Raw genomic sequence first — 57,671 nt, forward strand, 5'->3', positions numbered from 1 at the left:
AAGGGTATGTCAGTGCTGAACGGTTGAATGAACTGATGGTCGATGCACAAAAAGAAGCTTATGGCGATGCTTTAAGTGATTATAATCCAACGTTCTGGGCTTCAAAGCTCCATTTCTATATTACAGGTGTACCATTTTATAATTTTCCGTACACATTCGGTTACTTATTCTCATTAGGCATATATGCGAATGCCTTGAAAGAACCTGCAGGATTCGAAGAAAAATATATAGCTTTATTAAAGGATACCGGTTCCATGAAGGTCGAGGATCTGGCGGAGAAACATTTAGGCGTCGATTTGGAGACCCGTGATTTTTGGGAAGAAGCGGTCAATGCCTGTATGGAGGATGTCGAAGAATTCATGCGTTTGACCGACCCATTAGTCCGAAAAGCATAAGATTATTGGTTTTAGGCTGAATATGAACGAAAAAAAGCGGATGTCCGGTTTAGGACATCCGCTTTCTTATTTAAACTTTCTTCAGTTTAAATGGACTGACCATAAGCAATGATAATATAATCATGAGGGATAAGAAAAAGACCGGATGGAAATACGGGATGGCAAGATAACTTAAAGTGACGATGCAGCCAGCAACCGTAATTGGCACTCCTGTAAAATATCCATTGCTTTCACTTATATTGAAGCGGGCGAGACGAAATGCGCCACAGCCAATATAGAAAACCGTGAAGAGTGTGCCGGGTGCTCCGAATTCTATCAATATTCCTTGGTATAATAATAGAGCTGGTGCGACGCCAAAAGATATGATGTCACACATGGAATCAAGCTGCTTACCCAATTCCGATTCAATGTTGAACTTCCGTGCAACCATACCGTCAAAGCGATCTGCAAGGGCAGCCAGGAAGATTAAAAGCAGGCTTAAGTTCAATTGGCCGTTCATCACGGCAATTATTGCAAATCCACCAAGGGATAAATTCATTAAAGTAAGTATATTTGCTGTTTGTGCTTTCACTTTTTTAATGGTTTGATCGAGGGCGTGTAATAAAAACATCTTTTCACTCCTTTCAAATGAAACAAATTAAAACAAAATATAGTAAACATAAGTATTTATTATATAATAATATTTTACTTAACACAATTTATGCAAGGGAATTTTAGAATAATTTTACAATTTGGAGTGGTTTTATTTGTTTCAGTCTTTATATCGCATTCTTATTGAACTGACGAATGGTCAGTATTCATCAGGATTATTAAAGCATTTTAGCCAATCTCGTTGGAGCAGGCCCTTAATTTTACTTTATGTAAAAACATTCAACCTTAATCAACAAGAATTTGGTAAGGAGTTAAAAGCTTATACCAATCTGCACGAGCTATTTACAAGGCAGTTAAAGGCGGACGCCAGGCCAATTACGGCAGTTCCTTCTGCGGTGGCTTGTCCTGTTGACGGTGTTCTCGAGGATTCAGGGGAGATACGCACTGATAAAAAGATCGTCGTTAAGGGAAAGATATATTCAATGGAGGAAATGCTCGGGGATGAGCTTTTTTTGGAAAAGTACTTAGGCGGCAAATATCTCGTGTTATACTTAAGCCCGAGTCATTACCATAGGATCCATGCACCAATCAAGGGTTCTGTAGTCAAACGCTGGACCCTTGGAAGGAAATCGTACCCCGTAAATAAATGGGGGATGAAATATGGAAAAGAGCCATTATCAAAAAATTATCGGACAGTAACTGAATTGCAAAATGAAGCGGGAAGTTTGGCGATGGTGAAAGTCGGGGCCATGTTCATAAATTCGATCGTCATTACTGATGAATCGGATGAATTGGAAAAAGGGCAGGAATTTTCTTATTTCAGCTTTGGGTCAACAGTGGTGCTTCTTTTTGAAAAAGGCAGTTTTGAACTTGAAGGAAACATATCCATTCCCGCAGATGTCCGTGTAGGTGAAACGATCGGTTTCATGAGGGCCGTCTAACTTCAAATGAAAATAAGAGGCTGACATTTGATGTCAGCCTATGTATTCCATATTAAAATATTGATCGGATTTTATGCGTTAGGGATCTTCGATGAATTTCCGTTTCTATGAGGCGGATGAAATCGGTACTCAACTTTAAATTCTGTGCTTTAAAATAGGATTCAAGCAACAGGTCATCAGATAGTTTTTGCATCAGAACGCCATATACGGCTGCTCACCTCCAGTAGGGATTGCGAGGAATAATTTGGTATTTACTTGCATATATTGATAAGTCTTCCTTGATGTACCCCTACTGTATCAGAAATAAACGTGGAGAACAATCGTTCTGTTATCCACAGTTGAAAGTGGATAACCTGTGGTTAAGTTGTTTACAAGGTGAACGAAATGGTGCACATCAGTATGGAAAATGTTAGTAAAGTTATCCACAGGTTGAACAAATGAAATTTTTGTCGAAATCTTTTATGAATAATTAGTTCTTTGGTTCTGGTCTGCCTGCAAATTTCCCATTATTTAATAAAAAATGCCTTTCAATATCTGAAAACATCCATTATGATGTTTCTTTACCGTCAGCCCTTCTTTCCTAATTTTTTTTGAAAGTGAGCTAAAAATTCGATATGATGGAAACGGTAAATTTTAATGAAAATATAGAGGTGTCAATATGCTTAAATTATTTTTGCCGAGTGAACATGTTAAAAGCATTTTTAATATAGATCCTCAAGAATTGAAAAAAAGAGGGATCAAGGGAGTCATTACCGATTTGGATAATACTCTCGTTGAATGGGACAGGCCAACTGCCACCCCCGATTTAATCAAATGGTTCGACAATTTGCGGGATCATGGGATTTTAGTGACGATCGTGTCCAATAATAATGAAAATCGGGTTCGAGCTTTTTCCGATCCGCTTCACATTCCGTTTATCTTCCAGGCCAGAAAACCGATGGTAAGAGCTTTCAATAAAGCCCGTAAGTCAATGGGATTGAAATTGGAAGAAACGGTGGTAATCGGCGATCAGTTATTGACGGATGTACTGGGAGGGAACAGAGGCGGATTCCATACGATCTTAGTGCTCCCTGTAGCACAAACCGACGAATTCAGAACAAGGATCAATCGTTATTTTGAAAGAAAGATCATGGCGTTTTTTAAACGAAAAGGAATGATAGAATGGGAGGATCACAATTGAACAATCATCAAGAATTAGTGTGCATCGGCTGCGGTGTGAAGGTCCAGACTGAAGATCCGAAGGAGTTGGGCTATGCCCCTAAATCAGCCCTGGAAAAAGAGACGATCGTTTGTCAGCGCTGCTTTAAATTGAAACATTATAACGAAGTTCAGGATGTATCCTTAACAGACGATGACTTCTTGAAAATCTTGAATAAAGTAGGCGAAACCGACTCTTTAATCGTCAAAATCGTCGATATTTTTGATTTCAATGGAAGCTGGCTGCCTGGCCTTCATCGATTTGTAGGAAGAAATGATGTTCTTCTGATCGGAAATAAGGTCGATTTATTGCCTAAATCCGTAAAAACGAACAAGTTGATCAATTGGATGAAGCAATCGTCCAAGGAATTGGGTCTTAACCCGGTTGATGTCCTGCTTGTCAGTGCGGAAAAGGGAAAGCACATACTGGAAGCGGCTGATGCGATTGAGCGGTACCGCAAAGGTAAAGATGTCTATGTGGTGGGCTGTACGAATGTAGGTAAATCCACTTTCATCAACCGTCTTATAAAAGAATTGAGCGGTGAAGGCGATATCATCACGACTTCCCACTTCCCTGGGACTACCTTGGATATGATTGAAATTCCTTTGGATGATGATCAGGCATTGATCGATACACCAGGAATCATTAATCATCATCAAATGGCTCACTATGTGGACAAACGGGACTTCAAGGTGATTATGCCGAAAAAGGAAATCAAGCCGAGAGTTTACCAACTGAATGAAGGACAGACGCTATTTTTCGGAGGGTTGGCCCGACTGGACTATGTCTCAGGCGGAAGGCGTTCACTGACTTGCTACCTTTCGAATGAATTGAATATTCACCGTACGAAACTGGAAAATGCCGATGAATTGTATAAAAACCATGCCGGGGAATTATTGACGCCTCCACGGCCTGAACAAATCGAGGAGTTTCCGAAGCTGATTCCACATGAATTCTCCTTGAAAGATGGTAAAATGGATATTGTGTTTTCTGGTCTTGGCTGGGTGACGGTCAATGAGCCAGGAGCGAAAATCGTTGCACATGTTCCAAAGGGCGTCAATGTGATCGTTCGCAAATCATTAATCTAATATAGGGGTCGTCTAGTCTATGAAAAAGATATATGGGGTAATGGGAGATCCAATTGCACATTCGATGTCACCGGACATTCATAATGATGCTTTTGAAAAAGAAAATATAGAAGCGGTTTATCATCATTTTCATGTGACACCTGAGCGTTTGAACGATGCCGTAAAAGGCATGAAAGCCCTTGGTATAGAAGGGTTTAACATCACGATTCCTCATAAGACTTCAATCATCCCTTTCCTTGATGAAGTGGATGAACTGGCCCTTGCAATCGGGGCTGTAAATACGGTTGTTAACAAAAATGGTCGGTTTATAGGGTATAATACAGACGGAAAAGGATTTTTTAAATCTTTATGCGATGAAATATCAGGTGACATCAAGGCTAAAAAAACGTTAGTGATCGGAGCGGGCGGTGCTGCGCGTGCGATTTATTTTACCCTCGTGAAAGAAGGGGTAAAGCAAGTTGATATTGCAAACCGGACAAAGGAAAGGGCGGCCCAGCTTGTTTCTGATTGCCCATATGATAAAGTATCGAAGGCACTCTCGATTATCGAAGCGGAAGAAAGCTTATCACAATATGATTTAATCATCCAAACGACTTCTTCTGGAATGAGTCCTGAATTGGATCATTCACCGTTAAAGGTCGACCAGCTTAAAACCGGTGCCATTGTCAGTGATATCATCTATAACCCTCTGCAAACCAAACTGCTGCGTGAAGCGGGGGAAAAAGGAGCGGAAACGCAAAATGGGCTGGGGATGTTCATCAACCAGGCCGCACTCGCTTTTGAGATATGGACAGGCATTATGCCGGATACAGCAAGAATGACAGATATTGTCTTGAACAAACTAGGAGGTAACACATGTTAACAGGTAAACAAAAAAGATTTTTACGATCAAAGGCCCACCACCTCAACCCAATTTTTCAAGTTGGTAAAGGCGGCGTCAATGATAATCTCATCAAGCAAATTGGTGAGGCGCTTGAAGTACGTGAATTAATCAAGGTCAGCATCCTGCAAAACTGTGAAGAGGACCGCGATGATGTGGGACTTTCTTTATCAAAGGGTGCACGGGCGGAATTGGTTCAGATTATCGGCAACACAATTGTGCTGTATAAAGAATCAAAAGAAAACAAACAACTTAAATTACCTTAAGGAACCTATCTATGAAAAAAATTGGAATTCTTGGCGGTACATTCAATCCTCCGCATATCGGGCATTTGATTATAGCGAATGAAGTGCTGGATGCCCTTGAGCTAGATGAAATCAGGTTCATGCCAAATCACGTTCCTCCACATAAGGAAAAATCGGAGGAAGTAACAGATATGGACAGGCTGGCTATGTTGGAAAACGCGATAGCCGGAAACCCATCTTTTTATATTGAGGGTATTGAAATAGAAAGAAAAGGCACATCTTATACGTATGACACGATAAAATTGCTGAAAGAGCTTGAGCCAACCAATGAGTTCTATTTCATAATTGGCGCAGACATGATTGAGTACTTACCGAATTGGCACCGTATCGACGAGCTGGTGCATATGGTCAATTTCGTCGGGGTGAAGCGCCCTGGATATGATGAAAAGACCCTATACCCAATCACGATGGTGAAAGTCCCCCAGATGTTCATTTCGTCTTCCATGATAAGAAGGAAGTTAAGAACGGGGAAAACCGTGAAATATTTAATAGCAGATCCAGTGGTGAAGTATATTAAAGGGAATGGTTTATATGAATCGTGAGGAAGCATTGGCACTTGTCAAAGAACAAATCACTGAGCGCAGGTACATTCATACCTTGGGTGTGGTTGAGTCAGCGGTGGAACTTGCTGAACGGTATGGTGCCGACGTCAAAAAAGCGGAACTGGCAGCCATTTTCCATGATTATGCAAAATTCCGTCCAAAAGAGGAAATGGAGCAAATTATAATCGCTGAAAAAATGGACCCGGCGTTACTTGAATACAATATGGAGCTATGGCACGCTCCTGTCGGGGCTTATCTGGTGAAAAAGGAAGCTGGCATTCAGGACGCTGAAATCTTGGATGCGATTGCCTATCACACGTCTGGCAGGGTTGGCATGAGCCTTTTGGATAAAGTCGTATACCTTGCCGACTATATTGAGCCGGGACGTTCTTTTCCCGGTGTCGACGAAGTCAGGCAGACAGCAAAGCAAAATTTGGATCATGCTGTCATCCAGGCGTTAAGGAATACAGTTGTTTTTTTAATGAAAAGAAATCAGGCAATTTACCCTGACACATTTAAGACATATAATGATTTGATCATGAATTTGAAGGAGAAGATGTAATGACTGAACGTGAACTTCTTGTAATTGCAGCAAAAGCGGCGGATGATAAAAGAGCGGAGGATATCGTGGCATTGAACATGCAAGGTATTTCCCTTGTAGCGGATTACTTTTTGATCTGCCACGGTAATTCTGAAAAACAAGTACAAGCAATAGCTCGTGAAATGAAGAGCAAAGCTGATGAATCAGGAATCAATGTAAAACGTCTTGAAGGTTTTGACGAGGCGAAATGGGTGCTTGTGGATCTTGGCGATGTAGTGGCCCATATTTTCCATAAAGATGAAAGAAACTACTATAATCTTGAACGTTTATGGGGAGATGCACCTTTTGAAGATCTAGAGAGTGAACTGACTACATGACTTATGAACGCTTTGCCTATGTATACGATGAATTGATGAAGGACGCACCTTATGAAAAATGGCTGATGATCCTTACGGCGAAGCTGGAACAGTATGGAATTGGTGGGAGGAAAGTCCTGGATTTAGCGTGTGGAACCGGGGAAATGACCGTTGAATTGGCGCAACACGGATTCGAAGTCACCGGCGTGGATTTATCTGATGAAATGCTTCTTGTTGCCAATGAAAAGGCGGTTAAGCTTGGATTATCAATTCCTCTTTTCCGGCAGAATATGGCAGAACTCGAGGGACTTGGCCAATTTGATTGTGTCACGATTTTTTGTGATTCGCTAAACTACCTTTGCGATGAGGAGGATATAGTCAAGACGTTCAGCCGGGTTCATGAGCATTTGAAGGATGGCGGATTATTCTTGTTTGATATCCATTCCATTTATAAAATGGAAGAAATCTTTCGCGATAATACGTTTGCTGTCAACGGTGAAGAAGTATCCTATATATGGGACTGCTTCCCGGGTGAAGAACCTTATAGTGTTGAGCATGATTTAAGTTTTTTCGTAAGGGACGATGAAAGCGGACTGTATGACCGTTTTGATGAGTTGCATTATCAACGGACCTATCCGGTTGATCAATATAAAAAGTGGTTGGAGCAAGCAGGTTTTACGGTTTCTGAAATTCTGGCGGATCTTGAAGAAGCACCGCTCGTAGCGGAAACCGAAAGAATCTTGTTTGTAGCCAGTAAATAATAAAGAGGTCAAGAATCCCCGTTCGTACATCATCCTGTACGAGTGGAGGTCTGACCTCTTCTTTTTTTATTTTAAGAAGGAATTGAGATATAAATTACGAATATTAATAAGGATGGCCGAACTGCTTTTCAACTTCGTGAAGGTCCTCTGCAAACTTTTCATGTGTCGCTTGAAAAAGATGATGGAACATTTCCCCTGTTTCAGCTTCTAAAACCTTGATCCCCTCACCCGTTATTCCACCCTTTACACAAACCTTTTCCTGCAAGGTCGGCAATGTATAAACCCCTTTACCAAGCAGTTCCCCTAAGCCAACCAGCATATTCTCAGTCAAAGTCGTAGCCGTTTCTTTATCTATCTTCGTCGTTTGGCAGGCCGCGTCAATAAAAGCTTGTGCTAAATAGCTGAAGAAGGCAGGTCCGCAGCTGACGATATCGGAAGCTACCCGGGTGATATCATTTTCAATGATGACCGGTGCCGATATGGCGGAGGCCAAATCATATAAAGCTGACACTTTCTCCTTACTGCAGCTCTTGCTGAAACTCAGTAACGATACCCCTGAACCGACACGGTTCGTTATGCTCGGTATAAAACGGGCACAGGGGGCATTCACTGCCGATTCAAGCTGGGAGACTGAAAGCGGGCTTGTGATGGAAATGACCAGCTGATCCCTTTTTATATGATGTTTGATGCCTTGTAATAGGCTGTTAATTTGTAATGGTTTTACACAGAGAAAGATAAAGTCGGCTTGTTGGACGATTTCGGCTGCGGTTTCCGCAACCTTGATGCCAGGGTGTTTTTCTTTCAGCACCAATGCTTTGGAAAGTGTGCGATTTGTAATAACTAGATCTGCCGGATTCAATATTTTTGCCTCCAGCCATGCCTCGATTAAAATGGTACCCATATTTCCGGTTCCGATAACACCGATTTTCTTCAATTCCGATCAACTCCTCTCACTTAAAGCGATTGATTCTCCTAAAAACACTATGTATTTTTAATCTGTCCTATGACAATGTATCGTGCGAAATCCAACAAGGAGGCAAAGAAATGGATGAAATTTTAAAAAGGAAAATGACGAAAGTTACTGTTGCGGTGGCATTTGTTGCAGCTGGCATTTACTTTTTTTTGCAACAAGGGGAGGATCCGGCGGATACGGAAGATATATTTTCCATTTCTGAGAAAGAAGCTGAAATCGAACAAAGTGAAAATGAAACGGCTGCCGAACCTGTGATCATTAAAGTGGACGTTAAAGGAGCGGTCAAGTCCCCAGGCATTTTTACTGCACAGGCGGGTGACCGGGTGATTGATTTAATTTCGGCTGCAGGCAGTTTTACGGACAAGGCCGATAAAAATAAAGTGAATTTTGCCCAAATCGTCGAAGACCAAATGGTCATTTATGTTCCGGAAATAGGTGAAGAAATCACGGGGAACTTGGAGAATATACAAGTCGGGTCGTCTGGTGATGCCGCCACTAAGGGGGCGTCAGGAGGACTGGTGAACTTGAATACAGCTACACAGGAAGATTTGGAAACCTTGACGGGAATTGGACCATCCAAAGCGAATGCGATCCTGGAATACAGGGAAACCATAGGGAAATTCAAGGAGGTCGATGAATTGAAGAAGGTAACAGGAATCGGCGATAAAACGTTTGAAAGGTTACGGGATTCCATTTCGGTGAAATGAATGATTGAATATGCTACACAAATGGACTGGAAGAGGGTAAAATTGAAGAAAATCATTCTAGTGGTAAGGGGATACAACATGAACAGAATTAGTTGGGATCAATATTTCATGGCGCAAAGCCATTTATTAGCCTTAAGAAGCACATGTACACGCCTCACTGTAGGGGCGACCATCGTCAGGGACAACAGAATCATTGCGGGGGGATATAATGGGTCCATTGCGGGAGGGACGCATTGTATTGATGACGGCTGTTATGTAATTGATAATCATTGTGTCAGAACGATACATGCAGAAATGAATGCACTTTTACAATGTGCTAAATTTGGGGTGCCTACTGATGGGGCGGAAATATATGTGACGCATTTTCCGTGTCTTCAGTGCTGTAAATCACTCATCCAAGCTGGCATCAAGGCTGTTTATTATGCGGAAGATTACAAAAATCATCCATATGCCCTGGAATTATTTAAACAGGCTGGCGTCAAGACCGAGAAGGTTGAAGCAAAAGGGGCCATCGATGTTAATGGAAAACAAAAAAAGGACTTTGTATTCTCACTGTTAGCTGAACTTGAACGAACAGGCCTGGGAAAAGAAGCTGTATCGGAGCTGGAAAAGCAGGCCAATCAGATTTTTGAAAATTAAATAGGACGGGGGGCAGGCATGGCTCGACACCTTATCTTATTAGCCGTTTCGGCCACATTTGGTGTTACGGCCCATTCTTTTTTTAATGTAAGGCTGCTGATCTTCATCCTTATTTTTCTCTGTTTTCTTTATTTTTCGGTGGGGTTAAGTGTGAAGGCCCTTAGTTTTCATTTGGTGATCATGGGGATGTTTTTAGAGGCCGCCTCCTTCAACGATTACCGCAACAAAACTGCCTATCACGGAACGGAAAGCCAATTTAGCATTACATTTACCGATCAACCGAATATAGATGGAAATTCTTTAAAAGGATTCGTTGCCAGTGAGAAAGGCGAACGGTTAATGCTTCGTTATAAAATCACCACTGAACTGGAACAGGAAAAGCTGGGTCAGTTTCTGCGAATCGGTTTATCATGTCCGGCCGAAGGGACATTGCAAATTCCCGACAAAAACAGAAATGAAAACAGTTTCGATTATCAGCGTTATCTTTTCCGTCAAGGCACCCATTGGATTTTCAAAGCGGGTTCCATTTCATTTCAAGAATGTAAAGTGGCTGGAAACCCGATTCTTGTTTCAATACGTAATTTGCGCCTAAAGGGGATTACGTATATTAGAGAACACTTTCCAGAAGAATCGAGCGGTTTTGTCACTGCCCTCATATTCGGCGACCAGACATATATAGATGAAGGCGACCTTACTAATTATCAGCGGCTCGGTCTGGTTCATTTACTGGCTATTTCCGGTCTTCATGTCAGTTTTTTAACGGGGCTGTTATTTTACTTCGGCATCAGGGTCGGGATTACACGGGAAAGAATGATGATGGCCATCTTAATCTTCCTTCCGGTTTACATGTTACTTTCAGGTGCCAGTCCATCAGTGGTGAGATCCTGTTTAATGGCAATGCTTTTCTTTCTACTCCTGCTATTCAAGAAGCGGATCTCGGCGGGTGCCGCAATCGGATCGGCTTATATAGCACTTTTGTTTTTTCGGCCTAATATGCTCTATGATATAGGTTTTCAGCTTTCATTCGCGGTCACGTTCTCCATTATCATGTCTTCAAGCATTTTCTTGCAATACCCGAAGAAAACAACGCAGCTATTCATCGTCAGTTCCATCTGCCAATTGGCAGCCCTTCCGATTTTGCTTTTTCACTTTTTTGAAGCATCCATTCTTGGGGTGTTTCTGAACGTATTGTATGTTCCGCTTTATTCCATCATATTGCTGCCATTTTCACTGATTTCCCTCTTCATTCATATATTACTGCCTTCCTTGGGGCAACCCCTCATCTCATTATTGAATTATACCTTCATACTCTGCAATAAAGCTGCGGATGGTGCATCGCATTTGCCGCTTGCCTCCATTCCGTTTGGAAAACCACCTTTCATCATAATGCTATTACTTGTTATTTCGCTTTTAGGATTATACCTGACTTGGGAAGTATCCTTTGAAAAAAGTAAAATCTGGTGCGGAATAATAATTGTCCTTTTACTTTTGCAATATAACTTACAAAGGTTCTCGCCTTTTGGTGAAGTGCAGATCATCGACGTTGGGCAAGGTGACTCCATTTTAATTATCCTGCCTTTCAATCGCGGTAACTATTTGATTGATACGGGTGGGCAAATTACATTTCCAATCGACACGTGGGCAAAAAAGCGAAAGAAGTTCAACACCGCGGATGATATCATTATTCCATTATTGAAAAGTAAGGGAATCCACCAATTGGACAAACTGATTTTAACCCATCCGGACGCAGATCATATGGGAAGTGCAAAAGAATTAATTGAAAATTTTAAAGTTGGAGAGATCATCATTGGAGGCTGGAGTGAAGAGCAATACAGGGATATGGATTTTGTGTCCGTGGCAAGAGATGAAAAAATGAAAATGACTGTCCTGAAAAGGGGGGACCATTGGGTGGCGGGCGGAGCGCCGTTTGCTGTTCTAAGTCCATATGAGAAAGAAGAAAATAAGAATGATTCATCCATAGTTCTATTCACGGTGCTTGGGGGATTGTCATGGTTATTGACCGGCGATATGGGAGAAGAAGGGGAAAGTGAACTTTTGAGAACATTTCCGCAGTTGCAGGCGGATATCTTGAAGGTCGGTCACCATGGCAGCAAAACTTCTTCTTCCACGCCCTTCCTTGAACAGCTACAGCCGAAAGCGGCGCTTATTTCAGTTGGAAAAGATAATGGCTACGGTCACCCTCATCGAGACGTAATTGGGAATCTGGAGAGAAATGGCATAAAGGTGTTCAGGACGGACGAGGATGGTTCTATTATTTACAAGTATTACAAAAGCAGTGGAACCTTTCGGAAGACTCTCCCATAGTATGTAGAAAATCAAAAAGAAAGAGACTGCAGCGGCAGCCTCCATCAGGAAAAATAAGTGCATGTAGTAAATGAAATCAGGATCCGACAGCTTTAATGACGACAGCTATGGTGAACATGGCAGCGAAAAATACAAAAGAACCGATGAATCCTATAGCGGAATCAGCGACGTCATCTGTCTTTGATTGAACATTCTTTTCGAATTCGTTCATTGTTTACCCCTCCTATTTCTGCTAATAGTATAAAACATTACCAAAAAAAAATCTACAGGCTTCATTCCTTCATTTCCTTTACTGACAAGAGTTGTCACAAATAGTTTGGGATTTTGAGGTCAAAATAACAGTACAAACAAAGCAAGCGAAAAAGAAAAGCTCAATTTTTGTTCTACATGAATACTCTACCCGCTTTCAAGGGAGATTACCCGGGCCTTTCTTGAAAGTGTTCATATAGATCCGGAATTAGCCCTTTTAAAGGGCTAGTTCCCTTTATAGCTTGTCAAATGGTCCATCCACCTATACCATTAGAGAAGAATACATAGTAAAGAGGCGGATTCTATTGGTATTAGACGTTTGGAAAAGTATAAAAAAAGGGCAATTCGCGCCGGTATACTTGTTATATGGGTCGGAAGCCTATCTAATTAATGAAACGAAGCAGCTATTGATCGAAAATGTCCTTCACGAAGATGAGATGGATTTTAACTTTTCTCAATTTGATTTAGAAGAGACGCCTGTTGAAACTGCACTTGAAGATGTCGAAACCCTCCCGTTTATCGGGGAAAGGCGCCTTGTTTTCATGCAAAACCCATTTTTTTTGACAGCTGAAAAAACGAAATCAAGAGTTGAACATAATGTGAAAAGACTGGAAGCGTATTTGGCTGACCCGGTTCCTTATTCAATTGTCGTATTGACCGCACCTTATGAGAAACTGGATGAACGGAAAAAAATCACCAAGGAACTGAAGCGTAAGGCGGTTCTCGTTGAAGCGAAAAAGCTTGGTGATCATGAGTTAAAAGGGTGGGTGAAGGAGAGGGTCGAAGCTTCTTCAGTCCAAATAGATGAGCAGGCTACAGAGCTTTTACTTGAACTTGCAGGAACGAATCTGATGATGCTTACGAATGAATTGGATAAAATGGTGCTTTATGTAGAAGCTGATAAACACATTACGGTCGAGGTAGTGGAAAAGCTGGTTGCTAAATCCCTTGAACAGAATATCTTCACGCTTGTTGATCATGTGTTACAGCGAAAGATGGAGAGTGCGATGACGATACTGCACGATCTTCTCAGGCAGAATGAAGAGCCGATCAAAATCTTGAGCGTCATGGCAGGTCAGGTCAGGCTCATGTATCAAGTGAAGGAGCTTTCCCGCCAGGGCTATAGCCAGCAAAAAATTGCAGGTCAACTGAAGGTGCACCCTTACAGGGTAAAGCTGGCACTTGAAAAGACAGGGAGATTCCAGGAACGCGAGCTATTGAGCATCATCAACGACTTAGCGGAAGCGGATTATAAAATGAAGACGGGCCAAGCCGATAAGGCAATCACGCTTGAGCTGCTGCTTTTAAAAATTAGATGATAAAAAGGTGGCAGATATCCTGCCGCCTTTTTTATGCAAAAAACGGCACAAAAAAAACGATCCGGTTGGATCGTTTAATTTTTTGTCATTATGCGTTAAGAGCGTTAAGTCTTTTCGCTAAACGAGATTTTTTACGGGCTGCCGCATTTTTATGGATTAATCCTTTAGATGCAGCTTTGTCTAATTTCACAGCAGCTGTTAAAAGAGCTTCTTTAGCAGCTTCAACGTTTTCACCAGCTAATGCAACTTCAGCGTTTTTCACTGTAGTACGCATAGTTGATCTAACAGTAATGTTATGAACGCGTTTTTTGTCGTTGATTTTTACACGTTTAATAGCAGATTTAATGTTTGGCATTCCGTTCACCTCCTACAAAGAAATCGAGATTATATGAACTCGACTTTTCAAATCCATATCAAATAGCACAAGTGATATTCTATCAGACTGCTCATAAATATGCAATACTTCAGATTGAGAATCGAAAAGGAATTATAATTTCGGGAATAAATTCATCTCGTCATCACTCATTGTACCAAAAAAATGAATAATAAAAAAGCAAAAACGACAGAATGTTTAAGAGAGACTATTGAAAATACTAGATTAGATTCAATTCAAACATCAGGAGGCCGTTATGGAAAATAATTTGGACCTTAGTGAATACGGAATTCGTACAGATTTGGCGATTGAAGCAAAGGAAATTGCCCTTGAACATAAAGGTGTTGTAGAGGAAGTGGATGTATCCCGAATCGAAGGGGTCATTATTAAAGAAAAAGAAGTGGATGATCTGAAGGTATCCTTAGTCGAGGTCACGGCTGAGGGTGAAAAAGAAATCGGGAAGAAGCAGGGCAGCTATTTGACCATCGAAGTGCAGGGGATCCGCCAGCAGGATACGGATACGCAGCAACGGGTGGAAAAGGTGTTCGCCAACGAACTGGCTTACTTTTTGAAACGGAATAAAATCACCAAAGAAAGCAGTTGTTTGGTTGTCGGTCTTGGTAATTGGAATGTTACTCCCGATGCTCTTGGGCCTGCAGTCGTTGAGAACCTTGTGGTCACAAGACATTTGTTTGAATTGCAGCCGGAGTCCGTCAAGGAAGGTTATCGGCCGGTCAGTGCGATTTCCCCCGGGGTGATGGGGATTACGGGAATCGAGACGAGTGACATCATAAAAGGAGTCATCGAAAAAAGTAATCCTGATTTCCTGATCGTCGTTGACGCATTGGCTGCCCGTTCGATCGAACGAGTGAATTCGACGATTCAAATAACGGATACAGGCATCCATCCTGGGTCTGGTGTTGGGAATAAACGAAAAGAATTGAGCCAGGATACACTGGGAGTTCCTGTTATAGCGATTGGTATACCTACCGTCGTGGATGCCGTATCAATTGCCAGCGATACGATAGATTATATCTTGAAGCACTTTGGCAAGGAACTGAATGAAGGGGACAGACCATCACGTTCGTTGGCACCCGCTGGATTCAGTTTTGGAAAGCGCACAAAGCTGACAGAAGAGGATATGCCAGGTGAAAAGGAGCGCCAAACCTTCTTGGGAATGATAGGTGTCCTCCCTGATGAAGAGAAACGGAAATTGATTTATGAGGTACTGTCACCGCTTGGTCAAAATTTAATGGTTACACCGAAAGAAGTCGATGTTTTCATTGAGGATATGGCCAATTTAATAGCCAATGGGTTAAATGCAGCCTTGCATCATTCAATAAATCAAGATAATACCGGCTACTACACCCGTTAAATCATTTTTAGTGCCCAAAAATGGTGTTCTACCCTTTCTAGCAAAGTCATAGGTATTAATAGACAAGCTATAGAGAGGGTGGAAGGATGAAAAGAAGAAATTCCCCAGGAATCATAACAGCCGTTCACGGATCAACAATAATAAAAACTTTTCTAGGTATTCTCGCCTTGCTTCTTTTTGTTTTTTCAGTCAGTGGGGTCATGACTTCCCTAAGACCGGAGTATCGGATATCTTCTAATTCCGTACATACTGTAGCCAACCAATTCTCGGGAAAAATGCTGTTCTCGATGCTGGCCAATGAAAACCATTATCTTTTTAATGCCCTGCCGGAAGGTAAGCAGGAATCGATGATCACGAATCAATTGATAAAAGTCTCGACTAACATTTCACTCGAAGACCCGCGAAGTTTACTTGGCAGGGAACTTCCTGGCTTTTCGATTTTTGATAATGAGATCCTCGTTGCTGGGGAAGGAACGAATTATACGAATATGCCGTATGAATCCTCGCCGCCAGTAGACGTCCTGAATGAAGAAAGGGATGCATCCCTGCAAAACCTGGATGAGATTGAAGAACCGGATAAAGGTGTGGCCGATCAGCCGAAACAAACGACAAATGGACGGAAAGTGGTAGAAATATACCATAGCCATAACCGGGAGTCATATCTTCCATATTTAAAAGGAGTGACCAACCCGGATCTAGCCTATCATTCGAAAATCAATATTACGAAACTCGGGGAACGGATGGTTCAAGATATGGCTGATAAGGGGATCGGCTCCTCGCTCGATAAAACGGATATCATGGGAAATCTGAATAATAAAGGATTGAATTATGCCAAATCCTATCAAGAATCACGAAAATCCGTCCAGACGGCATTGGCCAATAACAAAGATTTAGAATATATCATTGATATCCATCGTGATTCTAAACGAAAAAAACATACGACCATTAACATTAACGGTAAAGATTATGCCAAGATTGCCTTCGTGGTTGGGGGCAATAACCCGAACTTCGAAAAAAATGCGGCGCTTGCCAATAAGCTTCATAAAGCTTTGGAGAAAAAATACCCTGGCATTTCACGAGGGGTTATGAAACAAGGCGGAGCGGGACAGAATGGAGTATACAATCAGGATTTATCAGGCAATGCCATGCTTATAGAAATTGGCGGTGTTGATAATACTTTCGAGGAAATGTACTTGACCGTTGATGCCTTTACCGATGTTTTCAGTGAATTTTACTGGGATGCCAAAGCAGTGGATAACCCGACCGGAGATTCGGAAGCGCAGTAATTTGAAAGGAGTTCTCTTATCATGGTTCGATTTTGGTTGAAATGTACAGGGATTGTGCTCGTATTATTTTTAGGTGTTCTAATCGGGATGCAGCAAGCGAACGACGGGATGAAAAAAATGAAGGGGTATGAAGATCCCTCTTTGAATAGTGCATTCATTATTAACCAATCGGACCAAGGGGAGATGGAAGCGGATATCCTTGGCGAAAAAGTAACGAGTCATGATTTGGAGACGAAAAAAGAAAAGCTTGAAGAAATGAAGGCCTTCAACTTTTTCTCATCGATCGGCAAAACGCTAGGAGAGACCATATCAGGGGCCTTTCAAGCACTTATTGATATGATTTAGGTATGAAGTAAGTTGAGTGTGCCCTGCCAAAAGGCTGCATCCGAATCCGGAATGCAGCCTTTTTTTATCCGTTGCCCTGCAATGAGGCTTCTTTTGTAACTATTCTGTTGAATCTTGCATTTTCTATTGATATAATAAAAAATAGTGTATTGTGTCGACAAGTGGGAGTGAACGTCATGAATAGAGAAGAAAAATTAAAAAGACAATCAAAAATTCGTAACTTTTCCATCATCGCTCATATTGATCATGGTAAATCTACATTGGCGGATCGTATCATTGAAAAAACGAACGCCATGACTCAGCGTGAAATGAAGAGTCAGCTGTTGGATTCCATGGATTTAGAGCGTGAGCGTGGAATTACGATTAAATTGAATGCGATTCAATTGAAATATAACGCGAAAGATGGAGAAGAATATATCTTCCATCTTATTGATACACCGGGACATGTCGATTTTACGTATGAAGTGTCACGAAGCCTTGCAGCTTGTGAAGGAGCTGTCCTTGTTGTCGATGCGGCACAGGGTATTGAGGCCCAAACGCTTGCAAACGTTTATTTAGCATTGGACAACAACCTGGAAATCATTCCGGTCATCAATAAAATTGATTTGCCGAGTGCAGATCCGGAACGGGTACGTGGAGAAATCGAAGAAGTGATCGGGTTGGATGCTTCCGATGCAGTCTTGGCTTCGGCTAAAGCGGGAATCGGAATCGAGGAGATTCTGGAACAGGTCGTTGAATTGGTTCCAGCTCCACAAGGTGATCCAGAGGCTCCTTTCAAGGCGCTTATTTTCGATTCACTGTTTGATGCGTACCGCGGTGTAGTTGCCTATATCCGTGTTGTTGAGGGTTCCGTTAAAGTGGGCGACAAAATCAAAATGATGTCCACTGGCAAGGAATTCGATGTTACCGAATTGGGTGTCTTCAACCCTAAGACCCAGCTGTTGGATGAACTGAACGTCGGTGATGTAGGTTTCCTTACGGCATCGATTAAAAACGTTGGTGATACGACTGTCGGTGACACCATTACAAGTGCAGTGAATAGTGCGACAGAACCATTGCCGGGTTACCGGAAGATGAATCCGATGGTATATTGCGGTCTATACCCAATTGACGCATCGAAATTCAATGATTTACGGGATGCGTTGGAGAAATTGGAATTGAACGATTCAGCGCTGCAGTTCGAGGCGGAATCATCGCAAGCATTGGGCTTCGGTTTCCGTTGCGGATTCCTTGGACTCCTTCATATGGAGATTATCCAGGAACGGATTGAACGTGAATTCAAGATCGACCTGATCACCACAGCCCCGAGTGTTATTTATGATGTGGTCCAAACGGACGGAACGGTCCTGAAAGTGGATAACCCGTCTAATATGCCTGATGCTCAAAAAATCGAACGGGTCGAGGAGCCATATGTCAAAGCGACGATGATGGCACCGACGGAGTTTGTCGGGGCAATCATGGAAATTTGTCAAAATAAACGCGGAAACTTCATTGATATGGAATATATCGATGAGACCCGTGTAAGCATTCATTACGAAATACCATTATCGGAAATCGTGTATGATTTCTTCGATCAATTGAAATCCAATACAAGAGGCTATGCTTCATTCGATTATGAGCTGATCGGCTATAAACCGTCCAAGCTTGTGAAAATGGATATCTTGCTGAATGCTGAAACTGTCGATGCTTTAAGTTTCATCGTTCATAAGGACTTTGCATATGAGCGCGGTAAAGTCATCGTTGAAAAATTGAAGAAATTGATTCCAAGACAACAATTTGAAGTGCCGATCCAAGCAGCAATCGGGCAAAAAATCATCGCCCGTTCTTCAATTAGTGCAATGCGCAAAAACGTATTGGCTAAATGTTACGGCGGCGATATTTCCCGTAAACGTAAATTGCTCGAAAAACAGAAAGAAGGTAAAAAGCGGATGAAACAGGTAGGTTCCGTTGAAGTTCCGCAAGAAGCTTTCATGGCTGTTTTGAAAATGGATGATACGACACCAAAGAAATAAATAAAATAAACGATAGATAGTAAAAAGAGGGTAGAGGAAATCTAGCCTCTTTTTCTATCGACTCATTCGATTAAAAGGTTGTGAACACAATGATCAAAAGCGCCTACCTCCATATACCATTTTGTGAACATATTTGTCACTATTGTGATTTCAATAAAGTATTTTTGCAGGGACAGCCGGTGGACGAATATTTACAGATGATGAAAAGGGAAATGGAGATGCAGCTATCCAAATACCCGACTGCAGGTTTGGATACGGTTTTTGTCGGTGGGGGGACACCGACCTCTCTGGATGAAAAGCAGCTTGCATTCTTATGTGAAGCGATCAATGAAACCCTGCCCTTTGATCCTAAAAAGGCTGAATATACATTCGAAGCCAATCCGGGGGATCTTTCGAGGGAAAAACTGAAGATGCTTTATGACTCAGGGGTCAATAGACTTAGCTTTGGAGTGCAAAGCTTCAATGATGAATTGTTAAAACGAATCGGCCGGACTCACCGGGCTCTAGAAGTTTATGAAACGATTCATTTGGCTCAAGAGGTTGGCTTTACGAATATAAGCATCGACTTGATTTATGGATTGCCGGGCCAAACGATGGAAGATTTCAAGGATACGCTGGATAAAGCGATTGCCCTTCAATTGCCGCACTATTCCAGCTACTCATTGATCGTTGAGCCGAAGACGGTTTTTTATAATCAGATGAGAAGGGGTAAATTGAACCTGCCGCCGCAGGAGCTCGAGGCTTCGATGTATGAGAGGCTAATGGAAGAGATGGAGAAGCATGGTCTGCATCAATATGAAATCAGTAATTTTGCCCGAGCTGGGTTTGAAAGCAGGCACAACCTGACATATTGGGATAATGTGGAGTATTATGGGATTGGTGCCGGTGCACATGGCTATACTGGAGGAAAAAGGGTGGCCAATCATGGTCCTGTGAAGAAATATATCACGCCATTGCTGGCGAACGAGCTGCCTGTATTGGAAGAACACCCAGTACCGCTTCATGAACGGATGGAAGAGGAGATGTTTTTGGGGCTCCGGAAAACGGAAGGTGTATCATTGGAAATCTTCAAGAATAAATTTTTTGTTGAAATGACGGAGATTTTCAGGAAACCGCTCGAAGAAGGATCGGCAAAGGGTCTGCTTGAAGTGGAAGGCGGGTTCGTGCGCTTGACGGAGCGGGGCAAACTGCTTGGAAATGAAGTGTTCCAATCATTTTTGGGCGTTATTGATTCCGACTGAAGGAAACTCAAGTTATTTTAACGCTGAATTAGCGGTTTTCATTGTTGACATCATAAGCTTCATTTGATAATTTATTAGTATATTAGCACTCGATGAGACAGAGTGCTAACAGAGGTGATCATACATGCTAACTGATCGTCAATTATTGATTCTACAAGTGATAATCGAGGATTTCATCCATTCTGCCCAGCCAGTCGGGTCACGAAGCTTGTCGAAGAAAGATGAAATTACGTTCAGCTCTGCCACAATTCGCAACGAAATGTCCGATCTTGAAGAAATGGGATTTTTAGAAAAAACCCATACCTCTTCCGGTAGGATCCCTTCTGAAAAAGGGTATAGATATTATGTGGATCATTTACTTTCTCCTCAAGCTCCGAAAAAGAATGAAGTGAAGATATTAAAATCCGTTTTTGTAGAACGAATTTATGAATTGGAAAAGATCGTTCAGAAGTCAGCGAAAATTCTTTCGGAACTGACGAATTATACGGCGATTGTACTGGGGCCAAAAGTGAATGAGCATAAGCTGAAAAAAATCCAGATCATTCCTTTAAGTCCTGAAACGGCAATAGCCATCATCATTACCGATACAGGTCATGTGGAAAATCGAATGATTTCCTTACCGCCTTCTTTTGATATAAACGAAATTGAAAAGATGGTGAACATATTGAATTCCCGTTTGGTCGATGTTCCGCTAGTTGATCTTAAGGATAAGATCTATAAGGAAGTGGCAGTTCTATTGAGCCGCCACATTCATAACTATGGATCGATGGTCTCGATCCTTGCGGAGACCCTGACGGACACAAAGCCCGAAAAAATATTTTTTGGCGGGAAAACGAATATGCTGAGGCAGCCGGAGTTCCATGATATTGCTAAAGTAAGTACGCTTTTATCGATGATTGAGCAGGAACAGGGATTTTATGAACTAATTACGCAAAATCCATCGGGCATCCACGTCAAGATCGGCCGTGAAAATCAAAACACAGTGCTCGATGACTGCAGTTTGATTACGGCGACCTACTCAATCGGGCAGGAGCAAGTTGGCACATTGGCCATATTGGGTCCAACGAGAATGGAATATTCGAGAGTGATCAGTTTGCTTTCGTTTTTCTCGAAAGATTTAACGGCCCTGATGACAAAACTGTATCAAAAATAGTAGCAAAGGTAATATTGTTAAGGTGGCGGAGGAGCATATTCCGCGGCCTGGCATATTACTTTAGCATAAATTGTATAACCCTTTTAGGGAGGTGAGATTGTGACAGAAAATAAAAACGAAGAACAAACATTGGAAAATGAAACAATCGAGGAAAGTGCTGCAGAAGCAGTTTTCGCTGAAGAAGAAATTCCAGCGGAAGAAAACCAAGGTCCGGTTGAAAAAGATGAACTTCAATTGGCTCATGAAAAGATTGCTGAACTTGAGGCGAAAATCGAGGAAATGGATAACCGTTATCTTCGTCTGCAGGCCGATTTTGATAATTCAAGACGCCGTGCCAAGCTTGATATGGAGGCGGCTCAAAAATATAGAGTTCAAAGCATTGCTAGTGATTTAGTGGAGGCTCTTGATAATTTTGAAAGAGCTACAAAAATCGAAGCGGAAAATGAACAGACGAAATCCTTGCTATCCGGCATGGAAATGGTCTATAAAGCGATTACTGATGCATTGTCTAAAGAAGGCATCGAACCGATCAGTTCGGTTGGTGAAGAGTTCGATCCGCGTTTGCATCAAGCGGTCATGCAAGTTCAAGATGAAAACTTCGGTTCGAACATCGTCGTCGAGGAATTCCAAAAAGGATACCTTCTTAAAGACCGTGTGATTCGACCTGCAATGGTAAAAGTGAACGAATAGGATTTTTACATATAAATAATTGGGAGGTAGTGAAACTATGAGCAAGATTATTGGTATTGACTTAGGTACAACAAACTCTTGTGTATCTGTACTTGAAGGCGGGGAACCAAAAGTAATCCCGAATCCGGAAGGAAACCGTACAACTCCATCCGTAGTGGCATTCAAAAATGGAGAAAGGCAAGTAGGGGAAGTGGCAAAACGCCAAGCGATTACAAACCCTAATACGATCATTTCCATTAAACGCCATATGGGTACTAACCATAAAGAAGTAATTGAAGGAAAAGAATACTCACCTCAAGAAGTTTCTGCAATCATCCTTCAATACTTGAAATCATACGCTGAAGAGTATCTTGGCGAAAAAGTCACTAAAGCGGTTATCACTGTACCTGCTTACTTCAATGATGCAGAACGCCAAGCAACTAAGGATGCTGGTCAAATTGCCGGCCTTGAAGTAGAACGTATCATCAACGAACCGACAGCTGCAGCACTTGCATACGGTTTGGATAAAACGGAAGAAGATCAAACGATCCTTGTATTCGACCTTGGCGGCGGTACATTTGACGTGTCGATCATGGAACTTGGAGACGGCGTTTTCGAAGTTAAGTCCACAGCTGGTGACAACCGTTTAGGTGGGGATGATTTCGACCAAGTCATCATTGATTACCTAGTTGAAGCATTCAAGAAAGAAAACGGAATCGACCTTTCAAAAGATAAAATGGCGGTTCAACGTTTGAAAGATGCAGCTGAAAAAGCGAAAAAAGATCTTTCCGGCGTAACGTCAACTCAAATTTCTTTACCATTCATCACTGCTGGAGAAGCTGGCCCGCTTCACTTGGATGTAACGATGACTAGAGCTAAATTCGATGAGCTTTCTACAGGTCTTGTGGAACGCACTATGGGACCAACTCGTCAAGCATTGAAAGATGCTGGTCTTTCAGCATCTGAAATCGACAAAGTAATCCTTGTTGGTGGATCTACACGTATTCCTGCGGTTGTCGAAGCGATCAAAAAGGAAATCGGTCAAGAACCAAGCAAAGGTGTAAACCCTGATGAAGTGGTGGCTATGGGTGCTGCAATTCAAGGTGGCGTATTAACAGGGGATGTTAAAGACGTTGTCCTTCTTGATGTAACACCACTTTCACTTGGAATTGAAACGATGGGCGGAGTATTCACGAAACTGATTGACCGTAATACTACGATTCCAACAAGTAAATCACAAGTATTCTCGACAGCAGCTGATAATCAAACTGCAGTTGATATCCATGTCCTTCAAGGTGAGCGTCCAATGTCAGCGGATAACAAAACTCTTGGCCGTTTCCAATTGAGTGACATTCCACCGGCACCTCGTGGAGTTCCGCAAGTTGAAGTGACATTCGATATCGATAAAAACGGTATCGTGAACGTTCGTGCGAAAGATCTTGGCACAAACAAAGAACAAGCGATCACCATCAAATCATCTTCAGGACTTTCTGATGAAGAGATCGAACGCATGGTACGTGAAGCGGAAGAAAATGCCGATAGCGATAAACAGCGTAAAGAAGAAGTTGAACTTCGTAACGAAGCTGATCAATTAGTTTTCCAAACGGAAAAAACGCTTAAAGATCTAGAAGGTAAAGTGGACGAAGCGGAAGTAACAAAAGCGAATGAAGCGAAGGATGAACTGAAAGCTGCAATCGAGAAAAATGAGCTTGAAGAAATCCGCGTGAAAAAAGATGCGCTTAACGAAATCGTTCAAGCTTTGACAATGAAGCTTTATGAAGAAGCGGCAAAAGCTCAGCAAGCTGGAGAAGCCGGTGCTGGCGAATCAGCTCAAGACGATAATGTGGTTGATGCTGAATACACTGAAGTTAACGAAGAAGAGAAAAAATAAAAAGTGGCCCAATCGGGGCACTGAAATATTGGGCAGTTAGTTTCTGCCTGCCATTGTAAAAAAGTCAAAGTCAGGTTATCTTGACTTTGGCTTTTTTTACAATGGATGGAATCATTGTCAGGAAGTGTTACAATCGCTGGTGGGGAATCATAGGATTTTAGAGAAAAAGATGTGTAAATCGGGGCTGGCAGTACCAATTACAAAAATGTGTCAAAGCCGTTTGTACTTTTCTAGTTGATTATTATCTTCGTTCAGTGATAATATTACCTTTATGTGAATCGAATCGGGAGTGGATTTTAGATATGAGTAAACGCGATTATTATGAGGTGTTAGGCCTTTCGAAAAGTGCTTCGAAGGATGAAATCAAAAAAGCGTATCGAAAGCTCTCCAAACAATATCACCCTGATATTAATAAAGCGGACGATGCTGCGGATAAATTCAAGGAAATCAAGGAAGCTTACGAAGTATTGAGTGACGAACAGAAAAAGGCCCATTATGACCAATTCGGACATACAGATCCCAATCAGGGCTTTGGCGGTCAGGACTTTGGCGGTTTCGGCGGTTTTGAAGATATTTTCAGTAGCTTCTTTGGTGGCGGCGGTCGCAGGAGAGATCCTAATGCACCGCGTCAAGGGGCGGATTTACAGTATACGATGACGCTTTCTTTTGAAGAGGCTGCATTCGGAAAAGAAACTGAGATTGAAATTCCGCGTGAAGAGAATTGTGATACATGTAAAGGATCCGGTGCCAAACCTGGTACAAAAGTGGAAAACTGTTCACATTGTCATGGAACCGGTCAATTGAATGTTGAACAAAACACAGCGTTCGGAAGGATTGTGAACCGGAGAGCATGTCACCATTGTCAAGGTACAGGAAAAATCATTCCTAATAAATGTTCAACATGCGGCGGCGACGGAAAAGTCCAAAAACGTAAAAAGATCCAAGTCAAGGTGCCAGCAGGAATTGATGATGGCCAGCAGTTGCGTGTAACCGGCCAAGGAGAGCCAGGAATCAATGGCGGTCCGGCAGGAGACCTGTATGTAGTCTTCCATGTACGCAGCCATGAATTCTTTGAGCGGGATGGCGATGATATTTATTGTGAAATGCCGGTTACGTTTGCCCAGGCAGCATTGGGCGATGAAATAGAAGTTCCGACGCTGCATGGAAAAGTGAAGCTGAAGATTCCTGCAGGTACACAAACAAGCACTCGTTTCCGTTTAAAAGGCAAAGGTGTTCCAAATGTAAGAGGATATGGCCAAGGAGATCAGCATGTGGTCGTATTGGTGGTCACCCCTAAGAAATTAACGGAAAAACAAAAGGACCTGCTTCGTGAGTTCAGTGATATCAGCGGACAAGGTGTTGATGAACAAGAAGATGGCTTTTTCTCAAAAGTAAAGCGTGCTTTTAAAGATAGGTGAATAAAAGTAAAAGAACAAATTGGGAGTTGGTAGATTATGAAGTGGTCTGAATTTGCAATCCAAACAACGAATGAAGCGGTTGAACCTGTTTCGAATATTCTTCATGAGGCAGGTGCGAGCGGTGTTGTCATTGAGGATCCTCTAGAATTAGTCAAGGAACGTGAAAATGTTTTTGGCGAAATCTACCACTTAAACCCAGATGATTATCCGGATGAAGGTGTAGTCATCAAGGCTTACCTGCCCGTTAACAGCTTCCTTGGCGATACCATTGATGCTATTAAGGAATCAATCAATAATCTCCTTCTTTTTGATATAGACCTTGGGAAAAATGTTGTTTCAATTAGTGAAGTGAATGAAGAAGAGTGGGCGACGGCTTGGAAAAAATATTATAACCCCGTCAAAATATCCGAACGTTTTACCATCGTGCCAACATGGGAAGACTACACTCCAGTAAGCAGTGACGAATTGATCATTGAACTTGATCCAGGCATGGCCTTCGGAACGGGAACACACCCGACGACGGTCATGTGCATCCAAGCGCTGGAACGTACAGTACGGCCTGGGGATTTAGTCGTTGATGTTGGAACGGGTTCTGGTGTTCTAAGCATTGCAGCTGCATTATTGGACGCAAAACGAATTCAGTCCCTTGATTTGGATGAAGTTGCAGTACAGTCAGCTATACAAAATGTGGAACTAAATAACGTGCAGGATAAAGTGACCGTTTCACAAGGCAATTTGCTGGACGGTGTGAATGAACAAGCGGATATCGTCGTGGCTAATATTCTTGCCGAGGTGATCATGCGTTTTACGGATGATGTAGCGAAAGTCGTTAAACCTGGCGGACATTTCATCGCTTCCGGAATCATTCAAACTAAGAAACAAGATGTGAAGGATGCGATTATAGCATCTGGTTTCACCGTTGAGGAAACGATCTTGATGGAAGATTGGGTGGCAATAATAGCGAAAAGAAATGATTAATTGAAAAAGTTACTCTGATTATCGGGTATTTTGATAGTCAGAGTACCTTTTTTTAGCTTGAATCTTTGCATGGCTTGCATTCTGGATTCCTGACTGTTAGCCTGTGGTTTTTTTAGACTAGACGAAGTGGGTGGCAGTGTGCAACGGTATTTTCTTAACGATGTAGACATCAATGGAAACACGGTGACGATATCAGGCGATGATTTTCACCATATCGCCAGGGTGATGAGGATGGGACCAGGGGAGCGGATCATTACGGTAAAAGGTAATGGTATGACAGCTGTCGCGGAAATTTCGGAAATTACTGATGATGCTGTTATAGGGACCGTTTCCGAATGGAAGAATGAAGAAAAGGAACTTCCTGTAAGGGTTGTGATAGCGAGCGGTCTGCCTAAAGGGGATAAGTTGGAATATATCGTTCAAAAGGGTACTGAACTGGGTGCCGTTGAATTTATCCCTTTTATTGCTGCTCGTTCGGTGGTAAAATGGGACCACAAAAAGGTAGGTAAGAAATTGGAGAGGCTCCAGAAGATTTCAAAAGAGGCGGCTGAGCAATCTCACCGCACGGTTATCCCTGCCATCAAGGAACCGATGACGGCAGATCAGCTAGCTGGTTATGCTTCCGGTTTCGATCATAAATTAATCGCTTTTGAAGAAGTGGCAAAACGGGGGGAAACTTCTGTACTCGCTTCTGTCTTGAAAGATATCACCGCTGGGCAATCCATCCTATTCGTTTTTGGGCCTGAAGGTGGTTTAGCAGATAAGGAAATTGAAAAACTGACTGATGCCGGTTTTATGGCTTGCGGTCTTGGACCAAGAATATTAAGAACTGAAACAGCACCTTTATATGCACTTTCCGCTGTTTCTTATCATGTAGAACTTTTGAGGTGATGAAAAATGGCAACGGTCGCTTTCCATACATTAGGCTGTAAAGTGAATCATTATGAAACAGAGGCCATATGGCAATTATTCAAAACTGGAGGATATGATCGTGTTGAGTTTGAAAATACATCCGATGTATATGTCATCAACACATGCACGGTGACAAACACTGGCGATAAGAAGAGCCGTCAGGTCATCCGTCGTGCCATTCGTAAAAATCCGAATGCCGTCATAGCGGTAACGGGATGTTACGCACAGACATCACCGGCAGAAATCATGGCCATACCAGGTGTGGATATTGTTGTAGGAACACAGGACAGGGTTAAACTCCTTGATTACATCGAGCAATTCAAGGTTGAGCGTGAGCCAATCAATGCCGTAGGGAATATCATGAAAAACCGTGTCTACGAAGAGTTGGATGTACCTGCTTTTACAGACCGTACACGAGCTTCACTTAAGATTCAGGAAGGTTGCAATAATTTCTGCACTTTCTGCATCATCCCTTGGGCCCGTGGCTTGATGCGTTCCCGCGATCCAAAGGAAGTCGTTAACCAAGCTGAACAGCTTGTCGAGGCAGGCTATAAAGAGCTAGTCCTCACCGGAATTCATACTGGCGGCTACGGAGACGATTTGAAAGACTATAATTTGGCGATGCTGCTGCGTGACTTGGAAAAAGTCGAAGGATTGAAGCGTATCCGTATTTCATCCATCGAAGCCAGCCAGATTACAGATGAGATCATTGAAGTGCTGACGAATTCGAAAAAAGTGGTACGTCATTTGCATATACCAATCCAATCGGGTTCCGATACAGTTCTAAAACGGATGAGACGTAAATATACGATGGATTTCTTCGGGGATCGGATCGAGAAGTTGAAAATTGCGCTTCCGGGTCTTGCTGTTACCTCTGATGTCATCGTAGGTTTCCCAGGTGAAACAGAAGAAGAATTCATGGAGACATATAACTTTATAGAAAAATATAAATTCTCCGAACTTCATGTTTTCCCTTATTCAAAACGGACAGGGACTCCGGCTGCCCGTATGGAAGATCAAGTGGATGAAGATGTCAAGAATGAACGCGTACATCGCCTTATCACGTTGTCGGATCAGCTGGCAAAAGAGTATGCCTCCCGATTCGAGGGGGAAGTTCTTGAAGTCATTCCTGAAACGAAGTTGGAAAATGGCCTTTATGAGGGCTATTCCGATAATTACATGAAAGTCGTCTTCCCGGCTTCGGAAGAAATGGTCGGTGAAATCGTCAAAGTGAAAATTACAAAGTCTGGCTATCCATTTAGTGAAGGTCAGTTCGTGACGGTCGTGAAGGATTTTCCGTTGCAACAAGCATCCAATATCTAAGACAGCGGTAAATCGCTGTCTTTTTTTTATCCTCTTTTAGATGTGTTATCTTGGCACTTTCGGGTAAAGACTATATATATCGTCAAAGTGGATAAACTATGGTATCATGAGAGGTACGTACAACTAGGTATAGATTGTTTTTGAGGAGGATTTATTAATGTCACAAAATGTAGCAGGTTTAATTGACCACACGTTATTAAAAGCAGATGCAACCAAAGAGCAAATAAAGGTATTATGCGAAGAAGCGAGAGAGTATAACTTTGCTTCCGTATGCGTAAACCCAACTTGGGTGAAATATGCAAGCGAACTTTTGGAAGGTTCAGAAGTGAAAGTTTGTACGGTTATCGGCTTCCCTCTAGGTGCAACCACACCGGAAACCAAAGCTTTTGAAACGAAAGACGCCATCTCCAATGGCGCTCACGAAGTCGATATGGTGATCAATATCGGCGCATTGAAGGACAAGGATGATGAGTTGGTAGAGCGGGATATTCGTGCTGTGGTAGCGGCATCCACTGGTAAGGCTCTTTCAAAAGTGATCATTGAAACTTCTTTATTGACTGATGAAGAAAAAGTCCGTGCATGTGAATTGGCCGTAAAAGCCGGAACGGATTTTGTAAAAACATCAACTGGTTTTTCGACCGGCGGAGCGACTGTTGAAGATATCACGCTTATGAGAAAAACAGTTGGCCCGGATATCGGTGTCAAAGCTTCAGGCGGAGTCCGCAACACAAGCGATGCCCAGAAAGTGATTGAAGCTGGTGCAACAAGAATTGGTGCGAGTGCAGGTGTCTCAATCGTAAAGGGCTTAACGGCTGATTCCGATTATTGATTTTGTAAGGGACCCGTATAATAAGTCCTTAAAATAAAACAGGCGGAGAAAAATGAATTATTTTTCTCCGCCTGTTTTTTATTGCTTCCATAAAAAAACGGATTATAAGTCGAGTGCCAAGTGCAGTGCATTGCATTGCGCTTATTTCCTTGAAAAAGAGGAAACGTTTCAATTTTGGACTTTTACTTGTCATTTTTGGAACCTATAAATTCAAAAAAAAGTTTATAGTGGATTCAATGGATATTAGGGGTATCAAACAGGGAGTAAACATACTTATATTAAATGCATAAACTGGGGGAGGAAAATGAAAAAATCGGGTATTTAACTTTCTTTTATCATTAACACTACTTACAAAGAGTGATGAAATGCATGAGCATCTTTCTCTAATAAAGGTTTGTGTTTGTGGATTTTGATATTAGCTGCTGTTATATTGAGTAGTTTGAGCTTATTAAACTATAAAGTTAATTATAAAAAGATTAGCTAAAAAACCTCCCGTTAATCATTTATCCTTTTATATCTGTTACAGCTACATATTATGTCTATCTTCCCCTGAAGCTGCCCATAAGAAAGTCTCTAATGACTTTTGGACAGCTCCTTATTTCTTTAAGTGTTGCCGATGCACCAAAAGAATGAGGTTGGAGAATTGCCGTGCGCATGGCAAGACGGCCAAAGAAGTCAAGATATTGAAAATGACACTGGCATGGGCGAGCTGTGTCCCCTTGTTTTCGGTGAAAAAGGCAGCAGCGCTTTCCAGAATGTCCACAAAAGGCAGGAATGCGGCAACCCCGATGACGTTTAGCCAAATATGTGCATAAGCTGTGAAGGCAGCTTGTCTGCCAGAACCGATGCTGGCCATGTATCCGGTGATGCAAGTGCCAATATTCGATCCGAGCATGATGATGATTGCGGAGGAGACGGATAACTCCCCGTTCATCAAAAAGCTCATGGCTATCCCGATGGTTGCCGAACTGGAGTGAATGAGTGCGGTCAATAATATCCCGGCTAATAGGGCATAACTCATATGGCCCTCTATGTAATGGATGAGCGTTTGTATTGAAGAATAGGCTGCAATCGGTGTCGAAAGCATTTTAAAACCACTCATCGCCGCGAAGATGGCCGAGATTCCAATCAGGGACATCCCTATGCTTCTCGGTAATGCTTTAGGCATGAAGCAAAGGAAAGCGCCGCTTACGACACCGGGAATGATCCAACGATCCAAGGAAAAGGTCATGAACTCTGCTGTAAAGGTGGATCCGATATTCGTTCCAAGAATAATTCCGATTGTTTGCGGGAACGTTAAACTTCCTGCGGAAACGAGGCCGACCGTCATGACCATGACCGCCGAGCTGCTCTGCAGGATCCCAGTAAAGATGGTTCCGGCCATGAAGCCTTTCCATGGCTTATCCGTAACCTTCGAGAGAAAATTTTTTAATGCTGCACCGGACATATTGAACAGTCCGATTCGTAATACTGACATACCCGCCAAAAATATCGCAATGAATAATAAGAATAAAAATAGCTCATGCATGACTGTCACCTCTTAGTAAGCTTATGGTCCATGAACGGGAGACATGCTATAAAATGGATTTTCATGCAAGGTGAATGATTGTTTAGTGAAAAATTATGATAATTACATGATGATATTCAAAATAAGTTTGATTTTATTGGTTGACCTGTTAAAGATGATATATTATAATTGTTTAGTACATGTATAACATGTTGACAACTTGAGTTAGTGTGTTGTTTTCGGAGGGAGGGAAAGAGATGTCTAAAACCGTCGTTCGTAAAAACGAATCGCTTGAAGATGCTCTTCGTCGTTTCAAACGTACTGTATCTAAAGCAGGATCGCTTCAGGAAGCTAGGAAGCGTGAATTTTATGAAAAACCAAGCGTAAAACGTAAGAAAAAGTCTGAAGCTGCAAGAAAACGTAAATTCTAAGAGAGGGTGGAAAGATGAGTCTTCTCGAGCGTTTAAATAATGATATGAAACAAGCGATGAAGAACAAGGAAAAGGACAAACTATCTGTTATTCGGATGCTGAAGGCTTCCATTCAAAACGAAGCCATGAAGCAGAGACAAGATTTAACAGATGATGAAGAATTGACAGTGCTCTCTCGCGAATTAAAACAACGCAAAGACTCCCTCCAGGAGTTTGAAAACGCAGGTCGTTCAGATCTCGTGGATAAAGTCCGCACCGAACTAGTATACGTAGAGGCATATATGCCTGAGCAACTTTCAGAAGAAGACATTTCTAATATCGTTCAACAAACGATTGAAGAGGTCAATGCAACATCCAAAGCAGATATGGGGCGAGTTATGGGAGCTTTAATGCCTAAAGTTAAAGGTAAAGCAGATGGTTCTCTAGTTAACAAATTAGTACAACAACATCTATCTTAAACTCTAAACTTAAAACTCGAAACCTAACCGCAGGCAATTTGCCTGTGGTTTTTGTGTATTTCATGAATTTTATGCGTATATTATTGAAACGAAGCCCAAGATATTAGGGGCACTTTTAATTTTATTTGCTTTTTTTGAAACCTTTTTCATATACATACGTAATAACTAAAGAACAGAGTAAAGGGTTGCTCATTTGCTCCTTATTCGAATTTAGTTGAGTCCTGAATTTAATGGTAGGTTTTCCTCCTGAATATTGGAGGCACTTACCGCGTTTAATACGGGAAAGGGGGCGTTCCGTTGAAAATTTGGCGTTATTTATCTGTACTCTTATTTGGATTACTGTTCACCATGTCTTCTTTTGGGGGATCGACGGTATCTGCAAACCAGAAGATCGTTTACCATGTACCAATAGAAGAAACGGTGGAAAAGGGACTCTCGGCGTTTTTGGAACGCGCGCTTACCACTGCTGAAGCAGCTGATGCAGATCTTGTCGTTTTCGAGGTGAATACCCCTGGAGGTGCTGTAGATGCAGCAGGGGAAATTGCAAAGTTACTGTCCGATTCACCCATCAAGACAGTTGCCTATGTCAATAACAGGGCCTTGTCTGCAGGTGCATACATTTCTCTAAGTGCAGATGAGATTTATATGGTTCCGAGTGCAACCATGGGATCTGCCGCTGTAATTGATTCAACAGGGAACGCTGCCGGTAAGAAAGCGCAATCTTATTGGCTAGCTGCCATGAAGACTGCTGCAGAACAAAATGGACGTGATCCCATATACGCCCAGGCGATGGCGGATGTTGACATCGATCTGCCCGAATATGGAGCGGAAAAAGGAAAGTTGCTGACATTTACAGCCGAACAGGCAAAAAAGGCTGGATATAGTGAAGGCACCGTCTCTGGGAAAGCGGAGCTGTATAGTATACTTGGAGTTGAGGATGCTGATATTCGGTCAATCGAAGAAAGCTTCCCTGAGAAACTTGCCCGCTTTTTGACCAACCCGATCGTCGTTCCCATTTTATTAACGATAGCGGGAATCGGGATTGTGATGGAATTGTTTTCACCCGGTTTTGGAATCCCGGGGGTCATTGGAATCACCAGTCTTGTCTTATTCTTCTATGGTCATCTTGTCGCCGGTATCACCGGATACGAATCGTTAGCGATGTTCATCATTGGGGTCATTCTCGTACTCATTGAATTTTTTATCCCAGGGGGGATTATCGGGCTGCTCGGATTTACAGCGATAGTGGGGAGTCTGTTTCTCGCGACAGGAGATCCGGTCCATATGACGATATCCTTGCTAATTGCGGTCACCGTATCCATTTTGGTATTCATCCTACTTGTAAAGGTGTTTGGAAAACAGATGAAATTTTTCAGGAAAATGATATTAACTGATGCAACAAAAACGGAACAAGGGTATGTCAGCAATCCGAATCGTTTGGATTTATTAGGTGTTGAAGGGAAGGCCCTTACTGATTTGAGGCCTTCAGGAACAGCTTTGGTCAAAGAAGAAAGAGTGGATGTCGTGACCGAAGGAAGCTTTATTTCCAAAGGTTCGTCAATCGTTATCGTTAAAGTTGAAGGATCTAGGGTAGTCGTCCGGGAAATTCCGGATTCAAATTAAAATTAAAAGATACAGGAAGGATGAATCATTAAGTGATAACTTCAGGAACGATATTTATTGTACTGGCAGTGATTGCTGCTATCATCGTATTGGCAGTATTTTTCACATTCGTACCAGTAATGCTATGGATTTCCGCTTTAGCGGCAGGAGTCAAAATCAGTATATTTACATTAGTTGGGATGAGGCTTCGCCGTGTTATACCAAGCAGGGTCGTCAATCCTCTTATCAAGGCCCATAAGGCTGGAATCAATGTTTCAACGAATCAATTGGAGAGCCATTACCTTGCAGGCGGTAATGTCGATCGAGTGGTGAATGCATTAATTGCTGCAGAACGAGCCAATATCACGTTACCTTTCGAACGGGGTGCAGCTATTGACCTTGCCGGCCGTGATGTACTGGAAGCCGTTCAAATGAGCGTTAACCCGAAAGTGATTGAAACCCCGTTCATCTCTGGGGTGGCGATGAATGGTATTGAAGTGAAAGCGAAGGCAAGGATCACGGTCCGAGCCAATATTGAACGCTTGGTCGGTGGTGCCGGTGAAGAGACGATCATTGCCCGTGTAGGGGAAGGGATCGTATCGACGATCGGTGCTTCGAAAATGCATACGGATGTACTGGAACATCCCGATTTGATTTCAAGAACGGTTTTATCAAAAGGGTTGGATTCAGGAACGGCATTCGAAATTCTTTCCATTGATATCGCTGAAGTGGATATCGGTAAAAATATCGGGGCCATATTACAAACTGACCAAGCCGAAGCCGATAAGAAAATAGCCCAGGCAAAGGCCGAAGAACGCCGTGCGATGGCTGTTGCACTTGAACAGGAAATGGTTGCCCGTGTTCAGGAAATGAGAGCGAAGGTTGTTCAATCTGAAGCCGAAGTTCCGTTGGCCATGGCTGATGCGCTGAAAAGCGGAAACCTTGGAGTAATGGATTATATGAATATCCAAAATATCACGGCTGATACGGATATGCGCGATTCCATCAGTAAAATATCCGAAAATCCAAAAGATAACAACAATAACCATAATAATAATTAGGTCAGGGAAGGAAGGTCTTTAAATGGGAGATTTTATTGATTTCTTTCTCGAGAACCCATTCCTTATCATTGTCTTGATCGGTGTTTTAACGTCCATGTTAGGAAAGAAAAAGCAGACTCAAGATCCTGGCACGCCTCCGAAAAAGAAATGGCAGGAGGTCATGCGGGAGCTTCAAGGTGAAATGCCGCAAGGGAATCAGCAGCAAAAGCATACACCTCCTCCCGTAAGGAAAGTCGAACAGCAGGCAGCACAGGCTGTTGAAGTGATCGATGATACGAAGAACGAAGCGAACAAAAGGATTGCGGAGCTTAGACGGCTTCAGCAGAAGTACGATCAAGAGCGTTTATATCAAAAAGCGAAAGCAGATCAACTTACATCAACGATTTCTGATAATAACAGTCCGGTCTATCGCAAAGGACCGTCTTTTGGCAAAAAACAGCTGATTGATGGCATCATCATGTCAGAAGTGCTGGGACCGCCAAGGGCGAAGAGAAGTCTTCACAGATCCAGAAGGTGATTCGGAGCCTGGGCTTTTTTAAGCCCGTCATTAAAAGCCTGAAAAAATAGACTTTCATTCCCTTATAATTTTGTGCTAGAACCCTCTTTCATTTCATACATTGAGATGAAAGGGGGTTCTTTTTTATGGCACGCAATTGGGGAAAAAAAGTGAAACAGCTTATGACCAAAACAATGGACCTTCCGCAAGATGTCATGATGGACCTGCCGCGAATTACAATGATTGGACAATTACATATTTATATTGAAAACCATCGTGGCTTATTGGCTTTTACAGACAGCGAAGTGCGATTGATGCTGAAAAATGGGCAGTTGCTGATAAAGGGAAATGCCTTTGTCATAAAGACGATTTTGCCGGAAGAAATCATGCTCGAAGGCAAAATTGATAAGGTTTATTTTATCAATGAATGATCCCGGGAGGTCTCCATGAAAAACCAATGGACAAACTATTATACAGGCTATGTAAAGGTGAAGGCTTATGGCAAAGGTGCAGAACGGCTGATCAATATGCTGACGAGAAGGGGGCTTCATATCTGGGAAGTGAAGCGTGTCGGAAGTGAATCCCTGATTTTCCATATGGATATCAGGGATATCCCAAAACTCCGTCAGGTCATGCGTAAGAGCGATTGTAAAGTAAAGTTCATGCAGGGAAAGGGTTTCCCTTTCCTATTGAAGAGAGTCATGAAAAACAGCGGGTTTTTAGCGGGGATGATCGCTTTCCTGCTTTGCATATTCGTACTTTCCAATATGGTATGGGGCATCGAGGTTCAAGATGCTAAACCGGCAACCGAGCATGCCATCCGGAAAGAATTGGACAAGATGGGCGTGAAGATCGGTAAAGTGCAATTCTTTGTTGATGATGTGGATACGATTCAGCGTAAGCTGTCGGACCGGATCGGTGCATTGACATGGGTAGGGGTAGAGCTGAAGGGAACGACATACCATTTTCGGGTTGTAGAAAAACGGCAGCCTAAGGAGGTCGAGAAAACATCTCCACAGAATTTGGTAGCTTCCAAAAAAGCGATCATCACTGATATGTTCGTTGAAAAAGGACAATCTATTGTTAATGTGAATGATTATGTAGGAAAGGGACAGCTTCTTGTTTCAGGATTGATTGGAAAAGAGGATAAACAGGAAATTGTATCCGCACAGGGAGTAATAAAAGGGAAAACGTGGTATAAAGCGAAAGTGGAAGTTCCGTTAAAAACCAAGTTTTCTGTTTTTAACGGAGATGAAACGAGCAGGCACTTTTTAAAAATGGGGGGCTTTTCCCTTCCGGTATGGGGTTTCAAGGATTCGGGATATGAAAAACAGGAAAAAGAAACGACAATAAGGCCGTTTCACTTTCTTCAATGGGAACTGCCCATTTCCTATAAACAAGTGACCTTTAGGAGCAAGGAAGATATTGTACGAAGTTATACGGAGAAAGAAGCGGTAGAGGAAGGCAGGAAAATGGCTAAAGCTGAATTGAAAAAGCATTTAGACGAGGAAGATGAAATCGTCGAAGAAAAAATTTTGCACGAAAGCATGGAGAATGGTAAAGTAAAATTATCTATACATTACCAAGTTATTGAAGATATAGCGATTGGACAACCAATCATTCAAGGAGACTAACGAATGGCAGATGATGTGAAAGTAATTAAGCTAGAAATAGAATCACCTAATGAAGCGATCGCTTTATTGGGCAATGGAGATTCAAATGTAAAAGTGCTCGAAGAGGAGCTAGGCATTTCCGTCATAACCCGAGGTGAAGCGGTGAGTGTTGCCGGGGATATCGAGCGGGTAACGATGGGGGAGGAAATCCTCAAGGCATTATTGACAGTGGTCAGAAAAGGAATTGCAATCAGTTCCAGAGATGTGCTTTATGCAATTGAATTGGCAAGAAAAGGCACATTGGAGTATTTCGGTGAATTATATGATGAGGAAATCGCAAAAACGGCTAAGGGGAAATCCATTAAAGTCAAAACAATCGGGCAGAGATACTATATCCAGGCAATAAAGAAACAGGACCTTGTATTTGGAATTGGGCCTGCCGGAACCGGGAAGACCTATCTTGCTGTAGTGATGGCCATCAATGCGTTGAAAAATGGACATGTTAAACGGATCATCCTGACACGGCCTGCCGTCGAAGCAGGGGAAAGCCTTGGTTTTCTTCCTGGTGATCTGAAGGAAAAGGTAGATCCTTATCTACGTCCGCTGTATGACGCTCTCCATGACCTTCTAGGGATGGAACAGACACAAAGGATGATAGAACGCGGAACGATCGAAATAGCTCCTCTGGCTTATATGAGGGGCCGTACGCTTGAAGATGCCTTTGTCATATTGGATGAAGCCCAGAATACGACGGAAGCGCAAATGAAGATGTTCTTGACCAGGCTTGGTTTCGGATCGAAAATGGTCATTACGGGAGATCGGACCCAAATTGACCTTCCAAAAGGCATGAAGTCAGGTCTTGTCCGGGTAGAAGAGATCTTGAAGAATGTTAAAGGCCTTTCCTTTGTTTATTTTGAACAAAGTGATGTTGTAAGACATCCGCTTGTCGCCAAAATCATTACTGCTTACGAGCAGGCGAAGTCATAAGAAGAAATCCGCCATTTCAATCGGCGGATTTTTCGTGATGTGTCTAAATTACAAACTTTATGGTAAAAAAGTGGATATGGAATGAAAGAAGCTTTACATTTATCAATACGAAGGTGAAAATTCACATAAAAACTGTTATGATTTTACATATCTAGAATAATAAACATCATTTTTATTAGGAGGACCTTCCTTGAATCGTATCCAGAAATTTTTCACTCAAATAAAAGGGCTGTTGGTCCATCGCTTTTTTCAAGTGCTATTGTTCATCATACTTGGTTTGTTTGCTTATGTGTTAATGTTCTCCAATGTTAAGCCGGAAAGGGTCCAGGTAGAGCTGTTTAAGCCTGCAGAACAAACGATCCGTTCAACCAAGACTGTGGAAGATACCTATAAGACGGAACAGGAAAAAGAAGAGATTTCAAAACAGGTGGCGGATGTTTATTCTTTAAAAAAAGAATATGCCAAAAATAAAGTCGATCTGATTTCATCCATTTTCGATTCAGCGATAGAGGTGAATAAAGAAACGCAACCCGATGAAGACCATGAGGAAAAAGAGGATAAAAAAGAGACCGTAAAGACGGATGCTCAAAAAGTTTCCATATTAAAAGAAAAATTGACCTATGAAGTGAATAAAAATATCGAGGAATCCGTTTTCCTTGCATTAGTGCAGGCTGATGAAGATGAGTTGAAAATAGCGAAGGATTCAACCATTACAGCCGTGAATAATGTGATGAGCTCCCGAATCGCTGCAAGTGACGTCGAAAATGCCAAGAAAAAGGTTGTTGAGGAATTGGGTTATATGAGCATTAGCGGCGATATGAAAAAAGCCTCCACTTCCCTTGCGCGTACGGCAATCATTCAGAATGTATTTTTCGATAAGGACAAAACCGAGGAACAGCGTAGGAAAGCCGTTGAAAGCGTGGAGCCGATCAGGATCCTTCAAGGTCAGATCATCGTTGAAGAAAATCAATTAGTGGACAGGGATGTATATAGGCAGCTTGAACTGGCGGGCTTCTTAAATACGGAGTCTACCATATACCCGTATATCGGCCTGCTGTTATTCATAGTCCTGACTTTTGCCGCTTTTTATTACTTTTTCTACTATTCCATTTCCAAAAAGGATAACAAGTACAATCAGTTATTGATCTTCAGCCTTGTCTTCATCCTTTCAATGGCTACCATGAAAACAGTCAGCATTCTCGCAGACCTGAAAAACTCAAACTTGGAATACATTTTCCCGGGTGCCATGGCGGCGATGCTCATCAAAATATTATTGAATGATAAGCTAGCGGTAGCAATGATCATATTGTTAGGTTCGTATGGTACGATTATATTCAATGGTGATACACCTGGAAATCTGGATTTCTCGATGGGGCTTTATATCATTTTCGGGGGATTGACTTCAATCATCATTCTATCCAGGCCAAATTTCAAATCAAAGGTGCTGGTAGCAGGGCTGCTATTGGCTTTAATCAATATGGCATTTGTTTTTTCGCTCATCTTTATTATGGACAGCCATTATACTAGAATGGAGTACTTATATTATGCTGCTGCTGCGATGGGTTCTGGAGTGGGTGCAGCTGTTTTGACAATGGGCCTGTTGCCGTTTTTCGAGGCTGGTTTCGGGATCTTATCATCGATTAAGCTTATTGAGCTAGCGAATCCCAATCATCCATTACTGCGAAGGATCTTGATAGAGGCTCCGGGGACATATCATCATAGCGTGATGGTCGCCAATTTGGCGGAATCGGCTTGTGAAGCCATCGGGTCGAATGGATTGCTGGCAAGGGTCGGCAGTTATTATCATGATATCGGTAAAACGAAGCGGCCGCATTTCTTCATCGAAAACCAGATGAATGAAGAGAATCCGCATGATCGGCTGCAGCCGGAAACGAGCAGGGATATCATCATTGCCCATGCCGTAGACGGCGGGGAGATGCTTCGCAGTCACAAATTCCCGAAAGAGATTGTGGATATTGCAGAGCAGCATCATGGGACCACTTTATTGAAATTTTTCTACCATAAGGCAAAAAAACAAGATGAGTTCACACTCGAAGCGGACTACCGATATCCCGGTCCGAGAGCGGTAATGAAGGAAGTAGCCGTCATCGGCATAGCCGATAGTGTGGAAGCTGCAGTGAGATCGATGAAGCATCCAACTCCGGAGAAGATTGAAGAACTGGTAAGTTTCATCATTCAGGACAGGATTTCTGATGGTCAATTTGATGAATGTGACATTACTATGAGAGAATTGAGTATCGTGAAGCATTCCTTATGTGAATCGCTTAATGGTATCTTCCACTCCAGGATTGAATATCCGGAGTCGGATAAATTAGGACAGAAGGTGAAAGAATGATTTTAGCTATCGATTTAATGGATGAAACGAATGAAGTAACGGAGGAAGCTCAGCACCTTGTTGAAAGCATTCTGCAATTTGCGGCAAGAAAAGAAAACATTGAAAAAGACACCGAGCTGTCTGTTACATTTGTTGACAATGATAGGATTCGGGAAATCAATAAAGAATATCGTAATAAAGATTCAGCTACAGATGTCATTTCTTTTGCACTTGAAGAAATGGGAGAAGATGAAGTGGAAATTGTCGGGGCCGAAATGCCCCGCATGTTAGGGGATATCATCATTTCCATTGAACGCACGAAAGAACAGGCTGAAGAATATGGTCATTCATTTGACCGGGAACTTGGATTTTTAGCACTGCATGGTTTTCTTCACTTATTAGGATTTGACCACATGAATGAAGAAGATGAAAAAGTGATGTTCACAAAACAAAAGGAGATCTTGGAAGAATATGGACTTTCAAGAGAAGGGTAAAAAAAGGTATCCTTTATTAAAAAGTTTCTCTTTTGCCTGTCAGGGAATTTTGGAGGCTGTTCGGACTGAACGCAATATCAAGATTCACTTCGCGTTAACGGCAATCGTCGTATTCTTTGGTTGGTACTTCTCATTGAATGGGATGGAGTGGCTTTTCATTTTGGCGGCCATAGCCGGTACGATTACGTTGGAGCTCGTTAATTCAGCGATTGAAAGGGTAGTGGACCTGGTAACGGATCAAATCCATCCGCTTGCCAAGCAGGCAAAAGATATTGCAGCCGGAGCTGTATTCATATATGCTATATTTTCTATAATAGTTGGATTGATTATCTTTTTGCCCAAGTTTGGCCTGTAGATTGCCGAAATGGTACTCAATTTGAAAGGAAGATGTGAATTGAATACAAAAGAATTGATTGAGGAAGCTAAAAAAGCAAGGGATAAAGCTTATGTGCCTTACTCCAAATTTAAGGTGGGGGCGGCCCTTTTAACCGCTGATGGAAAGGTCTATCATGGTTGTAATATAGAAAATGCAGCATACAGCATGTGTAATTGCGCCGAAAGGACAGCTTTATTCAGCGCTTATGCCCATGACGATAAAAAATTCACTAAACTTGCAGTCGTGGCAGATACCGATGGTCCCGTTGCTCCATGCGGGGCATGCAGGCAGGTTATTTCAGAGCTGTGCGAAAAGGATATGCCGGTTGTTTTGACCAACTTAAATGGGGATATAAAAGAACTAACAGTACAGGAATTGCTTCCAGGAGCTTTTTCACCGGAGGATTTGAATGGATAAATTATTTAATGATACACAAGTAAAAGATTACAAATCAGGCTTCATTTCGATTATTGGACGACCTAATGTTGGAAAGAGTACATTTCTGAATCGGGTCATCGGTCAAAAGATCGCCATTATGAGCGATAAACCGCAAACTACAAGAAATAAGGTCCAAGGTGTACTTACGCAAAACGATTCACAAATGATTTTCATCGATACACCCGGCATTCATAAACCAAAGCATAAGCTTGGTGATTTCATGATGAAAGTGGCCACGAATACATTGAAGGAAGTCGATTTGATTCTCTTCATGATCAATGCGACTGAAGGATACGGACGCGGTGACGAGTTTATCATTGAAAAACTTCAATCCGTAAAAACGCCTGTTTTCCTGGTTGTAAACAAAATCGATGCGATGCATCCGGATGATTTACTTCCGATCATTGAAAAATACCAACAGCTTTACCCTTTTGCGGCAGTCGTTCCGATTTCTGCGCTTGAAGGAAATAACGTTGATACATTGCTTAAGCAAATCAAGGAACATCTGCCTGAAGGTCCCCAGTTTTATCCTGCTGACCAAGTGACCGACCACCCGGAACGTTTTATCATTTCCGAATTGGTCCGCGAGAAGGTGCTGCACCTGACACGGGAAGAAATTCCGCATTCAGTGGCTGTTGTCATCGATTCAATTAAAAAAATGGACAACAGCGACACCATTAATGTCATGGCGACGATCGTTGTCGAACGTGATTCACAAAAAGGCATTGTCATCGGAAAGCAAGGGAAAATGCTTAAAGAAGTCGGTAGCCGTGCCAGAGTGGATATCGAAAACTTATTGGGCTCGAAAGTTTTCCTGGAACTGTGGGTAAAGGTGCAGAAGGATTGGCGTAACAAAGCAAGCCAGCTTCGCGATTATGGCTTCAATGAGAGCGAGTATTAATTAACAAAATTTACGCGTCATGAAAGTTTGGAAAACGGTCAAGCTAATCATATGGTCGGATATTCATATTGCTAGTTAAAAATGAAAGGTGGGCTTTATATGTTGGATTTTACCTGGGAATTATTCACTGAAACAGGTAATGTGGACACCTATTTGCTGTTTAAGGAGATAGAAGTCGAAAGACAGGAAAGACACTTGGGATTAAATGATGAGCTAGCAGAAATTGATTTTCCTGTTTCATAGGTTAGCCTTGGCGAGCATGGGTGGTGTCTTGGTATGCTCCAAAAATGTGAGGGCATTGTCATAAGGCGAACTGCATATGGAGAAAATAACAAAATCATTACTATATATACCCGTGAGCTAGGAAAAATTGGCGTTATGGCTAGAGGAGCCAGTAAACCTAACAGCAGGCTTTCTGCCGTCACACAGCTTTTTTGCTCCGGGTATTTTCTTGTAACCACTTCAACCGGACTCGGAAGTCTTCAGCAAGGCGAAATGGTCGATTCACTCCGTTTCATAAGGGAGGATCTTTTTGCCACTGCTTATGCTTCTTATATTGTTGAATTGCTTGATAAAAGCGTCGAGGATAAGAAACCGAATCCATATTTGTATGAGTTGCTTTCGCAAACCTTGCATTACATAAACGAAGAATATGACGCTGAGGTATTGAAATTCATTTTTGAAATGAAGATGCTGCCCGTCAATGGGATTAACCCCGTGCTGAATCAATGTGCTGTATGTGGTGAAACAGAAGGGGAATTCTCCTTCTCGCTTCGGGAAGCGGGCTTTATCTGTCACCGCTGCCTGGGGAAGGACCCTTATCATTATAAAATTTCACCTGCAGCCGTCAAATTGCTGCGGATCTTTTATTATTTCGATTTATCAAGGCTGGGAAACATTTCCGTCAAGCCTGAAACGAAAAAAGAACTGCGGAAGATCATCGATGCTTATTATGAGGAATATTCTGGTCTGAACTTGAAATCAAAAAAGTTCCTGAAACAGATTGATACGATGAAAGATATGTTTTAAGATCTGACCTATTGACATTCCATGTTAGTTTGTATAAAATTCTAATCATCAAAATAAGAAGATTGCGTTGATGGAAAAGAGTATCTGTCATTCTCCATAAAAAGCGAACCCGGGACGGTGGAAGCCGGGATATGGATTTACAGGGAAGGGCGTTTCCGGAGCATGTTGCTTTGAAAAGAGGCCGTTTTATAAACGGCAATTAGGGTGGAACCGCGGGTATACTCTCGTCCCTATGCATTTCGCATAGGGACGGGAGTTTTTTGTTTGCCAAAATGTGATGGGTTCCGACCTATTTTTAAAAAGAGCCGTTTTAAATAACCTGGAGGTGTACGATGAATATTCAAAATATGATTTTAACGTTACAAAAGCATTGGTCTGAACAAGGCTGCATATTGATGAATGCTTATGATGTCGAGAAAGGGGCAGGAACGATGAGCCCATACACGTTCCTGAGAGCCATTGGACCGGAGCCTTGGAGCGTTGCTTACGTGGAGCCTTCACGCCGTCCTGCTGACGGTCGTTATGGTGAGAACCCTAACCGACTGTATCAGCACCATCAGTTCCAAGTGATCATGAAGCCGTCGCCTGACAATATCCAAGAGTTATATTTGGATTCTTTACGCGCTTTAGGGATAAATCCGCTTGAGCATGATATTCGCTTTGTGGAGGACAACTGGGAAAATCCATCACTAGGGTGTGCCGGTCTCGGTTGGGAAGTGTGGCTTGATGGAATGGAAATCACGCAATTTACATATTTCCAACAAGTGGGCGGCCTTGAGTGCAAGCCGGTTTCCGTGGAAATTACATACGGGATCGAACGTCTCGCCTCATACATTCAAGATAAGGAAAACGTATTTGACCTGGAATGGACAGATGGATTCACAGTTCGGGATATATTTGGACAGCCGGAATACGAACATTCGAAATATACGTTCGAAACCTCCGACCTTGATATGCTGTTTCAGCTTTTCACGATGTATGAAAAGGAAGCGCATCGCCAAATGGAAGAAGGACTTGTACATCCCGCATATGATTATGTTTTGAAATGTTCACATACATTTAACCTTTTGGATGCCAAAGGTGCCATCTCGGTAACGGAAAGAACGGGTTATATTGCCCGGTGCCGTAACCTAGCGCGCAAGGTTGCCAAAACCTTCTATGAAGAGCGGGAAAAATTAGGCTTCCCGATTCTGAAAGTGAAAGGGGAGAATACAAATGAGCAAGCGTGATTTGTTATTGGAGATTGGATTGGAAGAGCTGCCTGCCCGTTTTGTGACAGCATCAATGAAACAGTTGTCAGATAAGGTGCAGCAATGGCTAACTGAAAAAGCGATTGAATTCGGAACGGTTGAAGCTTTTTCCACACCAAGACGTTTGGCCGTACTGGTGAAAGACGTGGAAGAGTCCCAAAAGGATATCGAAGAAGAAGCAAAAGGCCCGGCTAAGAAAATCGCTTTGGACAGTGAAGGCAACTGGTCTAAAGCCGCATTGGGATTCGTCAGGGGCCAAGGCATGACTTCAGAGGACATTTATTTTAAAGAACTCAAGGGTGTGGAATATGTCCATGTGAATAAATTCATAAAAGGACAGCAGACCGTTCAGCTTTTATCTGAGCTTGCTGAAATCATCAGCGGCATGACGTTCCCGAAAAATATGCGTTGGGCCAATCAGGAGCTTCGCTTCGTCCGTCCGATTAAATGGCTGATTTCCTTATTCGGCAATGACATTGTGCCATTCAGCATTGCTGATGTGGAAACGGGCCGTGAAACAAAAGGACACCGTTTCTTGGGTGATAGCGCCAGCATCGAACTGCCGGAACTGTACGAAGATACGCTAAAAGAGCAATTTGTTATGGCGGATCCAGATAAACGCCGGCAAGTTATATTGGATCAGATTAAAGAGCTTGAGCAGGAGAAAGGCTGGATCATCCCAGTCGATGAAGATCTGCTTGAAGAAGTCAATAATTTGGTAGAGTATCCAACGGTATTATTTGGAAATTTTGAAGAAGAATTCCTAGAGCTTCCAGCTGAGGTGCTTATCACATCGATGAAGGAACATCAACGTTATTTCCCTGTTAAAGATCAGGACGGGAAACTGCTTGCTCACTTTGTAACCGTGCGGAACGGCGATGCCCGCCATTTGGATAAGGTTTCTAAAGGTAATGAAAAAGTATTGCGTGCCCGCCTATCTGATGCAGCATTCTTCTATAAAGAAGATCAGAAAAAAGAGATTTCGGATGCTTTGAAAAAGCTTGACAGCATTGTTTATCATGAAGAAATCGGTACATTAGCTGAGAAAACTGCCCGGGTAACTGCTCTGACGGGTGACCTTGCGGATGCTTTGAATTTAAAGGCGGAAAAAGAAATGGCGCTTCGGACAGCGGCAATTGCCAAGTTCGATTTGGTTAGTCAAATGGTTTATGAATTCCCTGAATTGCAAGGGTATATGGGTGAAAAATATGCGCTCTTAAAAGGCGAAGCCAAAGAAGTGGCCGCGGCTATCAATGAACATTATATGCCAAGACATGCGGATGACAATGTACCGCCTTCAGTCATTGGTGCGGTTGTGAGTTTAGCTGAAAAAATTGATACTTTGTCTTCATTCTTCGCTATTGGCGTCATTCCGACAGGTTCCCAGGATCCTTACGCATTAAGAAGGCAGGCGAGCGGTGTCGTCCAAATCCTAGCGGAGAAGAAATGGAATATTTCACTAGAGGAGCTTATTGTTTTAGGCCTTAAAGGACTGGAATCAAAAGGCATCTTAAAACGTGATCTTGAAGAAGTTAAAGCGGATATGTTCACATTCTTTAAAGCACGTGTCAAACACCTGCTTCAAGAACAGCAAATCCGTTACGATTTGATTGATGCAGTTCTGTTCAATGATATCGGTTATATCCACTCTATCGTGGAACGTGCACATGTCTTGGATGCTAAAAAGGACGAAGCAGGGTTTAAAGAAAGCCTGGAAGCATTAAGTCGGGTCATGAACATTGCCGTTAAATGTGACAATAAGGTGACAGTTGATCCTTCTGCCTTTGAAAATGATCAAGAAAATGCGTTATATGTAAAATATCAAAAAGTGGCAATCCGTTATATGGAATCTAAAGATGAGAATGAGCGGTTTGAACAGCTTGTTTCGCTTCAATCGGAAATAGAGTCATATTTCGAGAATACAATGGTCATGGCAGATGATGAAGCAATCCGTAATAACCGTTTATCCTTAATGAAGGAAATCAGTGATTTGGTTGCAGGTTTTGCTGCCATGAATAAAATCATCCTTACATGATTGAAAGGATGTATGGAAATCGGAAACACTTTAAATAGGGTTTCCGATTTCTTAAAAAGATAATGGTCAATAAATAGGACAAAAATGCCCTTATTAAATAATTTAGTATATAATTATTAAATGAATAACTTTTGTTACTTTACTCTGCGAAAGCAGTGGGGTGGTGATTATAATCCAATTGAATAAGCGTCAGGAGCAAATTTTACAAATTGTAAAAGAAAACGGACCGATTACTGGAGAACATATTGCGGATAGATTGAACCTTACCAGGGCGACACTTCGTCCAGATCTAGCCATTTTAACGATGGCAGGTTTTCTTGATGCCAGGCCGCGAGTGGGGTATTTTTATACAGGCAGGTCAGGGACACAGCTTTTGACCGACAGCCTTAACCATCTTTATGTACGAGACTACCAATCGATACCCGTCGTTGTTGACGAGGGCATTTCCGTATATGATGCCATCGTCATGATGTTTTTGGAAGATGTCGGAACAATGTTCGTGGTCGATAAGCATGCATTGCTTGTTGGTGTCTTATCAAGGAAAGACTTGTTGCGTGCGAGTATTGGGAAACAAGAGCTTAACTCCATTCCAGTCAATATCATCATGACTAGGATGCCCAATATTACAATGTGTTCAAAAGAAGACCTTTTGATTGATGTGGCCAAAAAATTGATTGATAAACAAATCGACTCATTACCGGTCGTCAAAGACACAGAAAAAGGTTATGAAGTAATTGGAAGAATTACAAAAACCAATATTACGAAAGCATTCGTAGCTTTGGCTGATGAAGGCTATTAGGGGGCTTGCAAAAGGAATGACGGAGAATATGAACGGTTCTATTATATATGTTGTATCGGATTCGGTAGGGGAAACAGCGGAATTGGTTACAAAAGCCGCTGCAAGCCAGTTCTCGGGATCTGCATTTTCCATAAAGAGAATTCCGTATATTGAAGATGAACAAAACGTGGATGAAGTGATATCACTGGCTAAGTTGGATGGGGCAATCATTGCTTATACTCTTGTGAAGCCAGCTATTAGAGCGTATATGAAAGCACAGGTCGAGAAAGAAAACCTGTCTGCTTATGACATTTTAGGGCCGCTCATGGACATCCTTGAGGAAAGGGCGCCAAAAGGGCCGCTTAATGAACCTGGTCTTGTAAGAAAGCTGGATGATGACTATTTCAAGCGTGTGGAAGCCATTGAATTTGCTGTAAAATATGATGATGGACGTGACCCTCGGGGCATATTACGTGCAGATATCGTCCTTGTCGGTGTTTCACGCACTTCCAAAACGCCGTTATCACAGTATTTAGCCCACAAACGCTATAAGGTGGCGAACGTACCTTTAGTGCCTGAAGTGGAACCTCCAGAAGAGCTGTTCCTGGTACCTCCTGAAAAATGCATTGGTTTAAAGATCAGCCCGGAAAAGCTGAACCATATTCGTAAAGAACGATTAAAGTCGCTTGGGCTTAATGATCATGCGATTTATGCAAATGTGGAGCGTATAAAAGAAGAATTGACATACTTTGATACAATCATATCAAGGTTGAACTGTCCTATCATTGATGTAACCAATAAAGCTGTTGAAGAAACAGCCAATTTGATAATCAATATCCTTCAAAACAAAAATCGTTGATCCTGATAATTAAGGCAAATCAAAATGTGAGCTAGGCACTTTATGTGTCAGCTCACATTTTAATGCCAAGGTTCAATAGGGAATAAAAAGAATAAGTTCAAAATAATTACATAAAATCCTTCTTTGTTTCCAACTGTAAATCCTTTGGTTTGCATGAAAACAAATTCGGAATTTAAATGTTGGCATCTTCTAAACAAATAGACTATAATAAAAAATTGTGAGAAAAAAGTAATCTTAAGGTTTAGACTTAATTAATAAGGAATAAACTAAAGGTTAATGAGATGTCAAGGTTTTTATCATAAAAATAATTCGACATGTTCCGTATAATTCAGGAGGGGCTGGTCTTTTTCAAGGCAAAAGATGCGCTTTCAATTAAATGAGCAGGTATTCCTTGAAGAATAATGTGTGCTCTTTTAGAGGAAACCCTCTGGATCAATGCTGAAAATTCACCATATCTTCATAAAGTTTAGGGGAGAAAAAGGATTATGCAGAAAGATGTAGAATTAGAAGGTATGAATAATAAACCTACGATACACGTCGATGCCGATGCATGCCCGGTGAAAGACGAAATCCTTCATTGTGCAAGTTTGCACGATGTTGAAGTCTGTTTTGTTGCATCATATAAAAATATGATGAATAACCCTGAAGGTAAATGGGTATATGTCGATGCAGACAAAGAAGCGGCAGATCTTTATATAGTAAACTCAGTAAAAATGGGTGATATTGTCATTACTGCAGATATTGGTTTGGCTGGGACCCTGCTTCCTAAAAACGTTTATGTCCTTTCGCCAAGGGGAAAAGAATACACTGACGAGAATATTTTCATGCTCTTGGATATGCGCTATCAGTCGGCGAAACTCCGCAGGCAAGGTAAGCATACAAAAGGGCCGAAAGCATTCACGAAGGAAGATCGTGCATGTTTTACAAATAAACTTTTGAAAACATTGTCGAACTTTGCAGGGAATTAGGAAACAGTATCGAATTAAAAACTATCACCAATATTGCAAGGTGGAAAAATGATAAATGGCCGTATAGAAGATGAGAAAATTAATCAAATTCGTGAAGCTGTTGACATTGTTGATTTAATTGGGGAGTATGTCCAGTTAAAGAAGCAGGGGCGCAATTACTTTGGCCTATGTCCTTTTCATGGTGAAAACTCGCCCTCGTTTTCCGTTTCAACGGAAAAACAAATCTTTCACTGTTTTGGTTGCGGGGCAGGGGGAAATATTTTTACCTTCTTAATGGATATAGAAGGCTACAGCTTTGTGGAATCTGCAAAAGTTTTAGCTGAAAAAGGAAATGTTCCTTTGGATGTTGAAATCAATAAGGATTCCAAGCGTTCTAACATGCCGGCAGGCTCGCAGCAAATGGTTGAGGCACATGACCTGCTGAGGAAGTTTTATCATCATCTCCTCGTTAATACGAAAGAGGGGCAGGATGCTCTTGAATATTTACTTAAACGCGGGTTTACTGAACAGACGATAGAAAAGTTCCAAATTGGCTACTCTTTGGATTCATGGGATTTCGTGTCCAAGTTTCTTTTAAAACGCGGGTTTCCAGCGGAATACATGGAGCAGGCAGGGCTTATTATTTACAGGGAAAAAGACGAGTCATATTTTGACCGTTTCAGAAATAGAGTCATGTTTCCAATTATGGATCATCAAGGAAATACGATTGCATTTTCAGGAAGAGCGATGGGGGACGATGAGCCCAAATATTTGAATAGTCCTGAAACGCCAATCTTTAATAAAAGTAAAACTTTATATAATTTCCATCATGCAAGACCACACATACGAAAGAAAGAACAAGCAGTCATTTTTGAAGGCTTTGCCGATTGCATTTCAGCTGTTGGCGCAGGTGTGGAGAATGCGGTCGCTACAATGGGTACTGCCCTGACGGACCAGCATATCCAGCTTTTAAAAAGAAATACTGACCAGATACTTATATGCTACGATTCGGACTCAGCGGGATTAAACGCTGCCAATCGTGCAGTTAATATGCTACAGGACCATGAGTTTTCCGTGAAAGTCGCTCTCATGCCTGATAACTTGGACCCCGATGACTACATAAAGGAATTCGGTGAAAAAAGCTTTGTTTCTGAAGTAATAGGGGCCAGTTTAACCTACATGGCATTCAAAATGCATTATTTGCGTCGAGGGAAAAATGTAAATAATGAAGGAGATCGAATTCAATATATCGAAGAAGTCCTTAAAGAAATTTCACGATTGCCCAATGCCGTGGAGAGGGATCATTATCTTCGGCAGCTATCATCTGAATTTTCCCTATCATTGGATGCGCTGGAACAGCAGCAGCGTCAGGTGTTCTTTACGGAACGCAAGAAGGGGACACTGCCGCAGCCTGCAGCCCAAAAGAAAATGTCCCTGCAATATGAGCATAAGTTAAAGCCTGCTCACCATAATGCTGAAATGAAGTTGATCGCCCATATGCTAAAAAGCAGGGATACGACTTTCAAAATTCAGCAGTTGCTTGGACAAACGGTTTTTCATGTAGATGAACATCAGGCAATCATCACCTATTTATATGCGTTCTATGAAGATGGACACGAACCGGATACAAGCTTTTTCCTTACTTATTTACCGGATCCAAACTTGAGAAGGATCGTTTCGGAAATAGAAATGATGTCAGTGAATGAGGAAGTTACCGATAAAGAACTGACCGATTGTATAAATCAAGTGTTGAAATATGAAAAGTTGTTAAAGATAAAAGAAAAACAAGTTGAAGAAAAAGATGCAGTTAGACGAAGTGATTATGTCACTGCTGCACAAATTGCCATGGAAATCATTAAATTGCGTAAAATGTTGTAGTCGTTTAGGTGTAAGTCCTGGAAGGAGGGGAACTAATGGCTGAAAAACCAGCACGTTCCAAACAAGTTGATAATGAATTTAGCCTTGAACAGGTGAAAGAAAAATTACTAGAGCTAGGTAAAAAACGAGGCTCTTTGACTTTAGAAAAAATCGCTGAAATGATTGGCGGTTTTGAATTGGATTCCGATCAAATGGATGAGTTCTATGAGGTGTTAGCAGAAAACGGCGTCGAAATACTCACTGATGGTGAGGAAGACGAGGATGAAGATGATCCGGATGAGAAGAAGCTTGCAAAAGAAGAAGAGTTTGACTTAAATGATTTAAGTGTTCCTCCTGGCGTTAAAATCAATGACCCAGTACGCATGTACTTAAAGGAAATTGGTCGGGTCGACCTTTTATCGGCAGAAGAGGAAATCTCTCTGGCGACGAGAATCGAGGATGGAGATGAAGAAGCGAAACGCCGTTTGGCAGAAGCTAACCTTCGTCTTGTTGTCAGTATCGCCAAACGCTATGTCGGACGCGGAATGCTTTTCCTTGATTTGATTCAGGAAGGTAATATGGGACTTATCAAGGCTGTGGAAAAATTTGATTACCGCAAGGGATTCAAATTCAGTACGTATGCAACATGGTGGATTCGCCAAGCGATAACCCGTGCCATTGCCGACCAAGCAAGAACGATCCGGATACCGGTGCATATGGTGGAAACCATCAATAAATTGATCCGTGTCCAAAGACAGCTTCTTCAGGATTTAGGACGTGAACCTTCTCCGGAAGAAATTGCGGAGGATATGGACTTAACACCTGAAAAAGTTCGTGAAATCTTGAAAATAGCTCAGGAACCGGTTTCATTGGAAACGCCAATAGGTGAAGAAGACGATTCACATTTAGGTGATTTCATTGAAGATCAGGATGCAACTTCTCCATCGGAGCATGCAGCATATGAACTATTGAAAGAACAGCTTGAAGATGTATTGGATACTCTTACTGACCGTGAAGAGAACGTCTTAAGACTCCGCTTTGGACTTGATGATGGCCGCACCCGTACTCTAGAAGAGGTAGGGAAAGTATTTGGGGTCACCCGCGAGCGTATCCGTCAAATCGAAGCGAAGGCGCTGCGTAAACTTAGACATCCAAGCCGCAGCAAACGCTTGAAAGATTTCCTGGAATAGAATATATGCCCTTCACAGAGCCCTCTTTGAATGCCCAGCGTTCGGGAGCGGCTCTTTTTTTCAATTCCAATGTAAAAAAATCCTGTAAGAACAATAATTACCAATGTAAAAAATTTAAAAAGCTAAGCCGTTAAAAGAAATGATCATCATGGGGATGTGAGATTCATGGATGAGATGAGAGAGAAAATCATCATTCAAGAAATAAACTCCTGGAAGGAAAGTCGTATGCTTCCGCAATATTGTAATTATTTGCTTGCATTATACTGTCAAGGCGAACTGCCGCCATCCAATTCGGCTAAAACCGGGAGCGTAAAAAACGACACCTTTTCCGGGTTGTTGATTGGGGCCCTTTTTGCATTTATTGTATTTTTGAATTATTTTACTGAAATACCCATAAGAATGCAAATGCTTGTGACAACATTTTCAATTCTTGTCTTTGGGCTGGCGGTTCGCCGCTTTACCGGCAGGAAAATCATTTTTCAAATGGCCTTGATGGGAATGGCGCTATCTTTGCTTTTATTAACAGTCAGTTTTGCCGAATTCATGGCACCCGGCCAAGTGAGTATCCTTTATATTTTCTTGTTCATTAATTGCGGACTCTGGATTTTAATGGGCAAAAAACTGAAGCTGCTCCATTTTTCCATAGCGGGAGGCCTGGGAGCAATGGTCACTCTTTACTTTTTTTAGGACATTCTAGCGGTTTTAATTAGTAGTTTTAGGGTATTATTAAATATATGTAAGAAAAAGTAAAACTGTTTGGAAATATACATAAGTTTTTGACAATTTTAAGAAATTATATAATATCTTCTATTTTTGGGCTTTTACTTGAAACTCTTTTCAAGTAAAATAATATATAGCTGTTTGTATATAATATTAAATATGGTAAGTTTAGGTTCTACATAGGGGAGGAAATACTATGAATCGCAATCCAGTAATGCCTTTTATTATTATCATGGTTTTTGGTATTGGACTTATGTTTTTACTTTCGTTTAAAGGTTTGGGAGATGCCAAAGATCTTGCTAAGGAAAAAGAGGGCGGCGAAAAGACAGAAGAAACAGAAAGTGCCTCAGCATCACCTGAGGACATCTATAAGCAAAACTGTATCTCTTGTCATGGTGACGCCTATCAAGGCGGCGTCGGGCCTGCCCTAAAAGGAGTTAGCGATCGTCTGTCGGTGGACGAGGTCAAAGACGTGATCACTAATGGACGAGGTGCAATGCCACCAGGTTTAGTCGAGGAACAGAACATTGACGCCATGGCCGAATATATTCATGGACTGAAATAATTCATGAAACTGACTCAAGAAATCGTTGGAAAGCGAACTTTTTGAGTCAGTTTTTCATTTATTCAGAAAAGGAAGATTCCAGATGGAAAGTTTCTTCTGCCCACTGATAGAAAGAGTCCTTTTCTCCTTTCTGTAATTTTTCGATTGAACTTGGTATAATCGAATGGGAAACTAATTATAGTAAGAAATTATTTGAATTAAGAGAGTTGATAAATATGAATCATGAAAAACTATCGATGAGATTAGAACGTGTTGCCATACATATACCAAAAGGAAGCATCCTTGCAGATATAGGTTCCGACCATGCTTATTTGCCGTGCTATGCTGTGACTAACGGCTTGTGTGACAGCGCAATAGCAGGTGAGGTTGTAGAAGGGCCCTATCAGTCAGCACGCAAGCAAGTTGCAATGACGGGGCTTGGGGACAAGATAGAGGTCCGTAAAGGAGACGGGCTTGAAGTATTGAAGCCCGATGAAGCGACTTGCATTACGATTGCAGGCATGGGAGGGACTTTAATATCAAGTATATTGGAAAGCGGAAAAGGGAAACTCGGCAAGGCAGAAAGGCTTATCCTTCAGCCTAATGTCGGTGCAGCGAATGTTCGCAGCTGGCTAATGGAAAACGGCTGGGAACTTATTGGAGAGGAAATCCTTGAGGAAGATGGGAAAATCTATGAAATCTTAATTGCCGAAAAAGGGGACCCGCTCCGCCCTTATCGTGTAAACAAGCAAGCAGGCCTCACGTTCGGTCCATACTTAAGAGAGCAATTCAGTGACATTTTCATAAAAAAATGGCAGCTAGAGAAAAAACATTTGAAGAGAATCATCGAACAATTGGATGAAAGCGGAAGAAGCGGACTGGAAACGAAGCGCAATGAATTAAAATCCCAAATTTCCGTAATTGAGGAGGTGCTTAAAGGGTGAAGACAGTGAATGGTCACAAAATCATTGAAACGTTTGAACAATTCTCCCCAAAGCATTATGCAATGGAGGGAGATCCAATCGGGCTGCATGTCGGTCAGCTCAATAAGCCGGTTACTAAAGTTCTGATTGCCCTTGATGTGCTGGAAGAGGTTGTAGACGAAGCGATAGAACATGGCGCGGAATTGATCATCGCCCATCATCCGCTTATTTACCGACCATTGAAAAGGATCGATACAAACACTGCTGGAGGCCGCATCATCGAAAAGCTGATCAAACATGATATCGCTGTTTATGCTGCGCATACCAATTTGGATGTCGCTAAGGGCGGAGTAAATGATTTACTTGCCGAAGCGCTGCAATTGCAGGACACAGAATTATTGGTTCCAACTACCGAGACAGCTCTAAAGAAATTGGTCGTATATGTTCCAAAGACCGACGCACAAAAGGTGAGGGAAGCCCTAGGTAAGGCAGGGGCCGGAGCGATCGGGAATTACAGCAATTGTTCGTTTTCTGGGGAAGGTACCGGCCGCTTCTTGCCAGGTGATGGCAGTGAGCCGGTAATTGGCTCCCAAGGAAAGCTTGAAGAAGTAGCTGAAATGCGGGTCGAAACGATATTCCCGGAAAATATCGAGAAGAAAGTGCTATCTGCGATGATCAAAGCCCATCCATATGAAGAAGTTGCTCATGATATATATAAACTGGAGAATAAAGGGGAGTCTCTTGGCTTAGGGAAGATCGGTGTACTTCCTGAAGAAATGACACTTGAACAATTTTCCGAACATGTGAAGCGGACACTTGATGTTGAAAAGGTGCGTGTCGTTGGAGATTTGCAAAGCCCGATCAAAAAAGTGGCAGTGTTGGGCGGAGACGGCAATAAATACTTTACGACAGCGAAGTTCAAGGGAGCTGATGTGTACGTTACAGGTGACATGTATTACCATACAGCCCATGACGCGATGATGCTTGGATTGAATATCGTGGATCCAGGCCACAATGTTGAAAAGGTGATGAAAAAAGGGGTGGCACGAATCCTTGAAAAAATGTGCCGCGAAAAGAGCTACGATGTGGAATTCATTCCATCCCGGCTGAATACAGACCCTTTCCGATTCATTTAAATAACACGAAAAAGGCAGCCATTAGTGGCTGCCTTTCTTTGAAATCATTTCTTCACTTTAATCTTAGGTAAAATTTTATGCAATGGCGTTTTCTTTTCGGTATTCCAAGTCGATTCATCATTTGCTTCATATTGCTCCAGAAATGCGATAACTTCCTTCGTGATCGGAGTTGGTGTTGAAGCCCCTGAAGTGACGGCAACCGTTTCTGCATCTTTTAGCCATTCAAGGTTCAGCTCGGAAATGTCAGCGATCCGATAAGCTCTCGTGCCGGCAATCTCTTGGGAAACTTGTGCAAGGCGGTTTGAATTATTACTCTTGGGGTCTCCGACAACGATTAAAACATCAGCTTCGCCAGCTTGCTCGGCAACCGCTTCTTGGCGAACCTGTGTCGCTAAACAAATTTCCTTATGGACTTCGGCATGTGGAAACTTTTCCTTGACCTTATCCATGATATCCAATACATCCCATTGGCTCATCGTTGTTTGATTGGTAACAATGATCTTATCACTATTCAAAGTCAAGGCTTCTACATCTTCATCCTTTTGAACCAGGTGAACGACATCAGGAGCAACTCCGACAGCACCCTCTGGTTCCGGATGGCCTTTTTTCCCAATATAAATGATTTGATAGCCTTCCGCTTGTTTTTCCCGAATTAAGTCATGTGTTGCGGTAACATCGGGACATGTAGCATCGAGCGTGACAAGACCTTTTTTCTCGGCGATCTTCCTAATCTCAGGTGAAACGCCGTGAGCAGTAAAGATGACGGTTCCGCTGTCCACCTGTTCGATGATATCGTTTCGGTTGCTGCCGTCCAACGTGATGATGCCTTCTTCTTCAAACGCATCCGTCACATGTTTGTTATGCACAATCATTCCTAAAATGTAAATGGGACGTGGCAAGGTTTTATCTAAAGCCGCATTACGGGCGATGACCATGGCATCGACAACGCCATAACAATAGCCGCGCGGGGAAATTTTAATCACTTTCATCTATGTGTCCTCCTTCAAGGCAAGAAACTCTCACTTTTTATACCTTTCTATTATATAAGACCATAGATGATATTACAAAACATCATATTTACATAAAATCAGTTATTGGTAAATTTTTTGCAGCCTTTATATATAAAGCTTCGGACCAGATGTCCTTTCCCTTTTGGTTTCGGTACGGACTTGGGCGATGGGGTTGGCTTCTTTAGCTTTTTCTTTTTTCTTCGAATCCGTTTTTACCTCAATGTTTTTTTGTACCTCAACATTTGGCTCGCTTTCAACGGAAGCTCCCTGATCCTCGTTATCACCGGCTGATGAAATGCTCCGGAAAACTTTCCACATGGAAGGCAGGTTTTTAATCACTGGTCCGTACTGTTCCACCATAGGCGTGAATTGTTCCGCCGCTTGCAACACTTTTTGCGTGTTGGAAAGCATGTTATTAAGGGACTCGGGGTTTTTTAATGTTTCTAAGATACCGCCTCCGCTGCTTCTTGAAGAACTTTGGTTAGAGGAAGCGGCTGGCGCAAACAAATTTGGCGAAGCTGCTTTTTGTTTCGACTTACCGAGTATTTTTGACAATAACCCTTCTTTCTTTGCTGGCGGCATCTCCTGCCGCTGCGGTTGGTTGAAAGGGCCGCGGAAACCTTGAGGTCCCTGTGGCACTTGCCGTCTGTTTTGTACCATCGGCCGCTGCATCTGCTGATAAGGGTGGGGGATTTGCGGTGACTGTCTGAATGGAGCAGGGTGCTGCTGCATCCTTCGGCCGTTGGGTGGCTGAAAACCGGGTCCGGGTTGACGATTTCTATTTGGGAACATAGGTTTCACCTCCTCAGATATTATATGCTGGTGTAATCTTCTATATAAATTATGCAACTCGACAAAAAAGGTTTGAGGAAAGAGTGACTGGGCAGTTGTGAAGTAACCGGAAAGAAGGTAAGATGGTAACGGTAGTCTTTTAGCTCCATGTCTGCGGGGGATACGCTATGACCAGGACAGGGGCTTTTCGTTTGCAAGAGTCCATTTTAAGAGAAAACCTCAGCGCTTTCGCTTTTGTTAGGTAAATGGGTTACATTGAAAAAAGTAGATGGCCTGCCCCATTATGG

General features: G+C 42.2%; 61 protein-coding genes and 1 other annotated feature (1 of these 62 running past the window's edge). Of the genes, 53 read left to right on the forward strand and 8 right to left on the reverse strand.

Features of this window, described 5'->3' with window-relative positions:
• Nucleotides 1-395: the final stretch of a M3 family oligoendopeptidase gene (locus V3595_RS04735; RefSeq protein WP_485905583.1), read on the forward strand. 1,396 nt of this gene lie to the left of the window's left edge; the window shows 395 of its 1,791 coding nt (coding positions 1,397-1,791); its start codon lies off the left edge, out of view; the stop codon is at nucleotides 393-395.
• A 70-nt stretch (nucleotides 396-465) separates the two neighbouring features.
• Here V3595_RS04735 and pssA read toward each other — a convergent pair whose 3' ends face one another.
• Nucleotides 466-1,005 carry a CDP-diacylglycerol--serine O-phosphatidyltransferase gene (pssA, locus tag V3595_RS04740; protein ID WP_485905584.1) on the reverse strand — a complete coding sequence of 180 codons (540 nt, stop codon included), beginning with the start codon at nucleotides 1,003-1,005 and terminating at the stop codon, nucleotides 466-468.
• A 136-nt stretch (nucleotides 1,006-1,141) separates the two neighbouring features.
• On the opposite strand from pssA, the gene V3595_RS04745 reads away from it, so the two are divergent.
• Nucleotides 1,142-1,927 (forward strand): phosphatidylserine decarboxylase, encoded by a 786-nt coding sequence (locus V3595_RS04745; RefSeq protein WP_137023053.1) that lies wholly within the window; start codon nucleotides 1,142-1,144, stop codon nucleotides 1,925-1,927.
• Nucleotides 1,928-1,979: 52 nt separating this feature from the next.
• Here the strand turns inward: V3595_RS04745 and V3595_RS04750 are convergent, their stop codons facing one another.
• Nucleotides 1,980-2,120 carry a sporulation histidine kinase inhibitor Sda gene (locus tag V3595_RS04750; RefSeq protein ID WP_034311351.1) on the reverse strand — a complete coding sequence of 47 codons (141 nt, stop codon included), beginning with the start codon at nucleotides 2,118-2,120 and terminating at the stop codon, nucleotides 1,980-1,982.
• Nucleotides 2,121-2,585: 465 nt separating this feature from the next.
• Here V3595_RS04750 and V3595_RS04755 point away from each other — a divergent pair, with 465 nt between their 5' ends.
• From V3595_RS04755 to V3595_RS04790, 8 genes are read left to right on the forward strand one after another with little or no spacing between them, the layout of a single operon-like run.
• Complete coding sequence (locus V3595_RS04755) at nucleotides 2,586-3,107, forward strand: YqeG family HAD IIIA-type phosphatase (RefSeq protein WP_101222627.1); 522 nt, start codon at nucleotides 2,586-2,588, stop codon at nucleotides 3,105-3,107.
• A complete protein-coding gene (yqeH, locus tag V3595_RS04760) occupies nucleotides 3,104-4,213 on the forward strand; it encodes a ribosome biogenesis GTPase YqeH (protein ID WP_485905585.1) in 1,110 nt (369 codons plus the stop codon). Before V3595_RS04755 ends, yqeH begins: the two co-directional genes overlap by 4 nt.
• Nucleotides 4,214-4,232: 19 nt before the next feature.
• Entirely contained in the window at nucleotides 4,233-5,075 is an 843-nt protein-coding gene (gene aroE / locus V3595_RS04765; RefSeq protein WP_350299527.1) for a shikimate dehydrogenase, read from the forward strand.
• Nucleotides 5,069-5,359, forward strand: a complete 291-nt coding sequence (gene yhbY / locus V3595_RS04770) for a ribosome assembly RNA-binding protein YhbY (RefSeq protein ID WP_076365174.1) — start codon at nucleotides 5,069-5,071, stop codon at nucleotides 5,357-5,359. Before aroE ends, yhbY begins: the two co-directional genes overlap by 7 nt.
• Nucleotides 5,360-5,370: 11 nt before the next feature.
• Nucleotides 5,371-5,940: a nicotinate-nucleotide adenylyltransferase gene (locus V3595_RS04775; RefSeq protein WP_137019072.1), complete on the forward strand. Its 570-nt coding sequence runs from the start codon at nucleotides 5,371-5,373 to the stop codon at nucleotides 5,938-5,940.
• On the forward strand, nucleotides 5,930-6,502 hold the full coding sequence (yqeK, locus tag V3595_RS04780; RefSeq protein WP_101222623.1) for a bis(5'-nucleosyl)-tetraphosphatase (symmetrical) YqeK: 573 nt from the start codon (nucleotides 5,930-5,932) through the stop codon (nucleotides 6,500-6,502). Before V3595_RS04775 ends, yqeK begins: the two co-directional genes overlap by 11 nt.
• Nucleotides 6,502-6,858, forward strand: coding sequence for a ribosome silencing factor (rsfS, locus tag V3595_RS04785; RefSeq protein WP_101222622.1), 357 nt, complete (start codon nucleotides 6,502-6,504; stop codon nucleotides 6,856-6,858). Before yqeK ends, rsfS begins: the two co-directional genes overlap by 1 nt.
• Entirely contained in the window at nucleotides 6,855-7,598 is a 744-nt protein-coding gene (locus V3595_RS04790) for a class I SAM-dependent DNA methyltransferase (protein WP_485905586.1), read from the forward strand. The genes rsfS and V3595_RS04790 overlap by 4 nt, the downstream gene beginning before the upstream one ends.
• A 103-nt stretch (nucleotides 7,599-7,701) precedes the next feature.
• Here V3595_RS04790 and comER read toward each other — a convergent pair whose 3' ends face one another.
• Nucleotides 7,702-8,532, reverse strand: a complete 831-nt coding sequence (comER, locus tag V3595_RS04795; protein ID WP_485905587.1) for a late competence protein ComER — start codon at nucleotides 8,530-8,532, stop codon at nucleotides 7,702-7,704.
• Nucleotides 8,533-8,642: 110 nt separating this feature from the next.
• Between comER and V3595_RS04800 the strand changes: the two genes are divergently transcribed.
• The 3 genes from V3595_RS04800 (at nucleotide 8,643) to V3595_RS04810 (ending at nucleotide 12,242) form a co-directional block, all read left to right on the forward strand.
• Nucleotides 8,643-9,278, forward strand: coding sequence for a helix-hairpin-helix domain-containing protein (locus tag V3595_RS04800; RefSeq protein ID WP_485905589.1), 636 nt, complete (start codon nucleotides 8,643-8,645; stop codon nucleotides 9,276-9,278).
• A gap of 78 nt (nucleotides 9,279-9,356) precedes the next feature.
• Entirely contained in the window at nucleotides 9,357-9,917 is a 561-nt protein-coding gene (locus V3595_RS04805) for a ComE operon protein 2 (protein WP_485905590.1), read from the forward strand.
• A gap of 18 nt (nucleotides 9,918-9,935) precedes the next feature.
• The gene (locus V3595_RS04810) at nucleotides 9,936-12,242 is read left to right on the forward strand and encodes a DNA internalization-related competence protein ComEC/Rec2 (protein WP_485905592.1); all 2,307 of its coding nucleotides are present in this window, start codon (nucleotides 9,936-9,938) and stop codon (nucleotides 12,240-12,242) included.
• A 76-nt stretch (nucleotides 12,243-12,318) separates the two neighbouring features.
• Here V3595_RS04810 and V3595_RS04815 read toward each other — a convergent pair whose 3' ends face one another.
• Nucleotides 12,319-12,453: a YqzM family protein gene (locus V3595_RS04815; RefSeq protein WP_034308559.1), complete on the reverse strand. Its 135-nt coding sequence runs from the start codon at nucleotides 12,451-12,453 to the stop codon at nucleotides 12,319-12,321.
• A 343-nt stretch (nucleotides 12,454-12,796) separates the two neighbouring features.
• Here V3595_RS04815 and holA point away from each other — a divergent pair, with 343 nt between their 5' ends.
• The gene (gene holA / locus V3595_RS04820) at nucleotides 12,797-13,810 is read left to right on the forward strand and encodes a DNA polymerase III subunit delta (RefSeq protein WP_137019080.1); all 1,014 of its coding nucleotides are present in this window, start codon (nucleotides 12,797-12,799) and stop codon (nucleotides 13,808-13,810) included.
• An 88-nt stretch (nucleotides 13,811-13,898) separates the two neighbouring features.
• On the opposite strand, the gene rpsT is transcribed toward holA, so the two are convergent.
• Nucleotides 13,899-14,165: a 30S ribosomal protein S20 gene (gene rpsT / locus V3595_RS04825; RefSeq protein ID WP_034308554.1), complete on the reverse strand. Its 267-nt coding sequence runs from the start codon at nucleotides 14,163-14,165 to the stop codon at nucleotides 13,899-13,901.
• Nucleotides 14,166-14,439: 274 nt separating this feature from the next.
• Between rpsT and gpr the strand changes: the two genes are divergently transcribed.
• The 13 genes from gpr to deoC all read left to right on the forward strand — a co-directional run bounded on the left by gpr (nucleotide 14,440) and on the right by deoC (nucleotide 29,615).
• The gene (gene gpr / locus V3595_RS04830; RefSeq protein ID WP_485905595.1) at nucleotides 14,440-15,558 is read left to right on the forward strand and encodes a GPR endopeptidase; all 1,119 of its coding nucleotides are present in this window, start codon (nucleotides 14,440-14,442) and stop codon (nucleotides 15,556-15,558) included.
• An 86-nt stretch (nucleotides 15,559-15,644) separates the two neighbouring features.
• On the forward strand, nucleotides 15,645-16,844 hold the full coding sequence (gene spoIIP / locus V3595_RS04835) for a stage II sporulation protein P (protein WP_485905597.1): 1,200 nt from the start codon (nucleotides 15,645-15,647) through the stop codon (nucleotides 16,842-16,844).
• A 21-nt stretch (nucleotides 16,845-16,865) separates the two neighbouring features.
• Nucleotides 16,866-17,189, forward strand: a complete 324-nt coding sequence (locus tag V3595_RS04840) for a YqxA family protein (RefSeq protein WP_053535740.1) — start codon at nucleotides 16,866-16,868, stop codon at nucleotides 17,187-17,189.
• 176 nt (nucleotides 17,190-17,365) lie between these two features.
• Entirely contained in the window at nucleotides 17,366-19,201 is a 1,836-nt protein-coding gene (gene lepA, locus V3595_RS04845; protein ID WP_402897750.1) for a translation elongation factor 4, read from the forward strand.
• A gap of 89 nt (nucleotides 19,202-19,290) precedes the next feature.
• Entirely contained in the window at nucleotides 19,291-20,442 is a 1,152-nt protein-coding gene (gene hemW, locus V3595_RS04850; protein ID WP_485905600.1) for a radical SAM family heme chaperone HemW, read from the forward strand.
• 124 nt (nucleotides 20,443-20,566) lie between these two features.
• Nucleotides 20,567-21,595, forward strand: coding sequence for a heat-inducible transcriptional repressor HrcA (hrcA, locus tag V3595_RS04855; RefSeq protein WP_034308538.1), 1,029 nt, complete (start codon nucleotides 20,567-20,569; stop codon nucleotides 21,593-21,595).
• Nucleotides 21,596-21,694: 99 nt separating this feature from the next.
• Nucleotides 21,695-22,285 carry a nucleotide exchange factor GrpE gene (gene grpE, locus V3595_RS04860; RefSeq protein WP_336275385.1) on the forward strand — a complete coding sequence of 197 codons (591 nt, stop codon included), beginning with the start codon at nucleotides 21,695-21,697 and terminating at the stop codon, nucleotides 22,283-22,285.
• 37 nt (nucleotides 22,286-22,322) lie between these two features.
• Nucleotides 22,323-24,155, forward strand: coding sequence for a molecular chaperone DnaK (gene dnaK, locus V3595_RS04865; protein ID WP_034308533.1), 1,833 nt, complete (start codon nucleotides 22,323-22,325; stop codon nucleotides 24,153-24,155).
• A gap of 302 nt (nucleotides 24,156-24,457) precedes the next feature.
• The gene (gene dnaJ / locus V3595_RS04870; RefSeq protein WP_053535735.1) at nucleotides 24,458-25,573 is read left to right on the forward strand and encodes a molecular chaperone DnaJ; all 1,116 of its coding nucleotides are present in this window, start codon (nucleotides 24,458-24,460) and stop codon (nucleotides 25,571-25,573) included.
• Nucleotides 25,574-25,609: 36 nt separating this feature from the next.
• Nucleotides 25,610-26,551 (forward strand): 50S ribosomal protein L11 methyltransferase, encoded by a 942-nt coding sequence (prmA, locus tag V3595_RS04875; protein WP_485905603.1) that lies wholly within the window; start codon nucleotides 25,610-25,612, stop codon nucleotides 26,549-26,551.
• Between the two features lie 138 nt (nucleotides 26,552-26,689).
• Nucleotides 26,690-27,442, forward strand: a complete 753-nt coding sequence (locus tag V3595_RS04880) for a 16S rRNA (uracil(1498)-N(3))-methyltransferase (RefSeq protein ID WP_402897734.1) — start codon at nucleotides 26,690-26,692, stop codon at nucleotides 27,440-27,442.
• A gap of 6 nt (nucleotides 27,443-27,448) precedes the next feature.
• Nucleotides 27,449-28,786, forward strand: coding sequence for a tRNA (N(6)-L-threonylcarbamoyladenosine(37)-C(2))-methylthiotransferase MtaB (mtaB, locus tag V3595_RS04885; protein WP_485905605.1), 1,338 nt, complete (start codon nucleotides 27,449-27,451; stop codon nucleotides 28,784-28,786).
• Nucleotides 28,787-28,943: 157 nt separating this feature from the next.
• Entirely contained in the window at nucleotides 28,944-29,615 is a 672-nt protein-coding gene (deoC, locus tag V3595_RS04890) for a deoxyribose-phosphate aldolase (RefSeq protein WP_485905607.1), read from the forward strand.
• A gap of 595 nt (nucleotides 29,616-30,210) precedes the next feature.
• On the opposite strand, the gene V3595_RS04895 is transcribed toward deoC, so the two are convergent.
• Nucleotides 30,211-31,143 carry a Na/Pi symporter gene (locus V3595_RS04895; protein WP_485905609.1) on the reverse strand — a complete coding sequence of 311 codons (933 nt, stop codon included), beginning with the start codon at nucleotides 31,141-31,143 and terminating at the stop codon, nucleotides 30,211-30,213.
• A 236-nt stretch (nucleotides 31,144-31,379) separates the two neighbouring features.
• Here V3595_RS04895 and rpsU point away from each other — a divergent pair, with 236 nt between their 5' ends.
• The 26 genes from rpsU to V3595_RS05025 all read left to right on the forward strand — a co-directional run bounded on the left by rpsU (nucleotide 31,380) and on the right by V3595_RS05025 (nucleotide 55,582).
• On the forward strand, nucleotides 31,380-31,553 hold the full coding sequence (rpsU, locus tag V3595_RS04900; protein WP_028391853.1) for a 30S ribosomal protein S21: 174 nt from the start codon (nucleotides 31,380-31,382) through the stop codon (nucleotides 31,551-31,553).
• Nucleotides 31,554-31,567: 14 nt separating this feature from the next.
• Nucleotides 31,568-32,011 carry a GatB/YqeY domain-containing protein gene (locus V3595_RS04905; protein WP_485905611.1) on the forward strand — a complete coding sequence of 148 codons (444 nt, stop codon included), beginning with the start codon at nucleotides 31,568-31,570 and terminating at the stop codon, nucleotides 32,009-32,011.
• 348 nt (nucleotides 32,012-32,359) lie between these two features.
• Complete coding sequence (locus V3595_RS04910) at nucleotides 32,360-33,634, forward strand: NfeD family protein (RefSeq protein ID WP_485905737.1); 1,275 nt, start codon at nucleotides 32,360-32,362, stop codon at nucleotides 33,632-33,634.
• Between the two features lie 50 nt (nucleotides 33,635-33,684).
• On the forward strand, nucleotides 33,685-34,674 hold the full coding sequence (gene floA / locus V3595_RS04915) for a flotillin-like protein FloA (RefSeq protein WP_402899859.1): 990 nt from the start codon (nucleotides 33,685-33,687) through the stop codon (nucleotides 34,672-34,674).
• 22 nt (nucleotides 34,675-34,696) lie between these two features.
• Entirely contained in the window at nucleotides 34,697-35,191 is a 495-nt protein-coding gene (locus V3595_RS04920) for a hypothetical protein (protein ID WP_485905612.1), read from the forward strand.
• A gap of 125 nt (nucleotides 35,192-35,316) precedes the next feature.
• Entirely contained in the window at nucleotides 35,317-35,601 is a 285-nt protein-coding gene (gene yqfC, locus V3595_RS04925) for a sporulation protein YqfC (RefSeq protein WP_034308511.1), read from the forward strand.
• 15 nt (nucleotides 35,602-35,616) lie between these two features.
• The gene (yqfD, locus tag V3595_RS04930) at nucleotides 35,617-36,804 is read left to right on the forward strand and encodes a sporulation protein YqfD (RefSeq protein ID WP_485905614.1); all 1,188 of its coding nucleotides are present in this window, start codon (nucleotides 35,617-35,619) and stop codon (nucleotides 36,802-36,804) included.
• A 3-nt stretch (nucleotides 36,805-36,807) separates the two neighbouring features.
• A complete protein-coding gene (locus V3595_RS04935) occupies nucleotides 36,808-37,770 on the forward strand; it encodes a PhoH family protein (RefSeq protein WP_034308506.1) in 963 nt (320 codons plus the stop codon).
• 190 nt (nucleotides 37,771-37,960) lie between these two features.
• The gene (locus V3595_RS04940) at nucleotides 37,961-40,126 is read left to right on the forward strand and encodes an HD family phosphohydrolase (protein WP_485905616.1); all 2,166 of its coding nucleotides are present in this window, start codon (nucleotides 37,961-37,963) and stop codon (nucleotides 40,124-40,126) included.
• A complete protein-coding gene (ybeY, locus tag V3595_RS04945) occupies nucleotides 40,123-40,599 on the forward strand; it encodes an rRNA maturation RNase YbeY (RefSeq protein ID WP_101222600.1) in 477 nt (158 codons plus the stop codon). The genes V3595_RS04940 and ybeY overlap by 4 nt, the downstream gene beginning before the upstream one ends.
• Nucleotides 40,577-40,954, forward strand: coding sequence for a diacylglycerol kinase family protein (locus V3595_RS04950; RefSeq protein WP_089361538.1), 378 nt, complete (start codon nucleotides 40,577-40,579; stop codon nucleotides 40,952-40,954). Before ybeY ends, V3595_RS04950 begins: the two co-directional genes overlap by 23 nt.
• A gap of 39 nt (nucleotides 40,955-40,993) precedes the next feature.
• Nucleotides 40,994-41,392, forward strand: coding sequence for a cytidine deaminase (locus V3595_RS04955; protein ID WP_137019116.1), 399 nt, complete (start codon nucleotides 40,994-40,996; stop codon nucleotides 41,390-41,392).
• A complete protein-coding gene (era, locus tag V3595_RS04960) occupies nucleotides 41,385-42,314 on the forward strand; it encodes a GTPase Era (RefSeq protein WP_485905619.1) in 930 nt (309 codons plus the stop codon). The genes V3595_RS04955 and era overlap by 8 nt, the downstream gene beginning before the upstream one ends.
• A 99-nt stretch (nucleotides 42,315-42,413) precedes the next feature.
• Nucleotides 42,414-42,557, forward strand: a complete 144-nt coding sequence (locus tag V3595_RS04965) for a YqzL family protein (RefSeq protein WP_065310843.1) — start codon at nucleotides 42,414-42,416, stop codon at nucleotides 42,555-42,557.
• 33 nt (nucleotides 42,558-42,590) lie between these two features.
• A complete protein-coding gene (gene recO / locus V3595_RS04970; protein ID WP_241589829.1) occupies nucleotides 42,591-43,343 on the forward strand; it encodes a DNA repair protein RecO in 753 nt (250 codons plus the stop codon).
• 58 nt (nucleotides 43,344-43,401) lie between these two features.
• Nucleotides 43,402-43,578: a binding site (T-box leader), on the forward strand.
• Nucleotides 43,579-43,675: 97 nt separating this feature from the next.
• Nucleotides 43,676-44,572 carry a glycine--tRNA ligase subunit alpha gene (gene glyQ, locus V3595_RS04975; RefSeq protein WP_034308488.1) on the forward strand — a complete coding sequence of 299 codons (897 nt, stop codon included), beginning with the start codon at nucleotides 43,676-43,678 and terminating at the stop codon, nucleotides 44,570-44,572.
• The gene (gene glyS / locus V3595_RS04980; RefSeq protein WP_485905622.1) at nucleotides 44,559-46,628 is read left to right on the forward strand and encodes a glycine--tRNA ligase subunit beta; all 2,070 of its coding nucleotides are present in this window, start codon (nucleotides 44,559-44,561) and stop codon (nucleotides 46,626-46,628) included. Before glyQ ends, glyS begins: the two co-directional genes overlap by 14 nt.
• 163 nt (nucleotides 46,629-46,791) lie before the next feature.
• Nucleotides 46,792-47,427: a transcriptional regulator CcpN gene (gene ccpN / locus V3595_RS04985; RefSeq protein WP_161784850.1), complete on the forward strand. Its 636-nt coding sequence runs from the start codon at nucleotides 46,792-46,794 to the stop codon at nucleotides 47,425-47,427.
• Nucleotides 47,428-47,455: 28 nt separating this feature from the next.
• A complete protein-coding gene (locus V3595_RS04990) occupies nucleotides 47,456-48,265 on the forward strand; it encodes a pyruvate, water dikinase regulatory protein (protein ID WP_101223470.1) in 810 nt (269 codons plus the stop codon).
• A gap of 512 nt (nucleotides 48,266-48,777) precedes the next feature.
• Nucleotides 48,778-49,233, forward strand: a complete 456-nt coding sequence (locus V3595_RS04995; protein WP_485905739.1) for a YaiI/YqxD family protein — start codon at nucleotides 48,778-48,780, stop codon at nucleotides 49,231-49,233.
• A gap of 51 nt (nucleotides 49,234-49,284) precedes the next feature.
• The gene (dnaG, locus tag V3595_RS05000; RefSeq protein ID WP_485905741.1) at nucleotides 49,285-51,090 is read left to right on the forward strand and encodes a DNA primase; all 1,806 of its coding nucleotides are present in this window, start codon (nucleotides 49,285-49,287) and stop codon (nucleotides 51,088-51,090) included.
• A gap of 35 nt (nucleotides 51,091-51,125) precedes the next feature.
• The gene (gene rpoD / locus V3595_RS05005) at nucleotides 51,126-52,259 is read left to right on the forward strand and encodes an RNA polymerase sigma factor RpoD (RefSeq protein WP_034308477.1); all 1,134 of its coding nucleotides are present in this window, start codon (nucleotides 51,126-51,128) and stop codon (nucleotides 52,257-52,259) included.
• 165 nt (nucleotides 52,260-52,424) lie between these two features.
• Nucleotides 52,425-52,946 carry a hypothetical protein gene (locus V3595_RS05010; protein WP_485905624.1) on the forward strand — a complete coding sequence of 174 codons (522 nt, stop codon included), beginning with the start codon at nucleotides 52,425-52,427 and terminating at the stop codon, nucleotides 52,944-52,946.
• A gap of 229 nt (nucleotides 52,947-53,175) precedes the next feature.
• On the forward strand, nucleotides 53,176-53,544 hold the full coding sequence (cccA, locus tag V3595_RS05015) for a cytochrome c550 (protein ID WP_133352846.1): 369 nt from the start codon (nucleotides 53,176-53,178) through the stop codon (nucleotides 53,542-53,544).
• A 215-nt stretch (nucleotides 53,545-53,759) separates the two neighbouring features.
• Complete coding sequence (locus tag V3595_RS05020; RefSeq protein ID WP_485905626.1) at nucleotides 53,760-54,467, forward strand: tRNA (adenine(22)-N(1))-methyltransferase; 708 nt, start codon at nucleotides 53,760-53,762, stop codon at nucleotides 54,465-54,467.
• Entirely contained in the window at nucleotides 54,464-55,582 is a 1,119-nt protein-coding gene (locus tag V3595_RS05025) for a Nif3-like dinuclear metal center hexameric protein (protein WP_485905628.1), read from the forward strand. The genes V3595_RS05020 and V3595_RS05025 overlap by 4 nt, the downstream gene beginning before the upstream one ends.
• Before the next feature lie 44 nt (nucleotides 55,583-55,626).
• On the opposite strand, the gene V3595_RS05030 is transcribed toward V3595_RS05025, so the two are convergent.
• Both V3595_RS05030 and vrrA read right to left on the reverse strand, forming a co-directional pair.
• Nucleotides 55,627-56,571 (reverse strand): 4-hydroxy-3-methylbut-2-enyl diphosphate reductase, encoded by a 945-nt coding sequence (locus tag V3595_RS05030; protein WP_048685698.1) that lies wholly within the window; start codon nucleotides 56,569-56,571, stop codon nucleotides 55,627-55,629.
• 126 nt (nucleotides 56,572-56,697) lie between these two features.
• Entirely contained in the window at nucleotides 56,698-57,384 is a 687-nt protein-coding gene (gene vrrA / locus V3595_RS05035) for a VrrA/YqfQ family protein (protein WP_485905630.1), read from the reverse strand.
• Nucleotides 57,385-57,671: the final 287 nt, after the last annotated feature.

The sequence above is a fragment of the Bacillus sp. CFBP9009 genome, from assembly GCF_036541465.1.
Classification (GTDB): Bacteria; Bacillota; Bacilli; order Bacillales; family DSM-1321; genus Peribacillus.

Bases quoted from the DNA above. Each gene is read 5' to 3' on its own strand.
- recO (WP_241589829.1), top strand. From the start codon at position 42,591: ATGCTCCAAAAATGTGAGGGCATTGTCATAAGGCGAACTGCATATGGA.
- V3595_RS05030 (WP_048685698.1), bottom strand. From the start codon at position 56,571: ATGAAAGTGATTAAAATTTCCCCGCGCGGCTATTGTTATGGCGTTGTC.
- spoIIP (WP_485905597.1), top strand. From the start codon at position 15,645: ATGAAAAGAAGAAATTCCCCAGGAATCATAACAGCCGTTCACGGATCA.
- V3595_RS04950 (WP_089361538.1), top strand. From the start codon at position 40,577: ATGGACTTTCAAGAGAAGGGTAAAAAAAGGTATCCTTTATTAAAAAGT.
- V3595_RS04775 (WP_137019072.1), top strand. From the start codon at position 5,371: ATGAAAAAAATTGGAATTCTTGGCGGTACATTCAATCCTCCGCATATC.
- dnaK (WP_034308533.1), top strand. From the start codon at position 22,323: ATGAGCAAGATTATTGGTATTGACTTAGGTACAACAAACTCTTGTGTA.
- hrcA (WP_034308538.1), top strand. From the start codon at position 20,567: ATGCTAACTGATCGTCAATTATTGATTCTACAAGTGATAATCGAGGAT.
- ybeY (WP_101222600.1), top strand. From the start codon at position 40,123: ATGATTTTAGCTATCGATTTAATGGATGAAACGAATGAAGTAACGGAG.
- aroE (WP_350299527.1), top strand. From the start codon at position 4,233: ATGAAAAAGATATATGGGGTAATGGGAGATCCAATTGCACATTCGATG.
- V3595_RS04995 (WP_485905739.1), top strand. From the start codon at position 48,778: ATGAATAATAAACCTACGATACACGTCGATGCCGATGCATGCCCGGTG.
- V3595_RS04910 (WP_485905737.1), top strand. From the start codon at position 32,360: ATGTCTTCTTTTGGGGGATCGACGGTATCTGCAAACCAGAAGATCGTT.
- vrrA (WP_485905630.1), bottom strand. From the start codon at position 57,384: ATGTTCCCAAATAGAAATCGTCAACCCGGACCCGGTTTTCAGCCACCC.
- yqfC (WP_034308511.1), top strand. From the start codon at position 35,317: ATGGCACGCAATTGGGGAAAAAAAGTGAAACAGCTTATGACCAAAACA.
- rpsT (WP_034308554.1), bottom strand. From the start codon at position 14,165: ATGCCAAACATTAAATCTGCTATTAAACGTGTAAAAATCAACGACAAA.
- hemW (WP_485905600.1), top strand. From the start codon at position 19,291: ATGATCAAAAGCGCCTACCTCCATATACCATTTTGTGAACATATTTGT.
- V3595_RS05020 (WP_485905626.1), top strand. From the start codon at position 53,760: ATGAATCATGAAAAACTATCGATGAGATTAGAACGTGTTGCCATACAT.
- V3595_RS04750 (WP_034311351.1), bottom strand. From the start codon at position 2,120: ATGCAAAAACTATCTGATGACCTGTTGCTTGAATCCTATTTTAAAGCA.
- V3595_RS04935 (WP_034308506.1), top strand. From the start codon at position 36,808: ATGGCAGATGATGTGAAAGTAATTAAGCTAGAAATAGAATCACCTAAT.
- yhbY (WP_076365174.1), top strand. From the start codon at position 5,069: ATGTTAACAGGTAAACAAAAAAGATTTTTACGATCAAAGGCCCACCAC.
- yqeK (WP_101222623.1), top strand. From the start codon at position 5,930: ATGAATCGTGAGGAAGCATTGGCACTTGTCAAAGAACAAATCACTGAG.
- dnaJ (WP_053535735.1), top strand. From the start codon at position 24,458: ATGAGTAAACGCGATTATTATGAGGTGTTAGGCCTTTCGAAAAGTGCT.
- rpoD (WP_034308477.1), top strand. From the start codon at position 51,126: ATGGCTGAAAAACCAGCACGTTCCAAACAAGTTGATAATGAATTTAGC.
- V3595_RS05010 (WP_485905624.1), top strand. From the start codon at position 52,425: ATGGATGAGATGAGAGAGAAAATCATCATTCAAGAAATAAACTCCTGG.
- glyS (WP_485905622.1), top strand. From the start codon at position 44,559: ATGAGCAAGCGTGATTTGTTATTGGAGATTGGATTGGAAGAGCTGCCT.
- glyQ (WP_034308488.1), top strand. From the start codon at position 43,676: ATGAATATTCAAAATATGATTTTAACGTTACAAAAGCATTGGTCTGAA.
- lepA (WP_402897750.1), top strand. From the start codon at position 17,366: ATGAATAGAGAAGAAAAATTAAAAAGACAATCAAAAATTCGTAACTTT.
- V3595_RS04810 (WP_485905592.1), top strand. From the start codon at position 9,936: ATGGCTCGACACCTTATCTTATTAGCCGTTTCGGCCACATTTGGTGTT.
- yqfD (WP_485905614.1), top strand. From the start codon at position 35,617: ATGAAAAACCAATGGACAAACTATTATACAGGCTATGTAAAGGTGAAG.
- cccA (WP_133352846.1), top strand. From the start codon at position 53,176: ATGAATCGCAATCCAGTAATGCCTTTTATTATTATCATGGTTTTTGGT.
- V3595_RS04805 (WP_485905590.1), top strand. From the start codon at position 9,357: ATGAACAGAATTAGTTGGGATCAATATTTCATGGCGCAAAGCCATTTA.
- pssA (WP_485905584.1), bottom strand. From the start codon at position 1,005: ATGTTTTTATTACACGCCCTCGATCAAACCATTAAAAAAGTGAAAGCA.
- V3595_RS04840 (WP_053535740.1), top strand. From the start codon at position 16,866: ATGGTTCGATTTTGGTTGAAATGTACAGGGATTGTGCTCGTATTATTT.
- mtaB (WP_485905605.1), top strand. From the start codon at position 27,449: ATGGCAACGGTCGCTTTCCATACATTAGGCTGTAAAGTGAATCATTAT.
- V3595_RS04790 (WP_485905586.1), top strand. From the start codon at position 6,855: ATGACTTATGAACGCTTTGCCTATGTATACGATGAATTGATGAAGGAC.
- era (WP_485905619.1), top strand. From the start codon at position 41,385: ATGGATAAATTATTTAATGATACACAAGTAAAAGATTACAAATCAGGC.
- V3595_RS04965 (WP_065310843.1), top strand. From the start codon at position 42,414: ATGTTGGATTTTACCTGGGAATTATTCACTGAAACAGGTAATGTGGAC.
- rsfS (WP_101222622.1), top strand. From the start codon at position 6,502: ATGACTGAACGTGAACTTCTTGTAATTGCAGCAAAAGCGGCGGATGAT.
- deoC (WP_485905607.1), top strand. From the start codon at position 28,944: ATGTCACAAAATGTAGCAGGTTTAATTGACCACACGTTATTAAAAGCA.
- V3595_RS04815 (WP_034308559.1), bottom strand. From the start codon at position 12,453: ATGAACGAATTCGAAAAGAATGTTCAATCAAAGACAGATGACGTCGCT.
- V3595_RS04895 (WP_485905609.1), bottom strand. From the start codon at position 31,143: ATGCATGAGCTATTTTTATTCTTATTATTCATTGCGATATTTTTGGCG.
- gpr (WP_485905595.1), top strand. From the start codon at position 14,440: ATGGAAAATAATTTGGACCTTAGTGAATACGGAATTCGTACAGATTTG.
- V3595_RS04800 (WP_485905589.1), top strand. From the start codon at position 8,643: ATGGATGAAATTTTAAAAAGGAAAATGACGAAAGTTACTGTTGCGGTG.
- V3595_RS04905 (WP_485905611.1), top strand. From the start codon at position 31,568: ATGAGTCTTCTCGAGCGTTTAAATAATGATATGAAACAAGCGATGAAG.
- V3595_RS04755 (WP_101222627.1), top strand. From the start codon at position 2,586: ATGCTTAAATTATTTTTGCCGAGTGAACATGTTAAAAGCATTTTTAAT.
- prmA (WP_485905603.1), top strand. From the start codon at position 25,610: ATGAAGTGGTCTGAATTTGCAATCCAAACAACGAATGAAGCGGTTGAA.
- V3595_RS04920 (WP_485905612.1), top strand. From the start codon at position 34,697: ATGGGAGATTTTATTGATTTCTTTCTCGAGAACCCATTCCTTATCATT.
- rpsU (WP_028391853.1), top strand. From the start codon at position 31,380: ATGTCTAAAACCGTCGTTCGTAAAAACGAATCGCTTGAAGATGCTCTT.
- V3595_RS04990 (WP_101223470.1), top strand. From the start codon at position 47,456: ATGAACGGTTCTATTATATATGTTGTATCGGATTCGGTAGGGGAAACA.